General features: G+C 74.2%; 50 protein-coding genes and 1 pseudogene. 28 read left to right on the top strand and 23 right to left on the bottom strand.

Annotated features, from left to right (window positions below; translation table 11 throughout):
• Positions 1-365: 365 nt before the first annotated feature.
• Together ABD335_RS16805 and abc-f are read right to left on the bottom strand one after the other, a co-directional pair.
• A complete protein-coding gene (locus tag ABD335_RS16805) occupies positions 366-1,259 on the bottom strand; it encodes a Vgb family protein (RefSeq protein WP_344323666.1) in 894 nt (297 codons plus the stop codon).
• Positions 1,260-1,337: 78 nt separating this feature from the next.
• Entirely contained in the window at positions 1,338-2,960 is a 1,623-nt protein-coding gene (gene abc-f, locus ABD335_RS16800; RefSeq protein ID WP_344323664.1) for a ribosomal protection-like ABC-F family protein, read from the bottom strand.
• Positions 2,961-3,114: 154 nt separating this feature from the next.
• Here abc-f and ABD335_RS16795 point away from each other — a divergent pair, with 154 nt between their 5' ends.
• The 3 genes from ABD335_RS16795 (at position 3,115) to ABD335_RS16785 (ending at position 5,643) form a co-directional block, all read left to right on the top strand.
• Positions 3,115-3,765, top strand: a complete 651-nt coding sequence (locus tag ABD335_RS16795) for a TetR/AcrR family transcriptional regulator (protein ID WP_344323662.1) — start codon at positions 3,115-3,117, stop codon at positions 3,763-3,765.
• Positions 3,766-3,997: 232 nt separating this feature from the next.
• Positions 3,998-4,858: a hypothetical protein gene (locus tag ABD335_RS16790; RefSeq protein ID WP_344323659.1), complete on the top strand. Its 861-nt coding sequence runs from the start codon at positions 3,998-4,000 to the stop codon at positions 4,856-4,858.
• Between the two features lie 173 nt (positions 4,859-5,031).
• Positions 5,032-5,643, top strand: coding sequence for a YceI family protein (locus ABD335_RS16785; RefSeq protein WP_344323657.1), 612 nt, complete (start codon positions 5,032-5,034; stop codon positions 5,641-5,643).
• Between the two features lie 97 nt (positions 5,644-5,740).
• On the opposite strand, the gene ABD335_RS16780 is transcribed toward ABD335_RS16785, so the two are convergent.
• Positions 5,741-6,919 carry a DUF3103 family protein gene (locus ABD335_RS16780; protein ID WP_344323655.1) on the bottom strand — a complete coding sequence of 393 codons (1,179 nt, stop codon included), beginning with the start codon at positions 6,917-6,919 and terminating at the stop codon, positions 5,741-5,743.
• Positions 6,920-7,326: 407 nt separating this feature from the next.
• Between ABD335_RS16780 and ABD335_RS16775 the strand changes: the two genes are divergently transcribed.
• Positions 7,327-7,785 (top strand): MarR family winged helix-turn-helix transcriptional regulator, encoded by a 459-nt coding sequence (locus ABD335_RS16775; protein WP_344323726.1) that lies wholly within the window; start codon positions 7,327-7,329, stop codon positions 7,783-7,785.
• A 66-nt stretch (positions 7,786-7,851) separates the two neighbouring features.
• Here ABD335_RS16775 and ABD335_RS16770 read toward each other — a convergent pair whose 3' ends face one another.
• Positions 7,852-8,922, bottom strand: coding sequence for a glycoside hydrolase family 5 protein (locus ABD335_RS16770; RefSeq protein WP_344323653.1), 1,071 nt, complete (start codon positions 8,920-8,922; stop codon positions 7,852-7,854).
• Positions 8,923-9,147: 225 nt separating this feature from the next.
• On the opposite strand from ABD335_RS16770, the gene ABD335_RS16765 reads away from it, so the two are divergent.
• Together ABD335_RS16765 and ABD335_RS16760 are read left to right on the top strand one after the other, a co-directional pair.
• Entirely contained in the window at positions 9,148-9,594 is a 447-nt protein-coding gene (locus ABD335_RS16765; protein WP_344323651.1) for an ATP-binding protein, read from the top strand.
• Between the two features lie 277 nt (positions 9,595-9,871).
• Positions 9,872-10,948: an NAD(P)/FAD-dependent oxidoreductase gene (locus ABD335_RS16760; protein ID WP_344323650.1), complete on the top strand. Its 1,077-nt coding sequence runs from the start codon at positions 9,872-9,874 to the stop codon at positions 10,946-10,948.
• Between the two features lie 110 nt (positions 10,949-11,058).
• On the opposite strand, the gene ABD335_RS16755 is transcribed toward ABD335_RS16760, so the two are convergent.
• Positions 11,059-11,499, bottom strand: a complete 441-nt coding sequence (locus ABD335_RS16755) for a DNA-binding protein (protein WP_344323648.1) — start codon at positions 11,497-11,499, stop codon at positions 11,059-11,061.
• A 226-nt stretch (positions 11,500-11,725) separates the two neighbouring features.
• Here ABD335_RS16755 and ABD335_RS16750 point away from each other — a divergent pair, with 226 nt between their 5' ends.
• The 5 genes from ABD335_RS16750 to ptsP all read left to right on the top strand — a co-directional run bounded on the left by ABD335_RS16750 (position 11,726) and on the right by ptsP (position 17,682).
• Complete coding sequence (locus ABD335_RS16750) at positions 11,726-12,487, top strand: DeoR/GlpR family DNA-binding transcription regulator (protein ID WP_344323646.1); 762 nt, start codon at positions 11,726-11,728, stop codon at positions 12,485-12,487.
• A complete protein-coding gene (gene pfkB, locus ABD335_RS16745) occupies positions 12,484-13,431 on the top strand; it encodes a 1-phosphofructokinase (protein ID WP_344323644.1) in 948 nt (315 codons plus the stop codon). Before ABD335_RS16750 ends, pfkB begins: the two co-directional genes overlap by 4 nt.
• Positions 13,432-13,534: 103 nt before the next feature.
• A complete protein-coding gene (locus ABD335_RS16740) occupies positions 13,535-15,610 on the top strand; it encodes a PTS fructose transporter subunit IIABC (protein WP_344323641.1) in 2,076 nt (691 codons plus the stop codon).
• Between the two features lie 138 nt (positions 15,611-15,748).
• A complete protein-coding gene (locus ABD335_RS16735) occupies positions 15,749-16,027 on the top strand; it encodes an HPr family phosphocarrier protein (RefSeq protein ID WP_344323639.1) in 279 nt (92 codons plus the stop codon).
• Entirely contained in the window at positions 16,024-17,682 is a 1,659-nt protein-coding gene (gene ptsP, locus ABD335_RS16730; protein WP_344323637.1) for a phosphoenolpyruvate--protein phosphotransferase, read from the top strand. The genes ABD335_RS16735 and ptsP overlap by 4 nt, the downstream gene beginning before the upstream one ends.
• Positions 17,683-17,730: 48 nt before the next feature.
• On the opposite strand, the gene ABD335_RS16725 is transcribed toward ptsP, so the two are convergent.
• Positions 17,731-18,558 carry an SDR family NAD(P)-dependent oxidoreductase gene (locus ABD335_RS16725; protein WP_344323635.1) on the bottom strand — a complete coding sequence of 276 codons (828 nt, stop codon included), beginning with the start codon at positions 18,556-18,558 and terminating at the stop codon, positions 17,731-17,733.
• A 141-nt stretch (positions 18,559-18,699) separates the two neighbouring features.
• Between ABD335_RS16725 and ABD335_RS16720 the strand changes: the two genes are divergently transcribed.
• From ABD335_RS16720 to ABD335_RS16710, 3 genes are all read left to right on the top strand, one after another.
• Complete coding sequence (locus ABD335_RS16720) at positions 18,700-19,455, top strand: YoaK family protein (protein ID WP_344323633.1); 756 nt, start codon at positions 18,700-18,702, stop codon at positions 19,453-19,455.
• A gap of 153 nt (positions 19,456-19,608) precedes the next feature.
• Entirely contained in the window at positions 19,609-20,670 is a 1,062-nt protein-coding gene (locus ABD335_RS16715) for a rhamnogalacturonan acetylesterase (protein ID WP_344323630.1), read from the top strand.
• Positions 20,671-20,737: 67 nt separating this feature from the next.
• Positions 20,738-20,902: a hypothetical protein gene (locus tag ABD335_RS16710; protein ID WP_344323628.1), complete on the top strand. Its 165-nt coding sequence runs from the start codon at positions 20,738-20,740 to the stop codon at positions 20,900-20,902.
• A 60-nt stretch (positions 20,903-20,962) separates the two neighbouring features.
• Here ABD335_RS16710 and ABD335_RS16705 read toward each other — a convergent pair whose 3' ends face one another.
• Positions 20,963-21,292 (bottom strand): SCO4225 family membrane protein, encoded by a 330-nt coding sequence (locus ABD335_RS16705; protein ID WP_344323626.1) that lies wholly within the window; start codon positions 21,290-21,292, stop codon positions 20,963-20,965.
• 183 nt (positions 21,293-21,475) lie between these two features.
• Here ABD335_RS16705 and ABD335_RS16700 point away from each other — a divergent pair, with 183 nt between their 5' ends.
• The 4 genes from ABD335_RS16700 to ABD335_RS16685 all read left to right on the top strand — a co-directional run bounded on the left by ABD335_RS16700 (position 21,476) and on the right by ABD335_RS16685 (position 28,050).
• Positions 21,476-22,015 carry a response regulator gene (locus ABD335_RS16700; protein WP_344323624.1) on the top strand — a complete coding sequence of 180 codons (540 nt, stop codon included), beginning with the start codon at positions 21,476-21,478 and terminating at the stop codon, positions 22,013-22,015.
• 104 nt (positions 22,016-22,119) lie between these two features.
• Positions 22,120-23,142, top strand: a complete 1,023-nt coding sequence (locus tag ABD335_RS16695) for a hypothetical protein (protein WP_344323622.1) — start codon at positions 22,120-22,122, stop codon at positions 23,140-23,142.
• A 64-nt stretch (positions 23,143-23,206) separates the two neighbouring features.
• Entirely contained in the window at positions 23,207-25,060 is a 1,854-nt protein-coding gene (locus ABD335_RS16690) for an HSP90 family protein (protein ID WP_344323620.1), read from the top strand.
• Positions 25,060-28,050, top strand: a complete 2,991-nt coding sequence (locus ABD335_RS16685) for a hypothetical protein (RefSeq protein ID WP_344323617.1) — start codon at positions 25,060-25,062, stop codon at positions 28,048-28,050. Before ABD335_RS16690 ends, ABD335_RS16685 begins: the two co-directional genes overlap by 1 nt.
• A gap of 79 nt (positions 28,051-28,129) precedes the next feature.
• On the opposite strand, the gene ABD335_RS16680 is transcribed toward ABD335_RS16685, so the two are convergent.
• A complete protein-coding gene (locus tag ABD335_RS16680) occupies positions 28,130-28,978 on the bottom strand; it encodes a class I SAM-dependent methyltransferase (protein WP_344323615.1) in 849 nt (282 codons plus the stop codon).
• Between the two features lie 275 nt (positions 28,979-29,253).
• Here ABD335_RS16680 and ABD335_RS16675 point away from each other — a divergent pair, with 275 nt between their 5' ends.
• Both ABD335_RS16675 and ABD335_RS16670 read left to right on the top strand, forming a co-directional pair.
• The gene (locus ABD335_RS16675; RefSeq protein ID WP_344323613.1) at positions 29,254-29,706 is read left to right on the top strand and encodes a hypothetical protein; all 453 of its coding nucleotides are present in this window, start codon (positions 29,254-29,256) and stop codon (positions 29,704-29,706) included.
• Between the two features lie 194 nt (positions 29,707-29,900).
• The gene (locus tag ABD335_RS16670; protein ID WP_344323611.1) at positions 29,901-30,632 is read left to right on the top strand and encodes a peptidoglycan recognition protein family protein; all 732 of its coding nucleotides are present in this window, start codon (positions 29,901-29,903) and stop codon (positions 30,630-30,632) included.
• 70 nt (positions 30,633-30,702) lie between these two features.
• Here the strand turns inward: ABD335_RS16670 and ABD335_RS30820 are convergent.
• Together ABD335_RS30820 and ABD335_RS16665 are read right to left on the bottom strand one after the other, a co-directional pair.
• A pseudogene (locus ABD335_RS30820) lies at positions 30,703-30,936 on the bottom strand (aminotransferase class I/II-fold pyridoxal phosphate-dependent enzyme); the annotation flags it as partial.
• Positions 30,937-31,419: 483 nt separating this feature from the next.
• On the bottom strand, positions 31,420-32,304 hold the full coding sequence (locus ABD335_RS16665) for an NAD(P)-dependent oxidoreductase (RefSeq protein ID WP_344323724.1): 885 nt from the start codon (positions 32,302-32,304) through the stop codon (positions 31,420-31,422).
• Positions 32,305-32,519: 215 nt separating this feature from the next.
• Here ABD335_RS16665 and ABD335_RS16660 point away from each other — a divergent pair, with 215 nt between their 5' ends.
• Both ABD335_RS16660 and ABD335_RS16655 read left to right on the top strand, forming a co-directional pair.
• Complete coding sequence (locus ABD335_RS16660; protein WP_344323609.1) at positions 32,520-33,116, top strand: LmrA/YxaF family transcription factor; 597 nt, start codon at positions 32,520-32,522, stop codon at positions 33,114-33,116.
• Positions 33,117-33,166: 50 nt separating this feature from the next.
• Positions 33,167-33,796 (top strand): TIGR00725 family protein, encoded by a 630-nt coding sequence (locus ABD335_RS16655; RefSeq protein WP_344323607.1) that lies wholly within the window; start codon positions 33,167-33,169, stop codon positions 33,794-33,796.
• A gap of 229 nt (positions 33,797-34,025) precedes the next feature.
• On the opposite strand, the gene ABD335_RS16650 is transcribed toward ABD335_RS16655, so the two are convergent.
• The gene (locus ABD335_RS16650; protein ID WP_344323605.1) at positions 34,026-34,595 is read right to left on the bottom strand and encodes a hypothetical protein; all 570 of its coding nucleotides are present in this window, start codon (positions 34,593-34,595) and stop codon (positions 34,026-34,028) included.
• A gap of 138 nt (positions 34,596-34,733) precedes the next feature.
• On the opposite strand from ABD335_RS16650, the gene ABD335_RS16645 reads away from it, so the two are divergent.
• A complete protein-coding gene (locus tag ABD335_RS16645; RefSeq protein WP_344323603.1) occupies positions 34,734-35,231 on the top strand; it encodes a MarR family winged helix-turn-helix transcriptional regulator in 498 nt (165 codons plus the stop codon).
• A gap of 66 nt (positions 35,232-35,297) precedes the next feature.
• On the opposite strand, the gene ABD335_RS16640 is transcribed toward ABD335_RS16645, so the two are convergent.
• The 11 genes from ABD335_RS16640 to ABD335_RS16590 all read right to left on the bottom strand — a co-directional run bounded on the left by ABD335_RS16640 (position 35,298) and on the right by ABD335_RS16590 (position 49,401).
• Positions 35,298-35,636: a hypothetical protein gene (locus tag ABD335_RS16640; protein WP_344323601.1), complete on the bottom strand. Its 339-nt coding sequence runs from the start codon at positions 35,634-35,636 to the stop codon at positions 35,298-35,300.
• 27 nt (positions 35,637-35,663) lie between these two features.
• Entirely contained in the window at positions 35,664-37,391 is a 1,728-nt protein-coding gene (ctaD, locus tag ABD335_RS16635; RefSeq protein ID WP_344323599.1) for an aa3-type cytochrome oxidase subunit I, read from the bottom strand.
• A 230-nt stretch (positions 37,392-37,621) separates the two neighbouring features.
• Positions 37,622-38,233 (bottom strand): GNAT family N-acetyltransferase, encoded by a 612-nt coding sequence (locus ABD335_RS16630; RefSeq protein ID WP_344323597.1) that lies wholly within the window; start codon positions 38,231-38,233, stop codon positions 37,622-37,624.
• Positions 38,230-40,428, bottom strand: coding sequence for a penicillin acylase family protein (locus tag ABD335_RS16625; RefSeq protein WP_344323595.1), 2,199 nt, complete (start codon positions 40,426-40,428; stop codon positions 38,230-38,232). The genes ABD335_RS16630 and ABD335_RS16625 overlap by 4 nt, the downstream gene beginning before the upstream one ends.
• Before the next feature lie 5 nt (positions 40,429-40,433).
• The gene (locus ABD335_RS16620; RefSeq protein WP_344323593.1) at positions 40,434-42,002 is read right to left on the bottom strand and encodes an MFS transporter; all 1,569 of its coding nucleotides are present in this window, start codon (positions 42,000-42,002) and stop codon (positions 40,434-40,436) included.
• Positions 42,003-42,008: 6 nt separating this feature from the next.
• A complete protein-coding gene (locus ABD335_RS16615; protein WP_344323591.1) occupies positions 42,009-43,826 on the bottom strand; it encodes an IucA/IucC family protein in 1,818 nt (605 codons plus the stop codon).
• Positions 43,823-44,395 carry a GNAT family N-acetyltransferase gene (locus tag ABD335_RS16610; RefSeq protein WP_344323589.1) on the bottom strand — a complete coding sequence of 191 codons (573 nt, stop codon included), beginning with the start codon at positions 44,393-44,395 and terminating at the stop codon, positions 43,823-43,825. Before ABD335_RS16610 ends, ABD335_RS16615 begins: the two co-directional genes overlap by 4 nt.
• On the bottom strand, positions 44,392-45,705 hold the full coding sequence (locus tag ABD335_RS16605; protein WP_344323586.1) for a lysine N(6)-hydroxylase/L-ornithine N(5)-oxygenase family protein: 1,314 nt from the start codon (positions 45,703-45,705) through the stop codon (positions 44,392-44,394). The genes ABD335_RS16610 and ABD335_RS16605 overlap by 4 nt, the downstream gene beginning before the upstream one ends.
• Positions 45,706-45,727: 22 nt before the next feature.
• Positions 45,728-47,203, bottom strand: coding sequence for a pyridoxal phosphate-dependent decarboxylase family protein (locus tag ABD335_RS16600; protein WP_425583656.1), 1,476 nt, complete (start codon positions 47,201-47,203; stop codon positions 45,728-45,730).
• Between the two features lie 199 nt (positions 47,204-47,402).
• Complete coding sequence (locus tag ABD335_RS16595) at positions 47,403-48,296, bottom strand: siderophore-interacting protein (RefSeq protein WP_344323584.1); 894 nt, start codon at positions 48,294-48,296, stop codon at positions 47,403-47,405.
• A gap of 70 nt (positions 48,297-48,366) precedes the next feature.
• Positions 48,367-49,401, bottom strand: a complete 1,035-nt coding sequence (locus tag ABD335_RS16590; protein WP_344323583.1) for an ABC transporter substrate-binding protein — start codon at positions 49,399-49,401, stop codon at positions 48,367-48,369.
• Between the two features lie 142 nt (positions 49,402-49,543).
• Between ABD335_RS16590 and ABD335_RS16585 the strand changes: the two genes are divergently transcribed.
• The 3 genes from ABD335_RS16585 to ABD335_RS16575 are packed head-to-tail and all read left to right on the top strand — an operon-like array spanning position 49,544 to position 52,550.
• A complete protein-coding gene (locus tag ABD335_RS16585; RefSeq protein ID WP_344323719.1) occupies positions 49,544-50,608 on the top strand; it encodes a FecCD family ABC transporter permease in 1,065 nt (354 codons plus the stop codon).
• On the top strand, positions 50,605-51,633 hold the full coding sequence (locus tag ABD335_RS16580; protein ID WP_344323581.1) for a FecCD family ABC transporter permease: 1,029 nt from the start codon (positions 50,605-50,607) through the stop codon (positions 51,631-51,633). The genes ABD335_RS16585 and ABD335_RS16580 overlap by 4 nt, the downstream gene beginning before the upstream one ends.
• Before the next feature lie 56 nt (positions 51,634-51,689).
• Positions 51,690-52,550: an ABC transporter ATP-binding protein gene (locus ABD335_RS16575; protein WP_344323579.1), complete on the top strand. Its 861-nt coding sequence runs from the start codon at positions 51,690-51,692 to the stop codon at positions 52,548-52,550.
• An 85-nt stretch (positions 52,551-52,635) separates the two neighbouring features.
• On the opposite strand, the gene ABD335_RS16570 is transcribed toward ABD335_RS16575, so the two are convergent.
• Positions 52,636-53,535: a TIGR03619 family F420-dependent LLM class oxidoreductase gene (locus tag ABD335_RS16570; RefSeq protein ID WP_344323578.1), complete on the bottom strand. Its 900-nt coding sequence runs from the start codon at positions 53,533-53,535 to the stop codon at positions 52,636-52,638.
• A gap of 201 nt (positions 53,536-53,736) precedes the next feature.
• On the opposite strand from ABD335_RS16570, the gene ABD335_RS16565 reads away from it, so the two are divergent.
• Together ABD335_RS16565 and ABD335_RS16560 are read left to right on the top strand one after the other, a co-directional pair.
• Positions 53,737-55,071 carry a collagen-like domain-containing protein gene (locus ABD335_RS16565; RefSeq protein ID WP_344323576.1) on the top strand — a complete coding sequence of 445 codons (1,335 nt, stop codon included), beginning with the start codon at positions 53,737-53,739 and terminating at the stop codon, positions 55,069-55,071.
• Between the two features lie 52 nt (positions 55,072-55,123).
• A complete protein-coding gene (locus tag ABD335_RS16560; protein WP_344323573.1) occupies positions 55,124-56,326 on the top strand; it encodes a cysteine desulfurase-like protein in 1,203 nt (400 codons plus the stop codon).
• Positions 56,327-56,509 lie beyond the last annotated feature (183 nt).

The following is a 56,509-nucleotide window of genomic DNA, read 5'->3' as shown; positions in this document are numbered from 1 at the left end:
TGCGGTTGTCTGCCGCCAACCTATTCCCACAACTCCCCTGCGTCACAGGGCCTTTCGAGGACGAGAGACTCCCGGTGCGCCGGTGGCGAGCACGACGGCCCCGGTCTCGACGCGGGACTCGAAACGGCACCCGGCACGGAAGCGGCCCTGCGGACCGGTCGCCTCCCCGGCGTGGGCGACGGCCGCGTCGCCGGGGTCCACGACGCCCGCCCGAACGCCGGGAGTCGGGAGTCGGGAGTCGGGAGTCGGGAGCCGAGCGTACGGGCGGGCTCGGCGGCGGGGCGCACGCGTGCACGGTGGCGGGCACGCGCACGTCGTCCGTCACGGCCGGCGAACTCGAACGCGCGCCGGCCCGGACCGGACCGTCACGGCTCCAACCGGGCGAGCTCCCCGATCTCCAGCGCGACGTAGAGGGCGCCGTCGGGCCCGAAGGCCAGGCCGTGCGGCTCCGAGGAGGGGACCGGCAGGTCGTGCTCCTCGACACGGCCGTCGGGGCCGATGGACCCGACGCGGCCCGCGCCCCACTCGGTGAACCACAGGGTGCCGTCGGGTCCGGTGGTGATGGCGTGGGGCCGGCAGGCGCGGTCGGGGAGGGCGAACTCCGTCACCCGGCCGTCGACGGTGACGCGGCCGACCAGTCCGGCCCCGATCCCGACGAACCACAGCGCGCCGTCCGCGCCGCACGTGATGCCGACCGGCGCGGTGCCCTCGGTGGGAAGCGGGTGGAGCGCGATGTCCCCGTCGAGGGAGATCCGGCCGATCGCGTTCGCCTGGTTGAGGGTGAACCACAGCGCGCCGTCGGGACCGGCGGTGATGGCCGACGGGAAGGAGCCGGTGACGGGCAGCGGGAACTCCGTGACCCGCCCGTCGACGGTGACGCGGCCGATCCGGTCGGTGCGCGTCTGGGTGAACCACAGCGCGCCGTCGGACGCGCACGTGATGCCGAACGGGCCGCTCTCCGGGGTCGGGAGGGAGAACGCGGTCGTCCGCCCGTCGGGGGTGACGCGCCCGATCCGGTGGTCCTGGTACCGGGTGAACCACAGGGCACCGTCGGGGCCGGGCGTGATCACCGACGGTCCGCAGGTCGCGGAGTCCAGCCGGTGGACGTCGAGCCGGCCGTCGGGCGTCAGGCGGGCGATCCCTCCGGTGTGGACCAGCGTGCACCACAGCGCGCCGTCGGGACCGGCGGCGACGGCGTAGGGCCCCGAGGCGGGGTCGGGGACGGGTATGCGCTCGACGGAGACGGTACGGCGGGTCAACAGGGCTCCTTCGGGTGGGTGGACGTGGACGGGGAGGGCGGGGCGTGCCCGGTGCGGCGGGACGGCGGGGCCGGGCGGTCAGAGCGCGGCGGCGTGGACCGGGCGCAGCTCCAGCCGGCCGCCCCGCCACCGCCGGCGCAGCAGGCGGTCGTGGCTGACGACGACGAGCGCGCCCTCGTAACCGGCCAGGGCCGCCTCCAACTCCTCCGTCAGGGCGGGGGAGAGGTGGTTGGTCGGCTCGTCGAGGAGCAGGACGTCGACCGGTTCGTCGATCAGCCGCGCCAGGGCCAGGCGCTGCCGCTGCCCCGTGGACAGGCCCTCGACCGGTACGGAGAACCGGTCGGGCGCGAACAGCCCGAGGGAGAGCAGCCGCTCGGCGTGTTCGTCGGCCGTCCCCGTCCGGCCGCGGGCGAAGGCGTCCAGCACGGTCTCGCCCGGCCGGGCGGGGACGGGGTCCTGGGGGAGGTACCCGATCCGGCCGCGGCGGGTGACGCGTCCGCCGTCGGGCGGGAGTTCGCCGGCCAGGACGCGCAGCAGGGTGCTCTTGCCCGCCCCGTTCGGCCCGGTGACCAGCAGCCGCTCGCCCGCCGCGACGGCGAGGTCCGTGGGGCCGAGCCGGCCGGTGACGGTGACGCCCTCGGCATCGAGCACGGCACCCTCCGAACCCGCCGGGCGGTCGGTGCGCAGCACGGGGGAGAACCGCAGCGGTTCCGGGGGAGGCGGCACCGGCTCCGCCAGGAGACGGCGCAGGCGCTCCTCGGCGTTGCGCACCCGGGAGGCGAGGGACTGCTGCACGCGCCCGCCCGCCCGGTCGTAGGCCATCTTGTTGCCGTCCTTCATCGCCCGGCCGGGGGCGACCCGGCGGGCGGTGGTCGCGGCCGTCTCGCGGAGCCGGTCGACGTCGGCCCGCCACCGGGCGTGCGCCTGGGCCCAGCGCCGGCGGGCGGCGGCCTTCTCGGCGAGGTGGCCGGCGTAGCCGTTGCCGTACCGGACCACGGTGCGGCGGTCGGCGTCCACCTCCAGCAGGGAGGTCGCGACGCGGTCGAGGAAGATCCGGTCGTGGGAGACCGCCACGGTCGTGCCGTGCCGGGTGCGCAGGTGCTCCTCCAACCAGGTCAGGGCGTTGTCGTCGAGGTGGTTGGTCGGCTCGTCCAGCAGCAGCACCTCCGGTGAGGCGGCGAGGAGGGACGCCAGGCGCAGCCGGACCCGTTCGCCGCCGGAGAGGTCGCCCACCGCGCGGTCGCGGCGCAGCCGCCCCAGCCCGAGGCCGTGCAGGGCGCGCTCCACCCGGGCGTCGGCGTCGTAGCCGCCGCGGAGTTCGAAGACCGTCAGCAGCTCCCCGTACTCGGCCAGGTGCGACTCGTCGCCGTCGGCCATCGCGGCCTCCAGGCGGCGCATCCGGTCCTCGATCGCGCGCAGCTCGCGCAGGGCGTGGTCGACGGCCTCCCGGACGGTCAGGTGCGGTGGGAGGTCCCCGTCCTGGGCGAGGTGACCGACGCCGCCCGCGGCCTGGACGACGACCTCTCCGAGGTCGGGTTTCTCCCGGCCGGCCAGCAGGCGCAGCAGGGTGGTCTTGCCGGACCCGTTCTCGCCGACGATTCCGGTGCGCTCACCCGCGGCGAGCGAGCACGTCACCGAGTCCAGGACGGTGCGGTCGCCGTAGGTCTTGGTGACGGAGAGAGCGGTGATCTGCGTGGGCATACGGGACCTCCGAGGCGTTCGGGAACGGTGCGGCCGACCAGGACCGCGGGACGGGGAGAACGCCTCGGAAGAGCACGACCGACTCCTTAAAGCGACAACAGTTGTGTTATGATGCTGCCATGGTCCCGTTCCTCCGGGCAACCCGGTTTTCCGCATGACCTCCGTCACCTCCGTCATCTCCGTCGCCGGTCGGAACCCGGACGACGGCGACCGGCCGGTGCCCGCCCGCCGTCCGGGAGGCCGCAGCGCCCGCGTCCGCGCGCGGGTCCTCGACGCGGTCCGCGTCCAACTGGTGGAGCACGGCTACGACGAGCTGACCGTGGACGCCGTCGCCGCCCGCGCGGGCGTGCACCGCACCACGGTCTACCGGCGCTGGCGCGACGTCGGCGGCCTGCTCGCCGACGTCCTCGACACGGCGGGGGACGACGACTGGCGACCGGAGGACACCGGCGACCTGGAAGGGGACCTGGCGGCGCTGAACCGCGAGGTCCAGGAGGCCCTGACGGCCCGGCCGTCGGTCACCGCGGCCCTGATCGCCGCCTCGTTCCGCTCCGCCGAGGCCGCCGACGCCCTGCGGCGCTTCTGGGCGGACCGGTACACGCGCTGCGAGGTCGTCGTCGACCGCGCGGTCCGGCGGGGGGAGGTCCCGGAGGGCACCGACGCGCGCCGACTGCTGGTCGCCGCCACCGCGCCGCTCTACCACCATCTGGTGCTCCTGCGCATGCCGCCCGACCCGCGGCTGCCCGGCCACGCGGCCCGGTCCGCCGCCCTCGCCGCGTCCGCCGGCGCCTTCGCGGAGCCGTGAGGGCGGCGGCCGGCGATCGACGGCCGGGCCGTCCCCTCCCGCAGTAGCCTGGACCACGACCCCGACGTCGCCGGGGACCGGGACGGGAGACGAGCGCCCGCCGGCCCCGCGACCGAAGCCCTTGCAGTGCGGGGAGGGCCCATGACGCCACCGCGGTCAGGCACGGCGAACCGGCATCCGGGCGGCGCCCCGGGCCCCGACCGGGCCCGCGAGGCGCGCGAGCGAGGCTGACATGGGCGAGTGGTTCCGGCACACCATCGTGGACACCGGCCGGCTGCCCCTGTTCTGCTTCTTCACCGCCATGATCCTCGGCTTCGCGTTCATCCGGTTCTCGACCCGGATGATCAGGGCCGGGGTCGGCTGGTGGCCGGGGAACGTCACACCCGGCGGCATGCACATCCACCACGTGGTGTTCGGCGTGGTGATGATGCTGCTCGGCGGGGTCGTCGGCTTCGCCGTCCCGGACGACCTGCCCGGCTGGCGGGCCGCCGCGGCGGCACTGTTCGGCATCGGGTCGGCGCTGGTGTTGGACGAGTTCGCGCTGATCCTGCGGCTGCGCGACGTCTACTGGTCGGAAGAGGGGCGCCTGTCGGTCGAGGCGGTGTTCGTGGCGCTCGCGATGATCGGACTGCTGTTGATCGGGGAGCGTCCGGTCTTCGTGAGCGACTTCGTGGAGGCCGCGGGCGAAGGCGGCGCCGAGGAGTGGGCCCTCGGCTTCGGCCTGGCCGCGTTCAACGCCGGCCTGGCCGGGATCACCCTGTTCAAGGGGAAGTTCTGGACGGGCTTCTTCGGCCTGTTCTTCCCGATCCTCCTCCTGGTGAGCGCGGTGCGGCTGTCCCGGCCGAACGCCCCCTGGGCACGGTGGCGCTACCACCGGCCCGGCGTCCGGGCGAGCCGCAAGCTGGAGCGGGCGACCCGGCGCGAGCGGCGCGTCCGACAGCCGCTCGCGCGAGCGGCCGACCGGCTGTCGGACCTGGTCGCCGGCCGTCCCGATCCCGGCGACACGGGCCGGACCGAGGACGCCTCGCGCGGCGGCACGGCCTCCGACCGGTCGGCGGACGAGGCGCGGAAGACCGCCGACCGGTCCCCTTGAGACCGTCCCACCAGGGCGTTCGCCTCGCCGTGGGGGGTGCGTGTGCGAGGCCCCGGAAGAGCCGCACGCCGAGATGTTGAAATTTGAACAGAATGGGTCTACGGTTGAATTCGTTGAACATTCAACCGCCTCGGCGGAAGGCCGTGGCGCACGCCTCTTCACAGGAGATCGTCATGGGTCTGTTCGGCCGCAAGAACACCGCCACCGTCGCCCCGGCCGCCCCCGCGGCCGTCAATCCCGACCTGGCCGCCCTCACCGGCGACTACACCCTCGACCCCTCGCACACCACCCTCGGCTTCACCGCCCGCCACGCCATGGTCACCAACGTCAAGGGCGCCTTCCAGGAGTTCGAGGGCACCCTGCACCTCGACGGCTCCGACCCGTCGAGGTCCACCGCCTCGCTCGACATCAAGATGGCGAGCGTCGACACCGGCTCCGCCGACCGCGACGCCCACCTGAAGGGCCCGGACTTCTTCGACGTCGAGAACCACCCGGTGATGACGTTCCGCTCCACCGGGGCCGAGGCCCTGGGCGGCGACGACTACCGGATCACCGGCGACCTCACCATCCTGGGCACCACCCGGCCGATCACCATCGACCTGGAGTTCAACGGCGCCGCCAAGGACCCGTTCGGCAACGAGCGCGTCGGTTTCGAGGGCAAGGCGGAGCTGCTGCGCTCCGACTACGGCCTGACCTGGAACGCCGCGCTGGAGACCGGTGGGATGCTCGTCTCCGACAAGATCAAGCTCCACTTCGACCTCTCCGCGATCAGGAACGCCGCCTGAGCCGCCCGGCCGCGGCGAGCGGAGGGAACGGAGCGGACGGAGAGTGCCCGGGGGCGTACGGCAGTGGCCGTACGCCCCCGGTGTCGTGAGGGGCGGGCTAGAAGGCCGGCACCCAGTACGGTTCGAGCGTCATGGTGCCGTTGCCGCGCGCTCCGGCGACCTGCCCCGTGGTGCCCCGGGCGAGGGTGTACCAGGAGTCCACGTAGTCGGGGTCGTCGGTCCACCAGTCGTCGGGCACGGCGTCCAGGACGGCGTTGACCAGCGGAACGTAGGCGCCCAGGTCCGTGACGGCGAGCAGGGCGTCGGCGACGGCCTTGGCGAGCGACCGGTAATCGGTGCTGCCGTCCTCCTCCATCATCACGACGTCGGCGAGGTCGTACTTGTAGAACGACCAGTTCACCAGGGCCTGGTTGGGGTGGTACGTCCGCCCGTCCGTGTCGAGGTAGGGCATGTCGACGGGGTCGACGCGCACCGTGCCGTCCCGGCCGAAGCCGGTCACCAGCGAGTAGATCTCGGCGTCGCCCTTGGCCCAGGGCTCGTGGTCGTCGGAGAGCCGGATCGAGGTGATCCGGCTGGTCCAGAAGCCGTCGCCCGCGGCGCTCGCCGACGCCGCCGGCTCGACGGCCGACGACAGGCCGCGCCGGGCGAGTTCCTCGCGCAGGACGGACAGGCCCGCGGCGACGGCCCGGTCGGCGTCGACGTCGACCACGTAGACGGGGCGCTCGGGGACCCGCCGCGCGTCCAGCGCGTGGGGGCGGCCGGCGCTGTCGTAGGCGGTCACCGTCGCGGCGTCGTCGTCGCCTTCCGCGGCGGCCACCAGCGGCTCGGCCCCGGCCCGGAGGGCCTGGCGCATGGAGTCGTCGGCGAGGCGGAGCCGCAGCAGGGAACCGGTGTCCGGGGCGAGCCCCTTGGTCTTGGCGAGGGCCCGGTCGGCGCCGACGATCACCGGCGCCACCCGCTCCCCGGCCGTCGGGGCGGCCTTCCGCGCCAGGGCGGCGAGATCGACCTCGTCCGAGGCGAGGGCCGCGTCCCGCACCCGGGCGCGCCAGGCGGTTCCGGAGAGGGAGACGGCGAGCGAGCGCGCCGCGCCGTCCGCGATCGCGGCGACGTCGGTGGCGGCGTCGGTGGTGGCGTCGGCGGTGGTAGTGGTGACGGTGGTCTCCGGCGGAGCGGGGAGCCGGTCGGCGGACGCCGAGGCGGTCCCCTGGGCGACGACGAGACCGAGAGCGGAGAGGGCGGCGCACACGACTGCGGTTCCGTACCGGTGTCCGGTCACGCGGGCCTCCTGGAGGAGTGGGGTTGGAGGAGCGGGGGATGCGTGGTGCGGGATGCGGGAAGAGGTCCGCGACGGTTTCCCGCGCCGAGAATCTATGCGGGTAGAACCGTCGCGCCGCTCAGAATGACGTCGCCATGACAACAAGGCAAGGTGTGCGTTCGCGCCACGCGGCACGCCGTTCGGGAGCGCTCTCCCGTCGGGACGCGGGCCGGAATGCCGGAAACGGTGAGTTCCCGCGGGGTGTTCGCCCGGTTCGCCCCGTGTCTCTCCGGTGACCGGTTCGAAGCGCTCGACGGCCCGGGCGGAGGCGGGGAAGGCCGGCGGACATTGACGTCAAGTCCACTTGAGATTCTAGGTTCGCCGTGACGATTCGACACGTGATCGACATCCGAACGGAAGGATCGACGGTGGAGTACTCGCACGACGACGCGGAACTGGTCCGGCAGCCGATCGGCTACTGGAGCTGGGCCGCGCACAAAGCCGTCGTCACGTACATCCGCGCCGGACTGGCCGAGTACGGGATCAGCCAACCCCAGTGGTGGGTCCTGAGCCAACTCGCCGACGCGGGCGACGACGGCCGGACCCGCGAGCAGGTGTTCGCGGTGCTCCGCGGTTACCTGGACGTCGGGGGCGCCCTCGGCCCGGAGACGGACGCCCTGGTCGACCGGGGCCTGGTCGACACCGGCGACGACGGCCGCATGCGCCTGACCTCCGAGGGGCGGGCCGTCCACCGGACGTGCGCGCGGCGCCAGGCGGCCATGCGGGAGCGGATCCACGAGGGCGTCACGGACGAGGAGTACCTCGTCACCCTCAAGGTGCTCCAGCGGATGATCCACAACGTCGGCGGCCGGGCCTGGCACCACTGACGGTCCGTCGCGAACCGGCCGTTCCCGGCACGCCCGTGCCGGGAACGGCCCGTGGTGCGGGGACGGTCAGAAGTCGTCGGGCGTGCGGAGCCGGTCGCGGATCCACACCCCGGCCTCCTTGAGCACCGAGGTGCCCGTCCAGACGGAGTCCGCGGCGCAGGTGCCCTGCCGGAAGACGGCACCGGAGCGGTGGTCGTCGGAGAAGTTCCAGTTGACCCAGCCGATCTTCTTCCGGGCCATCAGGTCCAGGTACCGCTGCGCCATGGCGAAGTCGTTCGGGCCCTCGCCCGCGTAGTCCTGCGTGCCGAACTCCGTGACGAACACGGGGAGTCGGTCGGCCGCGCGGGAGAGCGTCTCCAGGTACGCGTCGCGGTGCGAGGCGGCGTAGAAGTGGAACGTGTACATGATGTTGGAGGCGCGCACGGGGTCGTTCACGACCTCCCGCTCGTCCGAGCCCTCGGAGACGCCGAACGAGGACCAGGCGCGGGTGCCGACCAGCACCACGCCGTCGGGGTCCTGGGCGCGGACGACCGGGACGATCCGCTCGGCGTAGTCCCTGATGCGGGACCAGCTCACGCCGTTGGGTTCGTTGGCGATCTCGTACAGGACGTTGGGCTTGTCCCCGTGGCGCCGCGCGATCTCGGTGAAGAAGGTCCTGGCGCGGTCGAGGTTGTGGTGCGGGTCGCCGGGGCTGAGCATGTGCCAGTCGACGATCACGTACAGGCCCCGGTCGGTGGCCTGCTCGACGATCCGGTGGACGAGGTCGGTGAACCTCCGGGGGTCCGTCTCGTAGCCGCCCTCCTGGACGTAGGTGGACACCCGCAGCACGTCCGCGCGCCAGTCGCCGGCGAGGGCGTCCAGGGAGCGGTCGGTGACGCAGTGGGCGTACCACTGGGTGCCGTGGGTGCTCATTCCGCGCAACTGGACGGCTCTGCCGTGGCTGTTGCACAGCTTGGTGCCGCAGACGGCGAGACGGCCGTTGAGGGCGACCGGCGAACCGGGCGGCGCGGCGGCCTCGCCGGCGTCGGGCCCGGGGGCGGCCGTGGCGGCGGGGGAGGGGCCGAGAAGAACGGTGGAGGCGAGTGCCGCCGTGACGGCGAGCAGGCGCTTGGCGCGTATGCGCAGAGAAGCGGGCATCTCTGACTGCTCCTTGGCCGAATGTGGGGGGAAAGGTTTCGGTCCTGCCCGAAGAAAAGCGTTAGGAACCTTTCCTGTCAATGGGATGGACCGAAACCCGCACTCGTCGGCGAACCGACGTGGCGCGCGGCGGTCGCATGACGGCGACGTGCGGGGGTAAACGGACGGGTGTCCGCGCGAAGTGGCGGAGAATGGCGGGCACGGGGGGCGGGAACCATGGACCGGATGACACTGGGTGACGCGCGCGACTCGGCATCGACGGGCCCGAGGCTGCGGGCCGGGGCGGCCTACGACGGCGAACCGGGGTCCATCGCGGACGCCCGGCAGTTCGTCACCGGCTTCCTGACCAGAGCGCGGGTCGTGCACGGGTTCCCCGTTCCGCGGCGGACGATCGACACGGCCCGCCTGGTCGTGAGCGAACTGGTGACCAACGCGTGCAAGTACGCTCCCGGCCCTTGTGTGCTGGACCTGGAGCTGGACGAGGGGGTCCTGGAGGTCACCGTGTGGGACGGCAACCCCAGGCTGCCGATCACCCGCGCCGCCGAGCCGGGCAGGGTCGGCCAGCACGGCCTGGAGATCGTCCTCGCGCTGTGCGAGGGCTTCGACGTCCGGCGCGACCCCGTCGGCAAGCGGATCAAGGTCCGGATCGCCCTGGGGTCCGAGACCGACTGACGCCGTCCGCGCGGGCGTCCGAGAACCTTCCGGGCCGTCGGCCCTGTCGCCCGGCGCAGGCGTCGTCCACCTGCCGCCCCTCCTCGACCCTCCTCGACCCGTCCTCGAGCCGCGCCGCGGGCCCGCCGACGAGCCGGCGGATCCGCGAGCAGCCGGTCCTCGATCGCCTCGATGACGCGGGCCCCGCGGTCGGCCGGGTCCGGGCGCCGGCCTCCCGGTTTTGCCGAACCGGCAAGAAACGTTGCCTCCTCGCGGGAGGCGGTCGGAGGGTGTCCGCATGACCGAGACGACGAAGAACCCCTCCGGTGTGGACGTGCTGGTCGTCGGCGGCGGAGTCGCCGGCCTGTCGGGGGCCCTGACATTGGTCCGCTCCCGGCGATCGGTGGTGGTCGTGGACTCCGGCGAGCCCCGCAACGCACCCGCCTCGGGGGTGCACGGCTTCCTGTCCCGTGACGGCGTCGCTCCGGGCGAGCTGCTGAGGGCGGGGCGGGAGGAGATCGCCGGGTACGGCGGCCGGGTCGTCGCGGACCGGGTCGTGGCGGTCCGCCGCGACGGCGAGCGGTTCGTCGTGGAGACGGCGGGCGGCGACCGCCACACCGCACGGCGGTTGCTGGTGACCACCGGGCTGGTCGACCGGCTTCCCGAGGTGGACGGAGTGCGCGAGCGGTGGGGCCGGGACGTGCTCCACTGCCCGTACTGCCACGGGTGGGAGGTGCGGAACGAGCCGATCGGGGTGCTGGCCACCGGCCCGGCGGCGGTCCACCAGGCGCTGCTGTTCCGCCAGTTGTCGGCCGAGGTGACCGTGTTCACGCACACCGCCGGCCCGCTGGGCGAGGAGGAGGCGGAGAGGCTGGCCGCTCGCGACATCCGCGTGGTGGACGGGGAGGTCGTCGCCGTGGAGGTCGAGGACGACCGCCTCGCCGGGGTGCGGTTGGCGTCCGGTCGGCGCGTTCCGCTGCGGGCCCTGGCGGTGGCGCCCCGGATGGAGGCCCGCGGCGGTGTGCTCGCGGAGCTCGGCCTGACGGCCGTGGAGCACCCGACGGGCACGGGGAGCCACGTCGAGGCGGACGCCGACGGGCGCACCGGCGTCCCCGGCGTGTGGGTCGCCGGCAACGTCACCGACCCCCTGGCCGGAGTTCCGGCCGCGGTCGCCGCGGGAACGCGGGCCGCGGCGGCGATCAACGCCGACCTCGTCGCCGCCGACACCGACGCCGCCGTGGCCCGCCGGAGGACGGGCCGGATCGCGGACGTCTTCACCCCGGCCGCGGAGGCCGCCACCTGCGAGCGGACCTCGGCGAAGCGCCGCCACGGTCTGGAGGGCCTGCCGGCTCACGGCCGTCCCGGACGGCGGTGACGCGCCGACCCCGGCGGAAGAAGAGCGGGGGAGAGGGCACGGCCGGTCCTCGGGTGACGGGGCGGACGGGCCACGGCGGGCCCGACCGTCGCCGAGGAGTCGGCCAGGGGCTACTCCGATTCGGCGACGATGCGCTCGTTCAACCGTTCGTAGCGCTGCCTGGCCGCCTGGGGGGTGCCGAGCCCGAGACCGAAGGCGATCTCCTGCCAGGTCATGCCGCGACCCCGCGCCATCCGCAGGAGCCCGGCCTCGATCTCGTCCATCTCGCCGCGGGCCCGGGGGACGAGGCTCAGGGCGGCGACGATGTCGGCCTCGTCCACCTCCGGCTCGCCGTCGTCGAGCCGTGCCGCCCCGCTGAGCAGGAACGACACGAGCCTGACGGCCTCGTAGGGCCCGATGGTCGAGGGGTGGACCTGCCGGCGGCGCTGTTCCTCGGTGGCCGCGTGCCGCTCGGCGATGCGGAACAGGGACGCGTACACGCGGTGCGCCCGCGCCCGGTCCGGGCGCGGAGGCGTGAAGGGATCGGGGGACTGCTCGGGAGTCGACGGCATGGCACAACGGTGCGTGACGCACGATCCGATGTCAACATTCCGTTGTAAACGAAATGTTGAAAGGTTCCGGCCGGCCGCTCGGAGGGGAGGCGGTCGAGCGGGGCGCCCGACCTGCTCCTGCCCGTTCCTGCCCGTTTTTCTGCCCGGATGTGTTTACTTCTCGGCAGTGTCTCCGTAACATGACGCCGGACCAACAAGATCGGGCACGGAACGGACTCAAAACCACATGTACGCTGCGGAGCGCCAGCAGGAGATCCTGCGTCTGGCCCGCGAGAGAGGGCGGGTCGACGTCCTGGCCCTGGCCGAGGAGTTCCAGGTCACCGCCGAGACCGTCCGGCGCGACCTGAAGGTCCTCGACCGGGCCGGGCTGGTCCGCCGCGTCCACGGTGGCGCCATCCCCGCCGGCCGGCTCGACTTCGAACCCGACCTCGTGGAGCGCGACGCCGTCGCCGCCGACGAGAAGAACCGCATCGCACGGGCCGCGCTGGCCGAACTCCCCGCCGACGGAAGCGTGATCCTCGACGCCGGCACGACCGTCGCCCGCCTGGCCGCCGAGTTCCCGATGGACTCGGGCCTCACGGTCGTCACCCACGCGCTGCCCGTCGCCGCCCGGCTCGCCGACCACCCCGGCATCGCCCTCCATCTGGTCGGCGGCCGGGTCCGGCACCGCACCCGGGCCGCCGTCGACGACTGGGCCCTGCGCGCCTACCGCGAGATCAACGCCGACGTGCTCTTCCTCGCCACCAACGGCTTCTCCCTCGACGGCGGCCTCACCACCCCCGACCTGGCCGAGGCCGCCGTCAAACGGGCGGCCGTCGCGGCGGCCCGCCGGGTCGTGCTCCTCGCCGACTCCGCCAAGTTCGGGCAGCGGCACTTCGCCCGCTTCGGCGACCTGTCCCGGGTCGACCTGCTCGTCACCGACACCGGGCTCGGCCCCGAGGAGGCCCGCGCCATCGAACGGCAGGGCACGGAGGTGGTGCGCGCGTGATCCTCACCGTCACACCGAACCCGAGCCTGGACCGCACCTACGAACTGCCCGCGCTGGACCGCGGCGCCGTGCTGCGGGCCGCCGCGGACCGGGTCGATCCCGGCGGCAAGGGCGTCAACGTCTCCCGCGCCGTCGCGGCGGCCGGCCGCCGGACGGTCGCCGTCGTCCCGCTCGGCGGCCCCGAGGGAGCGCTGCTCGCCCGGCTGCTGGCCGACCACGGCATCGAGGCGGCGGGCGTGCCCGTGGCCGGCTCGACCCGTGTCAACATCACCCTGGTCGAGCCCGACGGCACCCTCACCAAGGTCAACGCGGCCGGTCCCGAGCTCACCGGGGCCGAGGCCGAGGCGCTGCTGGAGACCGTGCGGTCGCGGTCGGCCGGCGCCGACTGGATCGCCTGCTGCGGCAGCCTCCCGCGCGGGCTGCGGCCCCGCTGGTACGCCGAGCTGGTCCGCCGCGCCCACCGGGCCGGCGCCCGAATCGCCCTGGACACCTCCGGGGCGGCCCTGACCGCGGCCCTGGGGGAGCGGCCGGACGTGGTGAAGCCGAACGCCGCGGAACTCGCCGAAGCCGTGGGGCGGCCCCTGGCCACGGTCGGCGACGCCGTCAAGGCGGCCGAGGAGCTGCGCGAGCGCGGCGCCCGGGCCGTCCTCGCCAGCCTCGGGGCCGACGGCCAGCTCCTGGTCGACGACACCGGAACCCACTTCGGCCGCGCGCCGGTCGCCGCGGTGCGCAGCAACGTCGGCGCGGGCGACGCCTCGCTGGCGGGCTTCCTGACCGCCGGCGGCGCGGGCCCCGCCGCGCTGGCGGCGGCCGTCGCCCACGGGGCCGCGGCCGTGCAGCTGCCCGGCAGCGTCATGCCGACACCGGCCGACCTGGACCCGGCGGCGGTCACCACCACCGCCGACGTCCCCCTGGACCGCGCCCTGACGGAGCCGGTGCCATGAGCCCCCGCCTCCGGCCGCTCCCGCCGGACCGGCGGGTCCCGTCGAGCCCCCACGTCCCCCATCCCTCCGCCCACCGGGCGGTCCGCGAGCAAGGAGCCGCGTGATGAGCGAGTTGATCACCGCGGAACTGGTCGACCTCGACCTGTCCGCCCGGACCAAGGAAGACGCCGTACGGTCGCTCGCCGAGCGGATGGTCGCCGCCGGCCGCGTCACCGACATCGAGGGCTTCCTCGCCGACGTGGCCGCCCGCGAGGCACAGATGCCGACCGGCCTGGAGGGCGGCATCGGCATCCCGCACTGCCGCAGCGAACACGTCACGGAGCCCACGCTGGCCTTCGGTCGCAGCGCCGAGGGCATCGACTTCGGGGCGCCGGACGGCCGCCCCGCCGACCTCGTCTTCCTGATCGCCGCGCCCGCCGGGGCGCACTCCGACCACCTGTCGATCCTGTCGGCCCTGGCCCGCCGGCTGATGGACGAGGGCTTCACCGCCGCGCTCCGGAACGCCGACGACGCGACGGCGACGGCGGCCCTGATACGCGGCGACGAACCGCCGTCCGCCGAGTCCGCCGAGTCCGCCGAGTCCGCCGGGGACGCCTCCGAGGCACCCGTCGGGACCGAGCGGCCCGAGGACGGGGCGGCCGATCCGGCGGCGGACGAGCCGGCGGTGGGCGACGCGCCCTTCCGGATCGTCGCCGTCACCTCCTGCCCCACCGGCATCGCCCACACCTACATGGCCGCCGAGGCCCTGGAGCGGGCCGGGCGGGAAGCCGGCGTCGAGGTGGTCGTCGAGACCCAGGGGTCCGCCGGGTTCACCCGGCTGGACCCGGCGGTGATCGCCGCCGCCGACGGCGTGATCCTCGCGCACGACGTGGAGGTGCGGGAGCGGGCCCGGTTCGCGGGCAAGCCCACCGTCGACGTCGGGGTGAAGGCCGCCGTCAACCGGCCCGCCGAACTGATCGAGCGGGTGCGCGCCAAGGCCGCCCGCGGGGAGACCACGGCCGTCGCCGGCCCGGACGGAACCGACGCCGACGCCCGCGCCGACGCCCGCACCGACACCGCCTCCGGCGAGGGCTTCGGATCGCGGCTGCGTCGCCACCTGATGAGCGGCGTGAGCTACATGGTGCCGTTCGTCGCCGCCGGCGGTCTGCTGATCGCCCTGTCCTTCGCGCTGGGCGGCTACGAGATCGCGAACGCGAAGTCCGTGGCCGAGCACTTCGTGTGGACCGAGACCGAGAGCTGGGCCGCCCTGCTCAACCAGATCGGCGGCGCCGCCTTCGGCTTCCTCGTGCCCGTCCTGGCCGGGTACATCGCCTACGGCATGGCCGACCGTCCCGGCCTCGTCCCCGGCTTCGTCGGCGGCGCCATCGCCGTCACCATCGAGGCCGGCTTCCTCGGCGGCCTCGTCGCCGGCCTCATCGCGGGCGGGGTGGTCACGGCGATCCAGCGGGTGAGGATCCCCGCGACGCTGCGCGGCATCATGCCCGTCCTGGTGATCCCGCTCCTGGGCTCGGCGGCCGTCGGCTTCCTGATGTTCGTGGTGGTCGGCGAGCCGATCGCCGCCCTCCAGAGGGCGCTCACCGACTGGCTGAGCGGCCTGTCCGGCTCCAACGCCGTCGTCCTGGGCGCCGTGCTCGGCCTGATGATGTGCTTCGACCTGGGCGGCCCGCTCAACAAGGTGGCGTACGCCTTCGCCGTCGGCGGCCTCACCGCGCCCAACGACGGCAGCCTCAAGGTGATGGCCGCGGTGATGGCCGCCGGCATGGTGCCCCCGCTGGCGATGGCGCTGGCCACGACGGTGCGCGGCAGGCTGTTCACCAAGACCGAGCGGGAGAACGGCAAGGCGGCCTGGGTGCTGGGCGCCTCGTTCATCACCGAGGGCGCGATCCCGTTCGCCGCGGCCGACCCGCTGCGGGTCATCCCGTCCGCGATGGCGGGCGGCGCGGTCACCGGGGCCCTGTCGATGGCCTTCGGCGCCACGCTCCGCGCCCCGCACGGCGGCGTCTTCGTGGTGCCGCTGATCGGCGGACCGCTGCTCTACCTGGTGGCGATCGCCGCCGGCACGGTCGTCACCGCCACCCTGGTCGTCCTCCTCAAGGGCAGCCGCCGGCAGGCCCCCGCGGGGCAGGCCGCGCCCGCCGAGGCCGAGTCCGCCGACCCCAGGACGCCGGTGGCGGCCTGAGCCGAACACCGTCGTCCCGTCGGCCCCGCCGACCCCCGAGCCACGTCCCCGTCGACACCGGCCGGACGCGCGGACGCCCACCGCCGTGCCCCGAACGTCCGGCCGCCTTCCCCACCACCCCAACGGAGTGTGATCCCCATGCCCCAGCGCACCGTCGTCATAGGCTCCCGCAGCGGACTGCACGCCCGCCCGGCCTCGCTGTTCGTGCAGGCCGCCGCCCGTCAGCCCGTCAAGGTGACCATCGCCCGCGACGGCCGGGCCCCCGTCGACGCCCGGAGCCTGCTCTCCGTGCTCGCCCTGGGCGCCGAGCACGGCGACTCCGTGGTGCTGGCCGCCGAGGGCGACGGCGCCGAGGCCGCGATCGAGGAACTGGCCGGCGTCCTCGCGAGCGACCTGGACGCCGAGGAGCCGCGGTGACGGCCGTGCTGACCGGCATCGGGATCGGCGGCGGCAGCGCCGCCGGACCCGTCGCCCGCATGGCACCACCGCCCGCCCTCCCCGCGCCGCGCGCGATCGCCCCGGACCAGGCGCCCGCCGAGGCGGCAGCGGCCCGCCGCGCCCTGCGGGAGACCGCCGACGACCTGCGGCGACGCGCCGAGGCCGCCGACGGGGCCGCGCGCGACGTGCTCTCCGCGCAGGCGCTGATGGCGGAGGACCCCGCCCTGGGCGACCGGGTCGAGGCGCTGGTGCTGGAGGGCACCGACGGGGCCCACGCGCTCGCCGCCGCCTTCGGGGAGTTCCGCGCCGCGCTCGAAGCGGCGGGCGGCTACTTCGCCGAACGGGTCGCCGACCTGGACGACCTGCGGGACCGCTGCACGGCGCGGCTGCTGGGCCTGCCCATGCCCGGGCTGCCCGACCCCGGACACCCCTACGTCCTGGTCGCCGACGACCTCGCGCCCGCCGACACCGCCCTCCTCGACCCGGAGCGGGTGCTGGCCCTGGTCACCGAGCGCGGCGGCCCCACCAGCCACACCGCCATCCTCGCCAGGACCCTGGGGCTGCCCGCCGTGGTCGGCTGCGACCGCGCCGCCGGCCTGGCCGACGGGCGGCGGGTGCTCGTCGACGGCTCCGCCGGCACCGTCGAGGCCGACCCGAGCCCCGAGGCCGTCGCCGAGGCGGCCCGTCGGGAGGAGCGGCGGCGCGAGCGGGCCGCGCGGGCGCACGGGCCCGGCCGCACGGCCGACGGGCACCCGGTGAAGCTGCTGGTCAACCTCGGGGCGCTGGGCGAGCTGCCGGCCGCGGCGACGACCGACAGCGAGGGCGTGGGCCTGTTCCGCACCGAGTTCCTCTTCCTCGACCGCGCCGAGGCACCCACCGAGGAGGAGCAGACCGCCGCCTACCGGGAGGTCTTCACGGCCTTCGCCGGACGCCGCGTCGTCGTGCGGACCCTGGACGCCGGGGCCGACAAACCGCTGCCGTTCGCGACCGCCGCCGACGAGCAGAACCCGGCCCTGGGCGTCCGCGGACTGCGCACCGCCGCACGGGACCCGCACCTGCTGGAGACCCAGTTGGCCGCCATTGCCGGGGCCGCCGAGGGCAGCGGGGCCGAGGTGTGGGTGATGGCGCCCATGGTGTCGGTGCCGCGCGAGGCGGCGGAGTTCGCCGAGCGGGTCCGCGCCCACGGCCTGCCGGTCGCCGGCTCCATGGTGGAGGTGCCCGCGGCGGCGCTGCGCGCCGGGGCGCTGGCGGACGTGTGCGACTTCCTCAGCGTCGGCACCAACGACCTCGCCCAGTACACCTTCGCCGCCGACCGGACCCTCGGCAGCCTGGCCGACCTGCTGGACCCCTGGCAGCCGGCCCTGCTGGAGCTGGTGCGCGCGGCGGCGCGGGAGGGCGGACGGCGCGGCCGTCCGGTGGGGGTCTGCGGGGAGGCCGCGGCCGACCCCGCGCTGGCCCTGGTCCTGACCGGCCTCGGCGTGACGAGCCTGTCGACCGCTCCCGGCCGCCTGGCCGACGTCCGTGCCGCCCTGGCCGCCCACACCCGTCGGGACTGCCGCCGCCTGGCGGACCTGGCGCTCGCCGCCCCCGACGCGGCGGCGGCCCGCGACGCGGTGCGGCGGGCACTGGGGTGACGGCGCGGCGGCGGGCCGCTCGCGGACCGGGGACCGCCCGGCCGGTGCTCAGGACTCCTCGTCCCGGCCCCGGTCGGCGGAGCCCGGCTCGGCCATCCTCCGGTGGCCGGCGGCCTTGAGGCGGTCGGGGAGCACGGCGTTGGCCAGCCCCTGGGCCCGCGACTTCACCGAGCCCGCCACCTTCTTCTCCTCGCCCTTCATCAGGGCCTCGAAGCCCTGCCGGGCGACCAGCGCCGGGTCGTCCGTGGCCTGCTCGGCCAGCTTGGTGTCCTCCAGGTCGCCCCGGCGGAAGAAGTCGGTGTCGGTCGGTCCGGGCATCAGCGAGGTGACGGTCACCCCGGTGTCCCTCAGCTCGTCCCTCAGCGCCTCGGCGAAGGACTGCAGGAAGGACTTCGAGGCGTTGTACACCGCCTGGTAGGGGCCGGGCATGGTGGACGCGATGGACGAGGTGATCAGCAGCCGGCCCTCGTCGCGGGCGGCCATCTCCCTCAGCAGCCGTTTGGCCAGGTGGACGGTGGAGGTGACGTTGAGGGCGATGAGGTCGAGTTCGTCGGCGAGGTCGGTGTCGACGAACGCGCCGCCCCGGCCGATGCCGGCGTTGAGGGCCGCGGCGTCGACCGGCCGCCCCGTCGTGGTGACGGCCGCCCACAGCCGTTCGACCTCGTCGTGACGGCGCAGGTCGGCACGGACGGGCAGCACCTCGGTCCCGGCGGCGCGCAGCCGCTCGGCGGCGTCCTCCAGCCGGTCGTCCTCGGCGTTGACCAGCAGGTCGAAGCCGTGCTCGGCGAACTGCCGGGCCAGTTCCAGACCGATGCCGCTGGACGCCCCGGTGACCAGGGCCAGCGGCCGGGCGTCGGTGGTGGGATGTTCGCTCATGCCGCCCGGGTACCCCGCACCGGGCCCGTCACCTCGCGAAGGAGCCACGTGGGGCCCGCGACGGGGTCCTTTCGGCGGAGACCGGACCGCGGGCGCGCACGCCGGCCACGCGGATGGCGGGGGAGGAGACAGGCTGACCGCATGTCCGAAAGATCCGACTCCGCCGCTCCGTCGGGCCCGCGCGAGGTCCGGGAGGTCGCGGCCATGACGGCGCTCACCGTGGTGGCGGGCGCGGTCGACGCGATCGGCTTCCTCACCATGGGCCAGGTCTTCACCGCCCTGGCCACCGGCAATCTGGTGTTCCTCTCCTTCGCCCTGGTCGGGGAGGGGCGGGTCCCCGTCGTCCGTCCCGCCGTCGCCCTGATCGGGTTCGTGCTGGGCGCCGCCGCCGCGTCCCTGCCGGCGGCCCGGCTCGTCGCCCGGGGACGCCGCTGGTTCCCCGCCGCGCTCGCCGCCGAGGCCGCCCTGCTCGCCACGGCCGGCGTGGTGGCCCTGGTGCGGCACGGCACCGGCTCGCTCGCGCACGACTCGGACCTGCCGGCCGTCTCCATCGTGGGGTTCGCCATGGGCATGCGCGCGACCTCCACGATGCGCGCGGCCGTCCCGGGGATGCCGACGCTGCTCATCCAGTCCTCGCTGGTGCGACTGGTCGACGACCTCGTCGCCGGGGCGCGCGTCACCTCCGAGGCGCGCTCCGCCCGGCGGCGGTTGGACCGCGTCCGGCTCGCCGCGACGGTCGGCGGGATGTTCACCGGCGGGGTCCTGGGCACGCTCATGGTGCCGTGGGGCACCGGACGCGCCCTGCTCGCCGTCGCCGCGGCGGTCCTGCTCCTCGCGGCGCTGCACGCCCTCCTGTCCCGCTACCGCCCGCCGGTGTCCCCCGGCGCCGCGGGGTAGCGCCCTCTCGGCCGGACCGTGCGCCTCCGATCTCCTTCGGCACCGTTCCCTGCGCCCGCGTCCGACTTCTCGGCGCACCTCTCTAGAAAGCGTTTACCGTCTGTGGTTGGGTTCCCCTCGGTCGTCCACGTCCCCCGACAGGAAGGGTCCTCCATGAGACGCGCCGGTACCGCACTGCCGGCCGCCATCGCCTCGCTCGCCGCTCTCTCCGCCACCCCCGCCCGGGCCGACGCGGACCCCGCACCGGCCGCGAGCACCGGCCGGGGAGCGCAAGCGTGTTCCGGAGAACGTCCGGTGGTCTGCCGCTTCGACGTCGCCCCCGGCACCTACGACGTCACCGTGGTGCTGGGCGGTGGGACCGCGGGCAGCACGGAGATCACCGCCGAGACCCGCAGGACCGTCCTGGCCGAGACCGCCACGGCCCCCGGGGAGCCGGTCCGCCGGAGCTTCACCGTCGACGTGCGCGAACCCGAGGGCGAACCGACCGGCCCCGACGGAAACCCCGGCCTCGACCTGTACTTCGGCGGGTCGGCGCCCCTGCTCCACGGCGTCAAGGTCACCCCGGCCCACCACAGGCCCAAGATCCTCCTCGCCGGCGACTCCACCGTCTGCGACCAGCCCGGCGAGCCCTACGCCGGCTGGGGACAGCAGCTCCCGCGGTTCCTCGAGCGCGGCATCTCGGTCGCCAACCACGCCGACTCCGGAGAGGGGTCGGCCTCCTTCCTGGCCGACCCCGCCCTGTTCCCGGCCCTGTACGAGCGCGTCCGGCGCGGTGACCTCGTGCTCGTCCAGTTCGGTCACAACGACAAGCAGACGACCGCCGAGGACCACCGCGCCAACCTCACACGGCTCGTCCAGCGGGTGCGCGCCAAGGGCGCCCGGCCCGTCCTGGTGACCCCCGTCGTCCGCCGCTGGTTCAACCCCGACGGAACCCTGGACAACGGCACCGCCCTCCACGTCAACGGCCTCGGCGTGGACCTCCCCGCCGAGCAGCGCGCCCTCGCCGCCGAACTCGGCGTCCCCCTGATCGACCTCACCGCCCTCACCCGGCGACTCGTCGAACGGTACGGCCCGGAGGCGTCCAAGGCGCTCTACCTCTACGACGAGAAGCGCGACAACACCCACACCTCCGTCACCGGCGCGACCGAGTTCGCCCGCCTCGTCGCGGACGAACTGCGCGCCCGGGAACTGGTGCCGGGCCGCCTGCTGCGCTGACCCGGCCGTCCGGGACCGGGAACGCGCCGGTGCCCGGGCGGGCCGCGCTGCTGTCGTCCCCCGCGTCATGGACTCCCGATGGAACCGGCTGCTTCCGGTGGCCCTCGCCGCCGCACAGGTGGCGTGGTGGCCGTTCGGCGCGTTACGGCCCGGCACGGGCCCGGTCGGACCGGTGGAGATGGGAACGGGGCTGCCGGCCGGAGCCGCGCCGGAGGAGGCGGCGAACCGGTGAGCGGGCGGAAGGGAGCGGGAGAGGGGACAGGAGGCAACAGGAGGCGGACGCGGACGGGCGTCACCGAGGGTCGCCGGTGCTCCCCTCGCGCCGTCCCGCCGCCCGCACCGCCCAGTTGAGCAGGGCGGCGTTCACCAGGGCGGAGACGGTGACGATCAGCACGTAGCCGAACAGGCCGCCGTCTCCGGGGAGGAAGAGGAAGACCAGGCTCAGGGGCGCGGTGGCGAGCAGGGGGAAGACCGCCGCCATGGAGGCGTCCGGATGGTCGACGAGGACGGTGTCCGCCACCACCCACACCAACAGGGCGCAGCACAGCGCGAGGTAGACGCGCGCCGTCCACGTCCCCGCCACCGCCGTCAGGACGCGCCCGCCGCGCCGTGTGCCGCCCATCCGCCCCTCCGCTCCGCGACCGGTCCCGCCGCCGTGCGCGGCGGCCCGGCACCGTGCCGGACAGGCTACCGCGCACCGGCCCGGCGGAGACCGCGAACGCCGGACCCGCGCGCGGAACAAGGGCGCGGTGCCGGTTCGACCGTTCACCGGCCCGGTTCAGGGGGTGGAGCGACGGCCGTTCGTGTGCCGGTCGTCGACGACCAGGCCGTGGTCCGCGCGGGCTTCGCCGCGATCATCGACGCCGAACCGGACCTGTCGGTGGCCGACGAGGCCGGTGCCGGCGCCTCGGCCGTGGCGCCGGTGGCGGAACTCCGGCCGGACGTGGTGCTGATGGACATCGGCATGCCCGGCATGGACGGGCTGACGGCCACGCGGTCGATCACCGGGGGAGAGGACGGCCCCCGCGTCCCGGTGCTCACCACCTTCGACCGGGACGTCCACGTCTTCGAGGCCCTGCGCGCCGGAGCGTCCGGCTTCCTGCTCAAGGACGCCCGGGCGCCGGCGGTGACCCGCCGTCTCATCGCCGCCTTCGCGCACGGTGCGCCCGGTCGCCCCGAGACCGACGGAGCGCTGGAACGGCTCACCCCGCGCGAACGGGAGGTGTTGTTCCCCATCGCCTGGGGGCGGACCAACGCCGAGATCGGCGAGCGGCTCGGGGTGTCCGTGGGGACGGTCGAGACGCATGTGAACGCGCTGCTCCGCAAGCTGGACCACGGTCGGTGACTCTTCGAAAACCCCTGGCCGAAGCGTTGTCGGCACCGCATGATATTCGTTCTCCGGGGGCGGTGATCAGCGGCCCTGTCGGGGTTTTCACGAGGGGGACGTTCATGGCATTCGCCGACCACCGCTCCACGGTGCGGGAGCAGCCGAACAGCGGCCCGCGCCGGTCGCTGTTCTCGTTCGGGGCGTGGGGACGCAAGTCGCCGGCGCGCCTCGTCACGGACTTCGGGGACCCGGAGCTGGCCCGGCTCCAGGCAGCCGCCCACGCGGGCGACTGGCCCGCGATGCGGGAGCAGTTGGAGGCCGTGACCGACGGGGAGGAACTGGGCCGGCTGGTGTGGCACGTCTCCGAGACCCCGGGCATGGCCGACTGGATGGGCGGCGTGCTGGAGCGGGAGCCGGACGGCACCCTGGCCCTGCTGACGGCCGGCGCGCAGCACATCCACTGGGGGTGGGAGGCCCGCACCGCCGCCCGGGCCTCCCAGGTCTCCCGCGAGCAGTTCCGGATCTTCCACGAGCGGCTGAGGGTGGCCGAGGACCTGCTGTACCGGGTGGCCGAACGCGAACCGGACTGGGTGGCCCCCTGGTTCCTGCTCCAGGTCTCCGGACGCGGCCTCCAGGTCGGACAGGAGATCGCCCGGCGCCGCTTCGAGGCGACCGTGCGGCGCGCCCCCTGGCACCTGGGCGCCCACCGGCAGCAGTTGCAGCAGGTGTGCGCCAAGTGGGGCGGCTCGCACGAGGCGATGCACGGCTTCGCCCGCGAGGCGATGCTGGCGGCCCCCGAGGGCACCGCGCTGGGCGAACTGGTGGCCCTCGCCCACCTGGAGCACTGGCTGGACCTGGAGGCGGGCGAGGACGAGACGTACATCCGCCGCCCCGACGTGCGGGCCGAACTGCACGAGGCCGCCGACCGTTCCATCCGCCACCCCGACTTCGACCCCGGGCGCCGGCACGAATGGATCTCCGTGCACAACACCTTCGCGATGGCCTTCTCGCTGGCCGGCGAACGCAAGGCGGCGGCGGCCTCGTTCGCGGCGGTCGACGGACAGGTCACCGAGTTCCCCTGGTGCTACCTCGGCGCGGACCCGGTCGCCGCGTTCCGCAAGCGGCGCTCGGCCGCCGGCCGTTGATCCCGCCGACCCCCCAGCCGTTCACGGAAACCCTCCACGCGTCCACGGAAGAAAGCCCGACCCGGTGTCCCAGTCCCACACAGCCCACACCTTCCAGGTCGACCTGCGCGGCCTGGTCGACCTGCTCTCCCACCACCTCTACTCCAGCCCGCGGGTCTACCTGCGCGAACTGCTCCAGAACGCGGTGGACGCCATCACCGCGCGGCAGGCGCTGGACCCGAGCGCCCCGGCCCGCATCACCGTGGAGGCCGGCGGCGACACGCTCGCCGTGACCGACACCGGCGTCGGACTCACCGAGAAGGACGTCCACTCCTTCCTGGCGACGATCGGCCGCAGCTCCAAGCGCTCCGCCGACGGCGGCCTCGACGGCATCGCCATCGCCTCCGCGCGCTCCGAGTTCATCGGCCAGTTCGGCATCGGACTGCTCGCCTGCTTCGTGGTGGCCGACGAGATCACCGTCGTCAGCCGCTCGGCCGCCACCCCCGACGCGCCGGTCGTCGAGTGGTGCGGACGGGCCGACGGCAGCTACACCATCCGCACCCTGCCCCCGCGGGCCAAGCCCGAGCCGGGGACGACCGTGCGGCTCACCCCGCGGGCGGACGGCACCGAGTGGACGAGCCACGACCGGGTCGTCGAACTGGCCCGCCACTACGGCAGCCTGCTGCGGCACGAGGTCACCGTGGTCGACGCGCGCGGCACGGCCACCCGCGTCGACCGGACCCCGCCGTGGGAACAGCGGTACGCCTCGCCGCTCGCCCGCCGCGAGGCGCTGGTCGAACACTGCCGGTCCACCTTCGGCTTCACCCCGCTGGACACCATCGACCTGGACCTGCCGGTCGTCGGCCTGCGCGGCGTCGCGTACGTGCTGCCGACCGCGGTCAGCCCCTCGCAGCGCGCCGGCCACCGCGTGCACCTCAAGGGCATGCTGGTCTCCGACCAGGCCACCGAACTCCTGCCGGACTGGGCGTTCTTCGTCCGCTGCGTGGTCGACACCACCGGCCTGCGGCCGACCGCCTCCCGGGAGGCGCTGTACGAGGACGAGACGCTCGACGCCGTCCGCGACGCCCTCGGCGCCCGGCTGCGCGACTGGCTCACCGGCCTGGCCGCCGGCGACCCGACCCTCCTGCACCGCTTCGTCGACGTTCACCACCTGGCCGTCAAGGCGCTGGCCCGCTACGACGACGCCCTGCTGCGGATGCTGCTGCCGTGGCTGCCGTTCGAGACGACCGACGGCAACGTCACGCTGGAGGAGTTCGCCCGCAGCCACCCCACGATCCTGGTCACCCGCAGCGTGGAGGAGTTCCGGCAGGTCGCGTCGATCGCCGCGGCGGCCGGGCTCGGGGTCGTCAACGGCGGCTACACCTACGACCGGGACCTGGTGCACCGGCTGCCGGAGATACGGCCCGGCATCTCGGTCGACGACCTGGACCCGGCCGCCGTCACCGCCCACCTGGACGCGGTGGACCCCACCGCCGAACTGGCCGCCGCGGCCTTCCTGACCGTCGCCCGCGAGGTGATCGGCGCCCAGGACTGCGACGTGGTGCTGCGCAGCTTCCAGCCGGTGACCGCCCCCGCCCTCCTCCTGGACAACCGGGAGGCCCGCCACGAGCGCACCCGGTCTGAACTGGCCGGTGCCGCCGACGGGTTGTGGGCCGACATCCTCGGCTCGCTGCGGACCGAGGCCCCCCGCGCCCAACTGGTGCTCAACCACCTCAACCCGCTGGTCCGCCGCGCGGTGACGATCACCGAACGCGGACTGGCCGGCGTCACCGCCGAGGCGCTGTACGGGCAGGCGCTGCTGCTCAGCCGCCGCCCGCTGCGCGCCGCCGAGAGCGCCCTCCTCAACCGCGCCTTCCTCGGCCTGCTCGACCACGCCATGCACGAACACGACGACCCGGCCACCCGGAAGGAGCCGTGATGCTGGACACCCCGGAGGCCGTGCTCGACGCACTGCGGGAGAACCACGAACGCCCCTACGGACTGCCCAGGACCGTGACCGCCGAGGAACTGGTGGCCGCGGCCGAGCAGTTCGAGGAACCCGACATGCTCGTCACCGCCCTGCTGGAGCTGCTGGAGGCGTACGAGTACACCGGCGAGCACCGCAAGTCGCCGGTGGTCTTCGCCCGGCTGCTCCAGCTGTACGACAGCCGGCCGAAGGCGTTCAACGACTGGGAGGTCCACCGGCTCCACTGGTGCTTCAAGTGGGTGACGACCTCGCTGATCGAGGTGCCGGACGTGCCGCTGGCCACCATCGGGCAGTGGATCGACCGGATGCGCGAACGCTACCGGGAGGCCGGCCACGGCATGCAGCCGGTGGCGGCGATGGCCCACCGCCTCGCGATGCACACCGGCGACGGCCTGGCGGCGGCCTACGACCTGTGGGTGACCCGCCCCCGGGACGAACTCAGCGACTGCGAGGCGTGCGAGATACGGCACCGGGCGCTGCACCACGTCGTCCTGGGCGACGACGAGGAGGCCCTGAAGACCTGGGCGCCGCTCTTCGCCGGCATGGTGAGCTGCCAGGAGGAGCCGTACGTCAGCCACGCCTTCGCGCTGCTGCCGCTGCTGCGCACCGGCCGCCTCGACGAGGCCCGCTCGCACCACCTGGCCGGATACCGCTACGCGCGCGGCAAGACCGGGATGGCCGAGGAGGTCGGCCTGCACCTGGAGTTCTGCGCGCTGACCCGCAACGAGGGCCGCGGGCTGGAGATCCTCGCCGAGAACCGGGAGCTGTTCGGCGTCACCGGTGCCCCCAAGGCACGGCTGGCCTTCCTCACCGGCGTCCAGGTGCTGCTCGACCGCCTCGTCGAGGAGGGGTACGCCGAGACTCCCGTCGCCGGGCCGTCCGGGCGGCAGTGGACGGCACGGACGCTGCTCGCCCACGTCGACGGCGAGGCGGAGGAGTTGGCCGCCGCCTTCGACCGGCGCAACGGCACCCCGACGGTCGGCGACCGCCGCCGCGCGCGTCTGGCACAGCGCCCGCTGACGGACGAACCCCTCCCGCTGGGCCTGCGCGTCACACCGCTGACCGGCCCGAGGGCCGAGCGGGCCACGCCGGCCGTCCCCGCCGCCGAGCACCGGGTGACCGTTCCGGAGGACTTCGCGGAACTGGTCGCCGAGGCTCGGCGGATGGCGGCCGACGGCCACCCCGGCGACGCACCGCTGTGGGAGCGGATCGCCGAGCGCGTCGCCGCCGAGGGGTACGTCCACGACCCGGCGCTCGGCGATCCGGACCATCTCCTGGCGGAACTGGCCGAACAGCGTGCCTTCGCCGCCTACGAGGCCGACCGGCCCGCCGACGGCCGGGCGGGGATGGCCGAGGCGGCCGAGCTGTACGACCGGGCCGGCCTGCCCTGGCACGCCCTTGCGGCTCGGGCCCGCGCGGCGTGCCGAGCCGTGGAGAGGGGCATGGGGAAGACCGCGGGGGAAGCCGCGGAGAAGGGGAACGCGGAGCCGGAGGGCACCCCGGACGGGACGTCCGAAATGTGGCGGGAACTCGACTCCCTGCTGGAGCGGGCCGAGTCGATGCTCCCCGACGGCGAGCGGGAGCCGGACGCGGAGTTCCGGCCCGACAGGTACCTCGTCGTGGTCCACTGCCGGGCCTTCGCCGCGCACGCCGAACTGGTGGAGACGCTGCCGGACGCCGCCCCGGAGGTCGTGGAGCGCTTCGAGCGGGCGGTGGCGGCCCTCCACGCGGCGGCCGAGCGGTGGAAGGTCCCCCACCAGACCGCCGCCGCCCACCTGTACACCGCCGACGTCGCCGCCCGCACCGGGCGGCTGGAGGAGGCCGTCGAACGGCAGCGTCGCTCCCGGGAGATCCTGGAGGAGATCGGCACCCCGTGGCGGGCCACCCGCGGCATGCTGCTGCTCGGTCAGATCCTGATGCGGACCGGGCGGGCCGAAGAGGCCGTGGAGGTCTTCCGACAGGCCATGGCGCAGGCCGCGCGGTACGGCGACCGGGCGTTCCCGGTCACCTCCGTCCACGCGATGCTCGGCCACGCCTGCAAGCACGCCGGCGAACTCTCCGGCGCCGTCCGCCACCTGTCCGAGGCCGCCGCCCGGCTCGACCGGGAGGGCGACCACGACGGCGCCGCCGAGTGCCGACTGGAACTCGCCGAGGCCCTGACCCTGTCCGGACAGGCGCAGGACGCCGTCGCCGTGCTGGAGTCCGTGGTCCGCGAGGGCGCGGGGGACGCCGGAGGCCCGCTGGACGAGCGGCTGTCGGCCCAGGTCCGGCTCACCCTCGCCCGCGGCCTGATGGACCTGGAGGAGTACCGCGCGGCGGCGGAGGAGTTCCTGCGCCTGGCCGACACGGTGGCCGGCTGGGAGGAGCAGGTCACCCACACCATGGTGGCCGCCCAGGCCGCGGTGGCGCTGGCCCACGCCGACCGTCCGGAGGCCGCCGGGACCGCCCGGGAACGCGCCCTGGCCTCGCACGCGAAGGCACCGAACCCGGCCCCGGTCGTGGACATGCTGCGGGACTTCGCCGACCTCGCCACACGCGGGGAGGACGGCGGGATCGACGAGGCCCTCGACCACCTGGCCACCGCCGACCGGCTGCTGGCCGAGATCGCCGCGGACGCGGAGTGGGAGGGCTTCCCCCACTGGTACCACGCCGGGCAGAACCACCGCTGCCGCGCCCGCTGCCTGGCCCGCGCCGAGCGCTTCGAGGAGGCGCTGGCCGAGGCGGAACGAGCGGACGCGCGCTTCGTCGAGGGCGGTCCGGACGGGGAGGTGGAGCGGGCGGAGACGGCACGGCTCGCCGCGCTGATCGAGGGCAACGGACTGAACCGGCCGCGGGCCGCCGTGTCCCGGCTGGACGCGGCGATCCACCGCTGCGGGGAGTCCGGTCTCGACGAGGCCGTCAGGATCCTGAACGCCCTGCGCGAGGATCTGGCCTCCCGCTGAGCCCGCCTTCCGGCGTCGACCGGGTCGGGGCGCACGGTGTGCCGTGCGCCCCGACCCGGCGCTCGGGCCCGCGCCGGGCTCAGCGCTCGGGTCGGCGGCCGAAGTGGACGGTCCTCGCGGCCAGCAGGAAGAGGTCCGGGCGCCGGTCGACTCCCGCCGGGTCGTCCGGGTCGAGCAGCCGGTCCAGCGTCGCCTTGTCCTCGGCGTCCAGGAAGTCGGCGAGGACTTCGCGGTACCGCTCCAGCATCTGCCGCACGGACCGTCGCGGCCCCTCGGCCAGGGGCGCGGGACGGTCCACCAGGAAGGTCCTGCTGTACACGTCGGTGAGCCCCGCGGCCTCCAGCATGCCGGGCCAGTGTTCGACCACCGCCACCGATCCGGGCAGTTCGGCCCGCATCCGGGCGAACGACTCCTCCAGCGCCACGTCCAGCCGGGCCTGCAACCCGGGACGGCCGAAGCCCAGGTCGCGCGGCAGCCGGCGGGCGGGCAGACCGCCCTCCACGACGGCCAGCACGCCGCCGGGTTCGAGCAGCCCGGCCAGCCGGTCCAGTGCCGCCTGCTGGTCGCCGACGTGGTGCACGACCTGCCCCGCCCACACCAGGTCCGCGGGCTCCAGGTCGGCGAGCCCCTCCGGGAGGTCGACCACCCGGGTCTCCAGCCGGACGCCGAGCCGCGCGGCCCGCTCCCGGGCGCGGGCCAGCAGTTCCGGCGTTCCGTCCACGGCGGTGACCTCGGCCCGCGGGAAGGCGGCCGCCAGCCGGCAGGCCGTGACGCCCGGTCCGCTGCCGACGTCCAGGATCCGCCGCGGGGTCGGGTGCGCCAGTTCCTCGATGGCCTGCCGTACGCAGGGTTCGTGCGTCTCGCCGTCGAGTTCCAGCATGTCGGCCATCGCGGCCCAGTCGAAGTGGTGCATCGCGTTCCGTCCCATCGTCGTCCCCTCGTCGTCCCGTGTGCCGTTCCGTGCGCGGTCCACGGGCCGGCCGCGGTCGGGCACCTCGTGACGCCGACCATGCGCCCGGACGGAGCGATCCGGCAAACATTGTTGCCACCTTCGCAACAAGGGGCGCCCGCCGTCTCCCGCCCGCGTCCGGCTGTGCGGCGCCCCGGGCGGACGATCACCTCGGTCCCCGGCGGAACGAGGTGTTCCCCCGCCGGGCGCGGACCAGGATCCCCACCGTGGACGGAATCGGAGGTACGGCGCTCATGACCTTGGCCGGAGTCCTGCTGGGCACGGCGGGCACGCTCACGGGCCAGTACATGACCACCCGGGTGGAACTGCGGCGGGACCGGCGGCAGCGGGAGGAGGCCGAGCACGCGGAACGCAAGGAGGCCGTCATGGGCTTCCTGGCCGCCGCACAGCGGGTCGAACTCGCCCTGGACCGCCGGGACCTCGGCTTCCCCGACGGCGACGACGGCGGGGCCGCGGCGGGCGACGAGAGGCTCCACGACCTGTGGTTGGCCAAGAAGACGGTGGAACTGGTCTGCTCGCACGAGACGGCCCAGGCGGCCCACGACTACACCCTCGCCCTGCACCGGCTCGTACGGGACGAATCCGCGGACGCGGGCACGCTCGGCAAGCGCGAACGACGCCACGCCTTCATGGAAGCGGCCCGGCGCGAACTCGGAGCGGACCGGCCGGCCCTCCGGCGGCGGTGACGGAAGGCGCCCGCCGACCGGCGCGCGTCCGGACCGGAGCGACGGACCGGACGGCGCCTGGGCCGGCAAGCGGCGCCGAACCGTCCGGTAACCCCGAGTGACCTGCGCAAACAGCCCGGCGAACGGCGCCAGGGCATCACCCGATCGGACCTGTCGGCCGCGAGATCGGCGGCCGGTGCGCGCAGGGTGGAGGCATGTGGTCCCCACGCATGGCACTGGGCGCCGCCCTCCTGCCTCTCACCCTGCTGGTGATACGGGACGTTCCCGCCTCGCCGCCGGGGCCGCCGGAGTCGGAGGCGACCGACTCCGCGCCCCCGCCGAGCGCGCCGCGGCCCGCGATCGTCAGCCGGGCGGACTGGCACGCGGACGAGAGCATGGTCCGGGAACGCGCCAGGTACACGGGCCCGGCGAGCGCCGTCTTCGTCCACCACACCGGCCACCCCAACGGCTACGACTGCGACGACGTCCCGGCGATGCTGCGGGCGTTGGAGGTGGAGCACGTCAAGGGCGAGGGGTGGGACGACATCGGCTACAACTTCGTCGTGGACCGCTGCGGCACCATCTACGAGGGCCGGGCGGGCGGCATCGAGCGCCCCGTGTACGGGGCGCACACCAAGGGGTTCAACCGCAACAGCGTCGGTGTGGCCGCGCTGGGCACCTACGGCGAGGGACAGGAGGTGCCGCGAGCCGTCGTCGACGCGATAGCCAGGGTCGCGGCGTGGAAACTCCGCCCCGGGGTCGACCCGCGCGGCACGGTGCGCCTGGTCTCGACGAACGACGAGAGCCGTTACGACGAGGGCGAGGCGGCGACGTTCCGCGTGATCTCCGGCCACCGCGACAGCCACCAGACCGACTGTCCCGGACAGGCGCTGTACGACCTCCTGCCCGCGATCCGTGAGGAGACGGCCCGCCTGCGCCGGCCCTGACGGTCCGCGCCCGGCGGACGTCAGGCGCCGGGCGCGGCACCCGGGAGCCGGTCGCGGTCGACTCCCGGCGCAGGCGCGCGGCGTTCTCCGCCACGGCGGCGCACCGCCAGGGCTCCTCCGCGACGATCCGCAGGGATTCCAGCGCGGCCGCGGTGTCGGCGGGCCCGGCGCTCGCGGAGAACACCAGGCCACGGGCGTTGTGCCGCAGGAACTCGACGACCTCCGCGTCCCCCAGGACGGCGCCGCCGGTCGAGCCGAGGGCCTGGGAGAAGGTGAGCGTGACCAGCGGTACGTCGTCGGTCAGGCCGAAGTGGGAGCAGATGCCGCGGCCTTCGTCTGAGGAGCCGGGAGCCGGTGCACCCGGCTCCGTAGCGGCGCGCGGCCCGTGCCGCCGCGGCGGTCACCCGGGGGTCGGTGCTCAGCCCCAGGTAGTCGTTGGAGCCGAACACGACCACCTCACGGCCGTCGACGGTCGCGGTGCCGGCACCGCGACCGTCGAAGCGGAGGAAGTACGGGTAGGGGAGACCGGCGTCCCTGGCCTCCCGCACCCGTGTGTACCCGGCGCATTTCTCCCACAGGAGGGTCATCCGCCCACCCTTCTCGCGGCCGTGACGCCGCGTGACCACGCACGGTGATACAGCCGTACGGACACACCCGACGCCGGAATCGCCGTTCCGGTTCGCGGAGGGTCGTGCGCGGCGTACCGGGCGGGGACGGACCGTCACCGTGCCCGGGGCGCGGGGGAGGGCATCGAGGGCGGTCTCCCCGGGGGACGGCCCGGAGGGGGTCAGCGGTGCCCGTCGCGCTCGGTCCGCGCCTCGATCGCGTGGAGGACGGCCACCATGTCGGACCCACCGTGCCCCAGCGCCACCGTCTCGCCGAAGAGGGCGTGGCAGACGTCCAGCAGGGGCGAGGCCAGACCGGCCTCCCGGGCCGCTTCGGCGATCAGCCGGTTGTTCTTCAGGACGTCCGAGGCGGCGGCCTGGACGGCGAAGTCGCGGGCGAGCAGCTTGGGGGCCTTCGCGCGGGAGACGTCGCTGGCCATCGGACCGGCGCCGAGCACGTCCAGGAACAGGCCCCTGTCCAGTCCGTGCCGGTCGGCGAAGTGGAACGCCTCGGTGAGGCCGGTGACCATGGTGATCAGGAAGAGGTTCACCGAGAGCTTCGTCAGCAGCGCGTTCGGGACCGGCCCGCAGAGGAAGGTCTCGTGGCACAGGGGCGCGAGCAGCGGACGGACCTCCTCCACCGCCGCGCGCTCCCCGGCCAGCATCGCCACGAGCCGCCCGGCCTCCGCGGGGCCGCGCGAGCCGGAGACGGGAGCCTCGACGTAACGGCCGCCGGCCGCGCGGACATCGGCCTCCAGACCGCGCGAGTGGTCGGGCGACACCGTCCCCATGTGGACGATCGTGCGGCCCGCGACGCGGTCGGCGAAGTCCGGCGTGCCGCGGGCCAGGATGGAGTCGACCGCGGCCTCGTCGGCCGGCATCAGGAACACGGTACGGGCCCGGGCGAAGACCTCCGCGGGGCCGTCCGCCACCTCCGCGCCGGCGGCGCGCAGCGGCTCGCTCTTGGCCGCGGTGCGGTTCCAGACGACGAGCGGCGTCCCCGCCCGCACCAGGTTGAGCGCCATGGGCCCGCCCATGACGCCGAGACCGATGAAGCCGACATCCATCACGCGCCGCCGTCTCCGGCCGGTGCGCTCGTGGAAGCCACCGACCTCGCCGATTATGACAGCCGTCATAGTAGGGCCTCCGTGACGGTCGGCACAGCGGGCGTGCGCCTCGGCGGCCGGAACCGCCCCGACCGGCGGCTATAGGCTGGCCGGACCGGGAGCGGGAACCGTTCCGCACGGTTCGTCCCGGTCCGTCGATCGGTGGGAGGTCGGTGATGGCGGTGTCCGAGCGGGGCCCGCGCGAGCGGATGGTCTTCAGCGCGGCCCAGCTCATCCGGCGCAACGGGGTCGCGGCGACGGGCCTGCGCGACGTCGCCGCGCACGCGAGCGCGCCGCGCGGATCGCTCCGGCACTACTTCCCGGGCGGCAAGGAACAGCTCGTCAACGAGGCCGTGGAGTGGGCCGGACGCTACGCGGCCGGGCGCGTCGACCGGTTCCTCGCCGAGCTGCCCGAGCCGTCGCCGAGCCGGCTGTTCGCCGCGATGGTCCGTCAGTGGACCGACGAGTACCGGACGGCCGGGTTCGCGGCGGGCTGCCCCGTCGCCGCGGCGACGGTGGACTGGGCGGACTCCACCGAGTCCACCAGGGCCGCCGTCGCGGAGGCGTTCGCCGGCTGGACCCGCCCGGTGGCCCGGGCGCTGACCGGAATGGGCGTACCGGCCGAGCGCGCCGAGCCGCTCGCCACGCTCATGATCAGCGCGCTGGAGGGGGCGATCCTGATCGCCCGGGCCGAGCGGGACGTCCGCGCCCTCGAGACCGTGGCGCGAGAACTCGCCCCGCTCCTGGACGGCGCCGTCACCCGACGGACCTGACGCCCCCTCGCGCCGGGCGAGAGCGGACACACGGCGAGGAAGGAGCCCCCATGCCGTCGACGGACCCCCGAGCCGGGCGGGCACGCCCGTACGTGGGCGTGGTGGGCCCCGGCGACGCCGACGAGGAGGAGCGCGCGCACGCCAGGGCGGTCGGCGCCCTGCTGGCCCGACGCGGCGCGGTCGTGGTCTGCGGCGGCCTGGGCGGTGTGATGGAGGCGTGCGCGGAGGGCGCGGCGGGCGAGGGCGGCACCGTCGTGGGCCTGTTGCCCGGCGACGACCGCGGCGCCGGCAACGAACACCTCACCGTCGCCCTGGCCACGGGCCTGGGGCAGATGCGCAACGGGGTGCTGGTCCGGTCGTGCGACGGGCTGGTCGCCGTGGGCGGCAGTTGGGGGACGATGAGCGAGATCGCCCTCGCCCTGCGCACCGGCCGGCCCGTGGCCGTCCTGCGCGGCTGGCGCGTCACGGGCCCGGACGGGGCCCTCGCGGACGCCGGCGGCCTGCTCGCCCACGTGGCCTCCGAGGCGGCGGCGGTCGCGCACGTGCTCGGCGGCGCCGCACCCCCGGAGGACGCGGCGGAAGGCCCGCCCGGCCGAACTCCCCGGCTCCCGCACGTCCGCCCGGGAACGCCTCCGGAACCACCACGGTCTCCGCACCCTGCCCGGCGGCCCGACGGATGAACTCCCGTGCCCGGGAGGGGCGGAAGGGGTGCCGAGGGGGCGGGCACCCGCCTGGACGACGGCTGCGGTCACTCGGTTCGCACGGCTCCCCGGGGGAGGACGCCGGACCGCCCGCCGCGTGGGAAGCGGTCCGGACGCACCGGAACGCGCGAGGGCGCACGACCGCCCCGGACGGGCTGCCCGGGGGGCGCCGTCCGGGGCGGTCGTGCGCGGCCGTCTCCGGACGCGGCTACCGCGTGGTGTCCTCGGCGGTGGTGTCCTCAGGGGTGGTGTCCTTCGAAGGCGCGTTCCCGGGGGAGGCGTCCTCGAAGTAGGCGTCCAGGACCGCGTCCAACTCCTCCGACCACTGCGTGAGGAGCTTCCTGGTCGGCGCCTGGACGTCGGCGTCGTACCAGCGGCGGGCGGTGGTGTGGACGGTGACGGAGAACCGGCGCCCGAAGCGGGGAAGGTCGATCTGGACCGCGCCGATCTCCTTCCAGGAGAACGAGGCCTCCTCGCCGTCCAGGCGGAACGTGACGCCGGTGCGGTCGGCGGCGATCGAGCCGCGGTGGTCGGAGACCTCGAAGGCGGGCCCGCCGGCGCCGTCCTCCTCCGACTCCTCCGGCTCCTCCGTCTCCCGGAGCTCCTCGTCGGCGTCGGCCGCCTCGTCGAGGAGGACGTCCTCGGCCGGATGTTCCGTCACCTCCTCCGAGGCCGTCTCCTCCGCTCCGGCCGGGGCCGGGGGAGTGAGGCCGGGTACGTAGGCCGGGTCGGTGCCGGCGTGCAGGGGCTGGGTGATCGAACCTATGCGCTGCTCCACGGCGGGCAGTATGGCCGATGAGCCCGCGCCGGTGACAGGCGGTCCGCCCGTTCCGGCCGGCCGACGGCCGCGTCGGCCGGGGCGCGGGCGGCTTATTCTGTTGCCGCAGGGATTCGAGTGCGCGAGAAACGAGTTCAGGTGGGCGACGCTGTCGACGCGGCGAAGCAGGAGTGGGCCGCTGCGTGGCCGGACCTGGACACCAGCCCGGGGGACGTACTGGCCAGGGTCCTGCGGCTCGGCCAGATCGTGGAGGAGGCGTTGAACCGCCGACTGCGGCGGCGCCCGGGGATGGAGGTGTCGAACCTGGGCGACTTCGACGTGTTGAGGGCCCTGCGCCGCTCGGGACCGCCCTACGCCCTGACGCCCGGTCGGCTCCGCCAGGCGATGCTGGTCTCCTCGGCGGGGCTGAGCGGACGGCTCAAGCGCCTGGAGGCGCAGGGGTGGATCACCCGCAGCTCCTCCCTCGACGACCGGCGCTCCACCGTGGTGCGGCTGACCCCCGAGGGGGTCGAGGACCTCGACCGCGACCTGCCGGACCACTACGCCTTCGAAGCCGACCTGCTCCAGGCGCTCGCCCACGGGCAGCGTGACGAGCTGGCCGGCCTGCTGCGCGAACTCCTCCTCCGTCTGGAGTGAGCGTGGGGCTCCGTGCCCCGGTCCGGGCACGGAGCCCCACGCTCACTCACCTTCGCCGGCCGCCGGTCACCACGGGGCGAGCACCGCCCCCAGCGCGCCGACGACCGTCGAAACCGTCGCGGCGATGCCCCAGCTGATCAGGCACAGGCGGCGGTAGCGGGAGGCGTACTCGGCGCGCAACTCGACCGCCCGGTCGGCGATCCGGCGCAGCGACTGCTCGGTGAGGCGGAGCCGGTCCTCGCTGTACAGGCGGACGAACTCGTCGTGTTGGGCCGCGGTCAGCCAGGGCATGCGCCGGGCGAGGGCCTCGGCGTCCCTGTGGGCGCTGCTCCGCTCGGCCTGCACGAGCAGGTACCCCTCGATGCGGTTGATGCCGTCGTCGATCTCCTGCCAGGTGGGAGGCATGTCGGTCGGTCCTTTCCGAGGGAGGTGTCAGCGGGCTCCGGTGCCGCCGGCAGGAGCGATCTTCTTCCGGGCGGACTCGTTCCGAGCCGCCTCCAGCGCCGCGACGTCGGGGTGGTGCAGGTCGAAGGCGGGGGATTCGGACCGGATCCGCGGCAGGGAGACGAAGTTGTGCCGCGGCGGCGGGCAGGAGGTCGCCCACTCCAGCGAGCGGCCGTAGCCCCACGGGTCGTCCACCTCGATCTTCGGCGCGTACTTGGCCGTCTTCCAGACGTTGTAGAAGAACGGCAGGAGCGACGCGCCGAGCAGGAACGAACCGATGGTGGAGACGGTGTTGAGTGCGGTGAAGCCGTCGGCGGCCAGGTAGTCGGAGTACCGGCGCGGCATGCCCTCGGCGCCCAGCCAGTGCTGGACGAGGAAGGTGCCGTGGAAGCCGATGAACAGCGTCCAGAAGGTGATCTTCCCGAGCCGCTCGTCGAGCATCTTGCCGGTGAACTTCGGCCACCAGAAGTGGAAGCCGGCGAACATCGCGAACACCACGGTGCCGAACACCACGTAGTGGAAGTGGGCGACGACGAAGTAGCTGTCGTGCACGTGGAAGTCCAGCGGCGGGGAGGCCAGGATGACGCCGGTCAGACCGCCGAAGAGGAAGGAGACCATGAAACCGATGGACCACAGCATCGGGGTCTCGAAGCTCAGCGAGCCCTGCCACATGGTGCCGATCCAGTTGAAGAACTTCACGCCGGTGGGGACCGCGATCAGGAACGACATGAAGGCGAAGAAGGGCAGCAGCACGCCACCGGTGGCGTACATGTGGTGCGCCCAGACCGTCACCGACAGGCCCGCGATCGCGATGGTGGCGGCGATCAGGCCGATGTAGCCGAAGATCGGCTTGCGGGAGAAGACGGGGACGACCTCGCTGACGATGCCGAAGAACGGCAGCGCCAGGATGTACACCTCGGGGTGGCCGAAGAACCAGAACAGGTGCTGCCACAGCAGCGCGCCGCCGTTGGAGGCGTCGAAGACGTGGCCGCCGAACTTGCGGTCGAACTCCAGGGCGAGCAGGGCGGCGGCCAGCACCGGGAAGGCCAGCAGGATCAGCACACCGGTCAGCAGGACGTTCCAGGTGAAGATCGGCATCCGGAACATCGTCATGCCCGGCGCGCGCATGCAGATGATCGTGGTGATGAAGTTGACCGCGCCCATGATCGTGCCGAAGCCGGAGAGCCCCAACCCCATGATCCACAGGTCCGCTCCCGCGCCCGGCGTGTGGACGGTGCTGGACAGAGGAGCGTAGGCGGTCCAGCCGAAGTCGGGGGCGCCCTGCGGGGTGAGCAGGCTGCCGACGGTGATCAGCGAGCCGAAGAGGTACAGCCAGTACGCGAGCATGTTCAGCCGCGGGAACGCCAGGTCCGGCGCGCCGATCTGCAGCGGCATGATCCAGTTCGCGAACCCGAAGAACAGCGGGGTGGCGAAGATCAGCAGCATGATCGTGCCGTGCATGGTGAACGCCTGGTTGAACTGGCCGTTCGACATCACCTGCAGACCCGGCCGGGCCAACTCGGCGCGCATGACGAGCGCCAGGAGGCCGCCGAAGCAGAAGAAGACGAACGAGGTGACCAGATAGAGCGTGCCGATCGTCTTGTGGTCGGTGGTGGTCAGCCACTTCACCACCGTCCTCCCCCTGCGTCGCTTCCGCGCGCTCGGGGGAGCGGTTCCGGATGGGACCGCCCGCGCCGTCGATTCGCCTACGGACATCTTCCGCCTCCTCACGGGGTCCGGGCCGTCGCACGTTCGTGTCACGGTGGACGGCCCTCCTCACTTTAGCTCTCTCGCGAGCGAGATAAATTGAGGGGGTGCGGACCTCCGGACGAGGGCCGGCGAAGGCGGCCCGAGACGGCTGCGGAGAGCGGAGGGAAAAGCGGAGGGAAGAAGAGCGGAAGGAAAGGGGAGGAGGGGGCGGGGGGCGTGCCGGCCCCGCCCCGGGCTCAGCCCGCGGCGCGCGCGAGGAAGGCGTCCCGGTCCAGGAAGACCATCCGGGCCCGCTTCTGCGGCAGTTCGACCTCGGGGCCGAGGACGAAGCCGGTCCGCAGCAGACGGGCGATGGCCTTCTCGTTGCGGGCGTCGGGTTCGGCGACGATCCGCTTGCGGGCGGGGTCCTCGGCCAGCACGTGGGCGAGGAAGGTCCTCACCAGGGTGTCGGTGAAGCCCGGCTCGGGGGCGCCGGCCACGGGGCCGACCATCAGGTGGAAGCCGAAGTCCCCCGGCCGCACGTCGTAGCACTCGCCGATCGGGTCGGCGTCCGGCTCGTACGTCTGGAAGAGCGCGACCGGCCGGTCGTCGCGGTGGATCAGGTACGCGTGGTGCGTGGTCAGGGAGTCCAGGTACTCGTAGATCTCCAGGACCTGTTCGCGGGTGTGGTCGCGCATCCCCCAGAAGCGGGCCCTCTCCTGCGTCACCCAGCCGTACAGCAGGTCGATGTCGCGGGCGGGGTCCACGGGGACGACGCGGATCGTGCCGAAGCCGTCGACGCGCGTCTCGTGCACGGCCCCGCGGCGCCGGGACGCGGACGCGCCGGTGGATGCGGTGTCGGGGGTCACTTCTCTCCTCGGTCGGATCGGTCGAAGCGGGCGGAAGGGGTGGAGGGGGCGGATCGGGCGGAGGGATCACCGGTTTCCCGGACGAGGCGTGCCCGGTCGGTGACGACCGGGACGAGCTCGCAGCGCGTCCACAGCGGAAGCTGGTCGCGGTGGTGCGGGTCCCCGGGGACGCCCGACGCGCCGAGCGGCACCACCCAGGCGCTGTCCTCGCGGCGGGCGAGGTCCCAGACGTAGCGGGCGGCGGAGGCACGGGCGCCGAGGTCGGTGACGCCGGGCACGCTGGAGGTCGCCAGCACGCAGTCGTGGTCGCCGGAGAGGGCGGGCCAGGGCTCGGGGGGCTCGGCGGGGAGCGCCTGCCAGGGCGCGAGCCGGTGCGTGTCGCCCCACCGCGCCGGCGGGCCGTCCGCGGCGGCCCGACGCGCCGCCACCTCCTCGACGGCCGCCCGCACGGCCCCGGCCCGGTCGGCGAGCGGCAGCCGCTCCGTGGTCAACAGGTGCTCCAGGGCGTAACCGACGCGGGGCACGAGCGCGAGCCAGGGCCGGAACACCTCCGGAACGGGGGGCGGGTCCGCCAGCGGGCGGAACAGCGGATGGTCCGCCAACCGTCGCACGGTCTCGTGGCGGACGGCGGCGAACGACGCGGCGTCGACGCTGTCCGCGTCCATCCGGCGGTCCCACCGCAGCAGCCGCTCCCGCAGCCGGCGGGCGTCGGGGCCCAGTTCCGCGGGGTCGATCCGGTCCAGCAGGTCCAGCAGGGGAGCGGCCGAGGCCAGGTGGGTGTCCCGGTGGACGGCGGCCATGTCCCGCGCCGACCACCGGTCCGCCCCCTCCAGCAGCTCCCGGATGCGCGCGGCCCGGTGCGGCGGGGCGAACTCGACGCCGAGGGGCTCGGCGAGCCCCCGCTCGTTGGCCATGACGGCGACGCCCTCGACGCGTTCGCGCGGCATCGGCCCGTACCAGCCCCGCCAGGCGTACCGAGGGTCCCAGGCGGGCACGACGCGCCGCCGGTTGTCCGGGTGGCGTACGGGGACGGCGCCCGCCACCCGGTGCAGCGTCCCGCCCGCGGTGTCGGCGGCCAGGACGACGTTGACGGGCTCCACCCAGCCGTCCAGGGCCCGGTCGACGTCGGCGACGCTCCGGGCCCGCAGCAGGGGGAGCAGCGTGCCGAAGCCGAGGTCCTCGCGGACGCGCGGGGGGTGGCGGAGGCCGATCGCGTGGCGGACGCCCGGTTCCGTGCCGCCGGGGTCCCCGATGCCCCACGCCTCGGCGTCGGGGCCGTCGACGACGACGGGGCCGCGCTCGGTCTCGACCACCTCGACCGTCACGGGGTCGGCGCCGGCCACCTCGACGGTCTCGACGCGGCGCGCGGCGGGCCGCCAGCCGTCCGGGCCGAGGGCCTCCACCGCCGTGCCGTCCGGTCCGGCGGGCCGGAGCCGTTCGAGGTAGAGGTCCTGGTAGTCGGCCATGGCGTTGGTGATGGCCCAGGCCACGTGGCCGGTGTGGCCGAAGTGGGCGATGCCGGGGACGCCGGGGACCGCGAGGCCGACCACGTCGAACTCCGGGCAGACCAGCCGGATCTGCTGGTACACCCCCGGAGCCTCGATGAACCGGTGGGGGTCCCCGGCGATGATCGCGGCACCGCCGGCGGTGCGGTCCCCGGTGACGAGCCAGCCGTTGCTGCCGGAGGTTCCGGGGCCGTCGCCGGCGAACACCCCGACCCACGCGGGTCCGAGCCGGCGGGTCACGGTGTCGCGCCAGAACTTGGCGGGGAAGCCCGCGAACAGCACGTGCGTGGAGAGCCAGACGCCCAGCGGCGTCCACGGCCGCCACGTACCCGGGGCGAGCCCGGTCGCGGCGAACTCGGGTGCCCGGCGGGCCCCCTCGGCGAGGCCGTCGTTGACCCCGTCGACGTAGGCGCGCACCCAGGAGGCGGTCTCGGGGTCCTTCCGCTCCAGGGCGATCAGGCACCGCCGGGCGGTGTCCTCCAGGCGGGCCTGCCGCGCGAACCGGTCCCAGGGGACGGCCTCGGCGCCGAGGAACGCCGCCGTGGTGCCCTGGACGCGGTGCCGTTCGACCTCGATCTGCCAGGCGCGGTCCACGGCCGCGTTGCGTCCCTGGGCGAAGGCCAGCTCGTTCGCGCCGTCCGCGCGCAGGTGCGGGACGCCCCAGGCGTCCCGGAGGATCTCCGTGTCCACCGTCGTCACTCTTCTCTCGGAGGGGGAGTCGGCCCGGTGGCCGCGTCCCGTGCGGGCCGCACGGCGCGGCCGAGGAGCACCCCGGCCACGCAGCCGCCCAGGAGGACCGCCGCCGCCCCGGCCAGTTGGCCCGCCTGGAGACCGGCGGCGAACGCCTCGGTGACCGAGGCGCGCTCCGCTGCCCCGGAGACCTGCGCCAGGGCGGCGGGCAGCGACTCGGCGGTGTCCACGGAGTCCGGCAGCAGGGCGCCGAACCGGGAGACGAAGACGGCGCCGAGCACGGCGACGCCCAGCCCGGTGCCCATCTCCGACAGAGTGCCGTTGACCCCGGCGCCCGCGCCGGCCCGCTCCTTCGGGATCGCGCCCATGATGGCCTCGGCGATGGCCGGGTTGGCGAAGCCGCAGCCCGCCCCCATCAGCACCAGCCCGCACAGCATTCCGCCGTAGCCCCCGCCGCCGACGAGGGCGACGACGGCGAAACCGGCCGCCATCAGGGCCATTCCGGAGGCGATCGCGGCCGGCAGGCCGAGGCGCGCGATGAGCCGGGCGGAGAGGCCGGTGAAGTTCACCAGCACCACGGTCAGGGCGAAGGGCGCGATGTTGACGCCCGCCTGGAGCGCGGAGTCGCCGCGGACGAACTGGAGCTGCTGGGTGAGCAGGTAGAGGGCGCCGCCGCTGCCGAAGGTGATCAGGACGACGCCCGTCACGGCCCCGGTGAAGCGGCGTTCGCGGAACAGGCCCATGTCGAGCATCGGGTGTTCCGCCCGGCGCTCCCAGCCGACGAAGGCGGCCAGGACGGCGGTGCCGAACAGGGCCGGGACGAGGACACCGGCGGAGGTCCAGCCGTGTTCCGGACCGGTGATGACGGCGTAGACGACCGAGGTCATGCCGACGACGGAGAGCGCCACGCCCGGCAGGTCCGGACGCCCGCCGCGCGGGTCCCGGGTCTCGGGGACCAGGGCCGCGACGGCCACGAGACCCACGAGCACCACCGGGATGTTGATCAGGAAGACCGCGCCCCACCAGTAGTGGTCCAGCACCAGCCCGCCGACGACCGGCCCGGCCGCGAACCCCAGGGCGTTGACGGCCCCCCAGATGCCGATGGCCTTGGGCCGCTCGTCGGCCTCGAAGACCTGCATGACGACGGCGAGGGTGGTGGTCAGCAGCAGCGCCGCGCCCACGCCCATGCCCGCGCGGGCCGCGATGAGCCCGGCGGAGGAGCCGGCGAGGCCGGCCGCGAGCGAACCGGCCCCGAAGAGGGCCAGACCGGCCAGCAGCATCCTCTTGCGCCCGTAGCGGTCGGCGGCGCTGCCCGCGCTGAGCAGCAGGCCCGCCTGCACCAGCGCGTAGGCGTTGATCATCCACTGGACGTCGGCGGTGGACGCGCCCAGCTCGGAGGTGAGGGACGGGATCGCCACGTTGAGCACGGTGTTGTCGAGCACCACGACGAGCTCGGCGAGGCAGACCACGGCGAGGATGGCCCAGCGGGCCGGGTGCCCGCCGGCCGGCCCGGCCTCCGCGCGCGCGTCGGAGACCGGGCCGGCGGCCCCGGTGGTCGGGTCGGTCGTCGCCATGGCCGGTCAGGACCTCGCGGGGGCGAAGGGGGCGATGGGGTTCTTCAGGGTGCCGACGAGCTGGAGCGCGCCGGAGGGGTCCGCCAGGTCCACCATCTGCCGGTTGTCGCGCAGTTGGAGCCGGTTGAGGCAGGACAGCGCGAACTCCTCCGCGAAGATGTCGTACCGCTCGAACCGCTCGGCCAGCTCCGGCACGGACTCCTGGTAGCGCGTCACCGCCTCGGCGACCGTCCGCCAGAAGGCGTCCTCCGTCAGCACGCCCTGGTCGGCGAGGATCGCGCCGAGGTGGCGCAGGAAGCAGTCGAAGACGTCGGTGAGGATCGACAGCAGCTTCATGTCCTCGGGGACCTCGGCGCGGATGCGCTCCACCCGCGGGGGCAGCTCCACGTCGGGGCTCATGACGACGATCTCCTCGGCGATGTCCTTGAACACCGCCCGGGCCACGGCGTCGTCCTCGAGGACCAGGATGACGTTCTCGCCGTGCGGCATGTACACCAGGTCGTAGGCGTAGAAGCTGTGCAGCAGCGGGGCGAGGTAGGCGTCGAGGTAGCGGCCCAGCCACTCCTCGGGGGAGAGGCCGGAGCGCGCCATGAGCGCGGCGGCCAGCGAGCGCCCGTCGCGGTCGGTGTGAAGCAGGGACGCCATGGTGGCGAGCCGCTGCCCCTCCTCCAGCCGCGGTACGGGGCTCTCCCGCCACAGGGCCGCGAGCATCTTGCGGTACGGCGAGTAGCGGTCGGTGGCGGCCTCGTAGCCGGGGTGGCGGTAGCCGACGGCGGCGCGTTCGCGGATGACGCCCAGCCCGGTGGCGCGCAGCACGGGGTCCTTCTCGATCAGGTCGGCCAGCCAGTCGTTGATGGCCGGGGTGGCCTCCATGTAGGCGGCGGACAGGCCCCGCATGAAGCCCATGTTCAGCACGGACAGGGCCGTCTTCACGTAGTGCTTGGCCGGGTCGCTGGTGTTGAAGAAGGTCCGGATGGACTGCTGGGCCAGGTACTCGTCCTCGCCCTCGCCGAGGAGGACGATCCGGCGCTCGGCGACCTCCGAGGAGAACGTCACGGCGATCTTGTTCCACCACTGCCAGGGGTGGACCGGGATCAGCAGGTAGTCCGCGAGGTCCAGGCCGAGGCCGCTCATCACGGAGGCGAAGCGGTCGAGGGTGTCCGGGCCGAGTTCGGCGCGGAGCAGGCTCTCGTAGTCGGTGTCGGCCGAGCAGGTGAAGGTGGCGTGGTCGCGGTGGGCGGCCACCCACAGCAGCCGCACGGGCGTGGCCGCCTCGGGGGCGTAGGCCAGGTACTCGTGGACGCCGAAGCCCAGCCGGCCGTTGTTGGCCACGAAGCAGGGGTGGCCCTCGGTCATGCCGGTCTCGATCGCCTGGAAGTCGGCGGCGGCCAGCTCGTCGGCGGTGACGGGCTTCTTGGCGAGTTTGTACGCGGTGCTCGCGAGGGTGGAGCCGATCTCCTCCAGGTAGACGGGGAGGATCTCGTCGCTCAGGCCGAGGGCGCCGCGGAACTCGGTGAAGAACGCGAGGGCGTCCAGCGGCAGTTCGGCGCCGTCGCGCCGACGGGTGATGCTGTCGGCGTCGACGTGCCAGTGGTCGAGCGCCATCAGCCGGGCCGTGAAGCGGTACTCGACGTCGCCGTCGTCGCTGGTGACGGCGTACCGGCCGGCGCCCAGCGCGGTGGGGGTGAGCAGGCGTTCGTGGGAGAACTCCGACAGGGCCTTGCGCAGCAGCAGGCGGACGGCGGTGTCCCAGTTCTCGGGGGTCAGGTGGGCCACGGCCTCGTGCGGGGCGGGCAGGGGGGCGGGGCGGGGGGAGGGGGTCACAGGGCGGCTCCTCGTACGGCTTCCTCGAACCGCTCGCGGGTGCAGACGCTGAGCAGGGCTTCCTTCTCCGGTTTGGCGATCCGCCCGACGACCTCGAAGCCGACGGCGGCGTTGAGGGCGTGCACGGCGGTGTTGCGGACGTCGGGCTCCACGACCACGCGCCGGGTCGCCGGGTCGTCGAAGAGCATCGCCATCACCGTGGTGATGACGGCCCGGGTGAAGCCGTGGACGGGCGTGTCGGACGGAGCGGTGAGGAAGTGCATGCCGACGTCGCCCGCCTCGTGGTCGTACAGCCCGGCGAGTTCCACGTGCGCGGGGTCGTACCGCTCGACGAGGAACGCGGGACGGCCCCGGTGGAGGCCGAGGAAGGCGTCGTGGTGCGGATGCTCGGCGATCATCCGGTACTCGTGGGCGACCTCGGCCTCGTCGGCTTCCTGCATCATCCAGTACACGGCCTTGGGGTGGGTCACCCAGCGGTGCAGCAGGGGCGCGTCGGCCTTGGGGTCCAGGGTGGCCACGGAGAACTCGCCCAGTCGGGGGTCCTCGCGGCGGAAGACGGTGTCCCTCACGCGATGTCCCCCTCGGGAGCGCCGAAGTCCTGGAAGGCGATGGTCTTCTCGACCGCGTAGACCTCGCGGCCGAGGATGTCGCGGATGATGCAGGAGTTGCGGTACGGGCCCATGCCCAGGTCCGGCGAGGTGACGCTGTGGGCGTGGACGGCGCCGTTCTGCAGGAAGACGCCGCGGCCGGTGACGTCGATGCTGTAGTTGCGGGCGACGTCGAAGCGGCCCGAACCGTCGAAGCGGAGCCGGTCGCGGATGCCGTCGAGGAAGGCGGGGACGCGGTAGCGGTAGCCGGTGGCCAGGATCAGCCCCTCGGTGGTGAGCGTGAACTCCTTGTCCTGCTCGTGCTGGTGGAGGCCGAGGGTGTAGGTGCCGCTCGCCTCGTCGTAGGAGGCGGTGGTGAGCGCGGTGTTGGTCAGCAGCCGGGTGGGGACGGGGCCGGAGACGCTCTTGGCGTACAGCAGGTCGAAGATCTCGTTGACGAGATCCGTGTTGATGCCCTTGAAGAGGCCCTTCTGCTCGCCCTCCAGCCGGTACCGGGTGGCCTCGGGCAGGGCGTGGAAGTAGTCGATGTAGTCCGGGGAGGTCATCTCCAGGGTCAGCTTGGTGTACTCCAGCGGGAAGAACCGCGGGGAGCGGGTGACCCAGGTGAGGCTGTAGCCGTGGGTGTCGATCTCGGAGAGCAGGTCGTGGTAGATCTCGGCGGCGCTCTGGCCGCTGCCGACGACGGTGATGCTCCGCTTGGCCTGGAGGGACTCCTTGTGCTCCAGGTAGCGGGAGTTGTGGATCGCGTCGCCGCCCAGCCCCTCGCAGGCCGGGGGGACGTACGGCGGGGTGCCGGTGCCCAGGACGAGGTGACGGGCCCGGTGCTCGGTGTGCTCGCCGGTGGCGGTGTCGCGGGCGGTGACGGTGTAGAGGTCGTCGGTCTCGTCGTGGGAGACGGCCACCACCTCGCGGCCGAAGCGAACAGAGGAGAGCCGGTCCGCGGCCCAGCGGCAGTAGGCGTTGTACTCGGCGCGCAGCGGATAGAAGCTCTCGCGGATGTAGAACGGGTACAGCCGCCCGGACTGCTTGAGGTAGTTGAGGAAGGAGTACGGGGAGGTGGGGTCGGCCAGGGTCACCAGGTCGGCCATGAAGGGCGTCTGCAGCGTGACGCCGTCCAGCAGCATGCCGGGGTGCCAGTCGAACCGGGGGCGGCTCTCCAGGAAGAGGCCGTCGAGGTCGTCGATCGGCTCCGTGAGACAGGCCAGGCCCAGGTTGAACGGGCCGAGTCCGATGGCTATGAAGTCGTGCGGGGTGTCGTGAGCGGTGGACACGTCGTCTCCGGTTGAGAGTGGGTCAGGCGGCCGGCGAGCCGGTGAGGCGGGCGGAGGCCAGGTGGTCCTCCGCGTGCGCGGCGATCAGGTCGAGGACGGCGCGGATGTCGTCCGGCGTGGTCTCCGGGTTGAGCAGGGTGAACTTCAGGTGGTGGCGTCCGTCGACCACCGTTCCGGCGACCACGGCCTCGCCGGAGGCGGCCAGGGCCTCGCGGGCGTGCAGGTTGGCCAGGTCCACGGCCGTCTCCCCGACGGGCTCCTCGGGCACGTAGCGGAAGACCAGGGTGGAGAGGGTGGGCTTGGTGACGACCGTGAAGCGGGGGTCGTCCTCCAGCAGCCGCCAGGCGTCGGCGGCCAGGTCCACGACCCGGTCGAAGAGCGCGCCCACGGCGTCGGCGCCCATGATGCGCAGGGTCAGCCACAGCTTGAGCGCGTCGAAGCGGCGGGTGGTCTGGAGCGACTTGTCGACCTGGTTGGGGATGCGCCGCTCGACGCTGCGGGCCGGGTTGAGGTAGTCGGCGTGGTACGTCGCGTGCCGCAGGGTGGCGCCGTCGCGGACGATGACGGCGCTGGAACTGACCGGCTGGAAGAAGGACTTGTGGTAGTCCACGGTGACCGAGTCGGCCCGTTCGATGCCGTCGAGGAGTCCGCGGCGGGTGGTCGAGGCCAGCAGTCCGCAGCCGTAGGCGGCGTCGACGTGGAACCACGTCCCGGCCTCCTCGCACAGCTCGGCGATCTCCGGGAGGGGGTCGATGGAGCCGAAGTCGGTGGTGCCGGCGGTGGCGGAGACGGCCATCACCGTCAGCCCCTCCTCCCGGCAGCGGCGCAGCTCGCGGGCGAGGGCGTCGGTGCGCATCCGGCGGTCGCCGTCGCAGGGGACGGAGACGACGGCGTCCGGCTCCAGGCCGAGGAGTTTGGCGCCCTTCAGGACGGAGAAGTGGGCGGCCTCGGAGGTCAGGACGCGCAGTTTCGGCAGCATCTCGGAGACCGACGGCAGGGTGGGGGAGTTCTTCCGCAGCACCCGGAAGGACTCCTCCCGGGCCAGCAGCAGCGCCTGGAGGTTGGACTGGGTCCCGCCGCTGGTGAAGATGCCGTCCGCGGCCCGGCCCAGGCCGATGCGCGCGGCGGTCCAGTCGATGAGCCGGCGTTCCATCAGGGTGCCGCCGGCGCTCTGGTCCCAGGTGTCCAGGGAGGAGTTGACGGCGGAGAGCACCGCCTCGCCGAGGAGGGCGGGAAGCACCACCGGGCAGTTGAGGTGGGCGAGGTAGCGGGGGTGGTGGAAGTAGACCGCGTCGCGGAGGTAGACCCGCTCCAACTCGTCGAGGGCGGCGGCCGGGTCGCCCAGGGGACGGTCGAGGTCGATGGCGTCTATCCCGGGGGCCAGTTCATCCGGGGTGACGCCGGTGAACGGGCGGGTGGTCCCGGCGACCGTCCGGGCGACCCGCGCCACACCTTCGGCGACCAGACGCCGGTAGTCCTCGGCGGTGGCGTTGTTCAACAGGTGGGAGCGGGGGTCGCCGGCGGTTCCGACGGTCGCGTCGGCGAGGGGGGCAGGGGATCCCTGGAGACTCACGCTCGGGTCCTCCGAGTTGGGGGCATGTGGACTTAGGTAAGGCTATCCTAACTTACTTTTGATCATGCGAGAGCCCCGCGTACCGCAGGAAGTACCGGGGCTCCGTGGGGGGATCGACCCGCCGTCAGGCGGCGCCGGAGAGCGCCTCGGCGCGCAGATCCTCCTCGGAGGCGCCCAGGCGCCAGTAGCCGGAGAAGGCCACCCGCTCCCGTCCCAGGCCCCGTTCGGTCACCAGATGGCGGCGCAGTGCGCGCACCGCGCCGGACTCGCCCGCCACCCACGCGTACGGGCTGCCCTCGGGCAGCGCGGCGGCGCGCACGGCGTCGACCACCGCGCCGTGCCGGCGCAGTCCGTCCCGCACCAGCCAGGCGATCTCGACGTCGGCCGCGGTGGGCAGCGGACGCACGTCCTCCGCCCGGGGCACCTCGATCCACGCCCGCGCGCGGACTCCGGCGGGCAGCCAGGCCAGGATGCCGGCGACGGCCGGCAGCGCCGTCTCGTCGGCGGCCAGCAGCACCCAGTCCGTGTCCAGGGGAGGACGGAAGCAGACGCTCTTGTTCTCCGGCGTCCGCGGGCCGAGGAGGCGGACCCGCGCCCCCGGCCGGGCGTCGCGCGCCCAGCGGGTGGCGGGCCCGGTGTCGCCGTGCAGGACGAAGTCGACGTCCACCTCGCCCGCCTCCGGGCGCTGTTCGGACACCGTGTAGGACCGCATGACCGCGCGCACCGCCGGGTCCATCGCCCGCCAGGCGGCGAACCAGGCGTCGCCCAGCTCCACCGGGACGACGGGCTCGGCCTGACCGGGATGCGGCAGGAAGAGCGAGAAGCTCTGGTCCCGGCCGCCGCCCGCGAACTCCCCGAGCTGCTCCCCGCCGAAGGTGATCCGGACGATGGAGGGCCCGAGCCGCCGGCGGCGCACGACCGCGGCGTCGAAGAAGCGGAACGGCGACGCCGGCCGGGCGGCGGCGTGGTGCGCCGCCTTCCGGGGCGCGGCGAGCGGGACGGCGGTGCGCGGAGTCATCTGCGGATCTCCTTCTCGGAGTTGGCTGTCCTGCGCGGTCTGGTGGGGCCCTGCCGTGCCCCGCCCGGCCTCAGCCGAGCTTCTTGGCCTTGGTGATGGCGTCGGCCAGGTTCTCCAGCAGCGGAGCGGCGCCCTGGTAGGAGAAGCGCGGCACCGGGTCCCACTCGGCGACCTGGCCGGCCTTGACCGCCGGGAGCGCCTTCCAGGTGGGCTTGGACTCCAGGTCCTTGGGCTGCAGGGCGGTGCTGCGGTTGTCGAGGATGATGAGGTCGGCCTCGTACTCGCCGGCGTTCTCCCAGCTCAGGCTCTGGAAGTAGCCGCCGCTCTCCTTGGTGTCCTTCGGGATGACGAAGTTCACGCCGAGCTCGGCGAAGTAGTTCAGGTCGGCCGCGGGCTCGGGCGTGGAGACGTAGAAGTAGTCCGCGCTGCCGGAGGCGGCCATCACCCGCAGCCCGCCGCTGGCCTTGGCGGCCCTGCGGAGCTTCTCGGCGGCCGCCTCGAAGCGGGCCTTGCCGTCGGTGACCTGCTTGGACTTCAGGTCGGCGCCGAGGGACTCGGCCAGCTCGGCGTAGCGCTGGATCGGCTTGAGCAGGGAGACGTTGGCCACCTGGACGGCCACGCTGGGGGCGAGCTTGAGGATCTTGTCCTTGCTCTCGTCCGGCACGTACCACAGCGATCCCGCGTCGTACTGGTGCGTGACCAGCAGCTCGGGATTGAGCGCCGCGTACTTCTCGATGTCGAACTCGCCCCAGGCGTTGCCGATGATCTCGACCTTCTTCACGTCCAGGTCGCCGGCCTGGGGGTGGGCCGAGCCGTCCTCCAGGGTCGTCTCGCCGAAGACGCCGACGATCCGGTCCTTCAGCCCGAAGTCGGCGAGGGCGGCGGCGGTCCCGGTGAACGCCACGATGCGCCGGGGCGTCGTGTCGGCGGTGACCTTCTCCTTGCGGTCGTCGGTGAACGACCAGGGGCCGTCCTCGCCCGACGCCTTGCCCGATGTCCCCGAACCACCGTCCCCGCAGGCCGCGAGCAGGGCGCCCAGGCCGAGAGCGCCACCCGCCGCGAGGATTCCCCGGCGGGAGAGGTTGACGGTTCTTTCACGGGACATGGTCGTGCCTCTCTAGCAAACGCACATGGATACGACAGGGGGTCAGACGACCGGTCGCGGCTGTTAGGTTAACCTAACCAAAGTCCGAGCCCAAGGGGGGAGGGTCGCCGACCCCCGGCACTCCCGGAGTCCGCACGTGTCAGTGATCAAGTCATCCCCTCCCGAGGGGAGGACGGCGCCGCCGCCGTCTCCTCCCGCCGAGGACCGCGCGTCCGGAGCGCGCACCGCCCTGCGCTCCGCCGGGCTGCTGGGCGCCCTGGCGCTCCTGCTCGTCCTGCTGGTGCTGAGCCTCGGCTTCGGCGCCCGGCCGCTCTCGGTGGGCGAGGTGTGGGGCGGACTCTTCGACAGCGGCTCCGCCACCTGGGCCGTGGTGCACGAGATGCGTCTGCCGCGCACCCTGCTCGGACTGCTCATCGGCGCCGCCCTCGGCATGGCCGGCGCGGTGATGCAGGCCCTCACCCGCAACCCGCTCGCGGACCCCGGACTCCTGGGCATCAACGCCGGGGCGTCGGCGGCCGTGGTCACCGCCATCACCTTCCTCGGCGTGACCGGCTTCACCGGATACGTGTGGTTCGCCCTGGTCGGGGCCGCCGCCGTCTCCGCCCTCGTCTACGCGATCGGCGGCGGACGCGGAGCCACCCCGGCGCGGCTGGCCCTGGCCGGCGCCGCGCTCAACGCCGCCCTGTACTCCTACGTCAACGCCGCGATGATCATGGAGAGCGCCTCGCTGGAGCGGATGCGCTTCTGGACCGTCGGCTCGCTGGCCACGGCCCGGATGGACACCGTCGTCCAGGTGCTGCCGTTCGTGGCCGGCGGCCTCCTGGTCGCCTTCGCCCTCGCCCGGCCGCTCAACGCCCTCGCGCTCGGCGACGACCAGGCCCGCGCGCTGGGCGCCCGGCCGGAGAGGGTCCGGACGGCCTGCATCGTCGCCATCACCCTGCTGTGCGGCGCGGCCACCGCCGCGGCCGGCCCCATCGTCTTCGTCGGCCTGATGGTGCCGCACCTCGTCCGCGCGCTCACCGGCCCCGACCTGCGCTGGACGCTGCCCTACTGCGCGGTGCTCGCTCCCGTGCTGCTGCTCGGCTCCGACGTGCTCGGCCGGCTCCTCGGCCGCCCCGGCGAACTCCAGGTCGGCGTCGTCACCGCCGTCCTCGGCGGCCCCCTCTTCCTCTACGTCCTGCGGAGCCGGAAGGTGGCGGCGGCATGAGAACCCTCCGCGTCGGACCGACGCTCAGCCTCCGCTACCGCCCCCGGGCCCTGGCCGCCGCCGTCGGCTGCCTGCTCGTGGCCCTGGCCGCCGGCGTCGTCACCATCGGCGGCGGCGACTACCCCATGAGCCCCGCCGAGGTGCTGACCACCCTCACCGGCGGCGGCACCCCCTCCCAGGACTTCATCGTCAACGAACTGCGCCTGCCCCGGGTGCTCGCCGCCCTCCTCGTGGGAGCCTCCCTCGGCCTGGCCGGCGCGGTCTTCCAGTCCGTGGTGCGCAACCCGCTCGGCAGCCCGGACATGCTCGGCCTCACCCAGGGCGCGTCCACGGGAGCGCTGATCGTCATCGTCACCGGCGGCAGCAGCGCGGCCCTGGCCGGCGGAGCCGTCGTCGGAGGCATCGTCACCGGCCTGCTGATCCACGCCCTCGCCTGGCGTCGGGGCCTCCACGGCTTCCGGCTGGTCCTCGTCGGCATCGGCGTCATGGCGATGCTCACCGGGGTCAACAACTACCTGCTCACCCGCGGCAAGCTGATGGAGGCGTCCCGCGCGATCCTGTGGCTCACCGGCAGCCTCGACGGCCGCGGCTGGCCCGAACTCACCCCCCTGCTGATCGCGTTGGCCGTGCTGGGCCCGGTCATCGTCCTCGGGTGCGGACGGGCCCTGCGGATGACGGAGATGGGCGACGACGCGGCGCACTCCCTCGGCGTGCGGGTCGAACGGTCCCGCACCGTGGCGCTGGGCTCCGCCGTCGTCCTGGTCTCCTTCTCCGCCGCCTGCGCCGGACCGGTCTCCTTCGTGGCGCTCACCGCGCCCCAGCTCGCCAAGCGGCTCACCCACGCGCCCGGCCCCAATCTGGTGCCCGCCGCCTGCATGGGCGCGACCCTGCTGGTGCTCGCCGACTGGGCCGCCCAGAACCTCTTCGCCGGGCGGCAGCTCGCGGTGGGCGTCGTCACCGGCCTCCTCGGCGGCGGCTATCTGGTGTGGCTGCTGGCGACCCAGCGGAAGGCGGGCCGCATATGACGGCGCGAACGGCGGCGGGAAACGAAGGCGGACACCTCCAGGACGGAGCACGACGGATGACGCACGGCAAGCAGGAGACCTCCGCGGCGGCGGCCGGGGAGGCGCGGCTGAGGGGCGAGGGCCTCACCCTCGCCTACGAGCGGCGGACGATCGCCGAGGACCTCACGGTGGCGATACCGGACCGGTCGTTCACCGTCATCATCGGCCCCAACGCCTGCGGCAAGTCCACCCTGCTGCGCGCCCTGTCGCGGATGCTCAAGCCGGCCGCCGGCTCGGTGCTCCTCGACGGCAAGGACATCACCTCGATGAACGCCAAGCAGGTCGCCCGGACCCTCGGCCTGCTGCCGCAGTCCTCCATCGCGCCCGAGGGCATCTCCGTCTCGGAACTGGTCTCCCGGGGCCGCTACCCGCACCAGGGACTGCTGCGCCAGTGGTCGCGGGAGGACGAGCGCGTCGTGGCGGAGTCGATGGCCTCCACCGGGGTCGCCGAACTCGCCGACCGCTCCGTGGACGAACTCTCGGGCGGACAGCGGCAGCGGGTGTGGATCGCCATGGCGCTGGCCCAGCAGACGCCCCTGCTGCTGCTCGACGAGCCGACCACGTACCTGGACCTCGCCCACCAGATCGACATCCTGGACCTGTGCGCCCGCCTCCACGAGGAGGAGGGCCGCACCCTGGTCGCCGTGCTCCACGACCTCAACCACGCCGCCCGCTACGCCACCCATCTGATCGCCATGCGCGACGGGCGGGTCGTGGCCTCCGGCCCGCCGGCCGAGATCGTGACCGCGGAGCTGGTGGAGGAGGTCTTCGGCCTGCCCTGCCGGGTCATCGACGACCCGGAGACCGGGACCCCGCTGGTGGTGCCCGCCGCGCGCCACCGCGCACGGGAGCCGCTGGCGGTGCGGAGCGCCTCCTGACCGTCGCCGCGCGCCCGGACGGAGCCGCCCGCCGGGCGGCGCCGCGGGCGACACGGCGACGGAGGGGGACGGGACGGGACGGCGGTCAGCCCCGGCCGGCGGCGTCCAGGATCCGCCCGCACAGTTCCAGGGCGTGGTCGACGTCGCGCGACAGGTACATCAGCTCGACGAAGGCGTGCTCGACGCCGGCCTCGCCGCGGGCCCGCTTCAGGGTGTCGGCGATGTCGTCGACCGTGGCCTCGGAGGAGGGATTGACGCGCAGGATCACGTCCAGTTCCCCGGGGTCCCGTCCCGCGCGCCCGGCCTCCTCCCGGAGCCGCGCCATCGGCTCGGTGATCGCGGCGGGGTCGAAGCCGCCGGGGAGGGTGACGACCGGCAGCCAGCCGTCGGCGCGCAGGGCGATGCGCCGCATCGCCCGTGGGGCGAAGGCCCCCAGGTAGATCGGGGGGCGGGGCTCTCGGGCGGGCTTGAGCCGGACGTGACCGGCGGGGATCGTCCACCGCGGGCCGTCGTGCTCCACCGGGTCGGTGGTCCACCACGTCTCGAGGACGTCGAGGCACTCGTCCAGCCGGGCGCCGCGCTCCTCCATCGGCACCCCCACGGCCCGGTACTCCTCGGGGGACCAGCCGGTGCCGAAACCGGCCAGGAGCCGCCCGCCGCTGAGCCGGTCGATGCCGGCCAGTTGCCGGGCGAGCAGGGCCGGCGGGTACCAGGGGGCGTTGATGACGTTGCTGCCGAGCAGCACCCGTTCGGTGGCCACGGCCGCCGCGGTGAGGACGGTGAAGGGGTCCGCGGCGACGTGGAACTCCTCCGGGACGCCGTCCGTGCCCGGGTAGCAGACGCTGGGGGACACCGCCGTGAGCAGACGGTCGCCGGCCCACAGGCCGGCCGCCCCGAGCGCCTCGGCCTCCCGGGCGAACCGGGGGACCTCGGAGATCCGCTCACCCAGGGGGCCGTACTGGGGCAGAGTGAAGCCGATACGCATCGTGTGTCCTCAACTCCTCTGTTTCGAAAGGCGGTTGACGGTCGGTCGGAACCCGGTAAACGTGTATTGTGCAACTTGTCGCGGGCCGGTTTGAGCGGAACCGCGAAATCCTGCCCGCGGCCGTCGGCGGAACGTGTGCCGGCATCGGCCGTGTCCCGAACGCCCGGCGGCACAGGACGAGTTGACACACGGGGGTAAACGATGCCTGCCAGGCGTCATCGGCTGGTTCTCGCCGTGCTCGGCAGCCTCGGCATGGTGCTCGCGTCGACCGGGCCGGCGTCCGCGGGAGTGCCGGACGAGCGGCCGTGCACCACCGTGGCCTCGTCCACCATGCCCGACTGGACCTGGACCAGTGCCACCACGGTGGAGCGGCAGCTCACCATGGCGGGCGGGGACGCACACGACCGCGCCGACCCGCTGATGGGGTCGATCCGGCCGCGGATCGACCCCGCCGCGTACGCGGACGGGGAGACGGGCGAGAGACTGCTGCGCCCCATCGGACCGCTGGGCCACCTGGGGCCCCTCGGCCCCTGGGGTCCGCTGGGCCGCTACGGGCCGGTGGGGGAGGCCGGCGAGCACTGGGAGGCGCAGCTCGACCACATGCGGCAGCACCCCTTCCTGGCCTCGCTGCTCGACACCTGGGGCGTCCTCGCCGAACCCGTCCTGGGGGAGGACGGCCCGCTCGGCCCGGCCGGGCCGGTCGACCGGCAGGCCTACTGCGAGGACCTGGCCGCGATCAACGAGGTCTCCGGACAACTACAGGCCGGCGGTGTGTACGGTCCGCTCGGGCCCGTCGGCCCCCTGGGCGTCTACGGTCCCCTCGGTCCGCTCGGCCCTCGCGGCCCGCTGGGAGCCCTCCTCGACCCGGACGACGGCCGGTACTTCGACAACGGCGAACTCCTCACCGAGGTCGAGGGCGCGGCCCCCTGGGGCGGCGGCGAGAAGCGCACCTACGAGCTGGTGGAGATGTACCCCGCCGGGCGGGCCCGCGCCGCCGGCGTCGACCTCGACACGTCGTTCACGGCCGCCGACGTCATGGCGCCCGGCCGGTCGCTCGACTACCCGATGACCTCCTCCCAGGAGCAGTTCGTCACCGTCACGGTGGTGCCCGACGGCGGATTCGCCGACCTGACCTGCATGGTGAACGCCTACGGTGTCAACCCGTGCGCCGTCTACCCGGCCCTGTCCGTGTATCCGAACGGGGCGGCGGTCGACACCGAGGACGTCCTGATCCGCGACGTCTTCGGATTCCCGGCCCCGTGGAAGACCCCGCGGGAGATCACCGACCTCTACACGCTGGAACTGCTCGACGGCTCGGGCGACGTCGTGGCGCGGTCCCGGTCGACCCGGTACGTCGACTGGATCCAGATCAAGGTGCCCGCCGGCGCGGAGCTGACCGCGCGGGTCACGATGGAGTCGGCCTGGGACGACGGCGCGATCGGCTCCCGGTACCGGCTCGTCGTCACCGGCTCCACGGACTGGATCGCCTCGGCCGGCTCCTCGGGTGCGCACCAGGTGGGTCCGGGGGGCCTGTGACTCCGGGCTCCGGAGATCTTGACGCGGTGCCGGGTCCGTGAAGGATGAACCCATGCGCCTCGACATCGACCGGATCCGCAGTTGCTTCCCCGCCCTGGACGAGGGGGTGGCCCACTTCGACGGACCCGGCGGGTCGCAGGTGCCCCGGCAGGTGGCCCGCGCCGTCGCCGACACCCTGTGCGGCGGCATCGCCAACCGCGGCACCGTCACCGTCGCCGAGCGGCGGGCCGAGACCGTGGTGCGGGAGGCCCGGGCGGCCATGGCCGACCTGCTGGGCTGCCGCCCCGAGGGGGTGGTCTTCGCGCGGTCGATGACGCAGGCGACGGTCGACATGGCGCGGGCCCTGGCCAAGGAGTGGGGCGAGGGCGACGAGGTCGTGGTGACGCGACTGGACCACGACGCGAACATCAGGCCCTGGATCATCGCCGCCGAGGCGGCCGGCGCGACCGTGCGGTGGGCCGACTTCGACCCGGCGACCGGCGAGCTCACGGTCGACGACGTGGCCGCCGTGCTGACGCCGCGCACGCGGCTGGTGGCGGTGACGGCCGCGTCCAACCTGCTCGGCACCCGGCCCGACGTCCCCGCGATCGCCGAGGCGGCCCACGCGGTGGGCGCACTGGTGTACGTGGACGGGGTGCACCTCACCCCGCACGCCGCCGTCTCGGCGACGGACTGGGGCGCGGACTTCTACGCCTGTTCGCCGTACAAGTTCTTCGGGCCGCACCACGGTGTGGTCGCCGCCGCCCCCGAACTGCTGGAGACGATCCACCCCGACAAGCTGCTGCCGTCCACCGACGCCGTCCCCGAGCGTTTCGAACTCGGCACGCTGCCCTACGAGACGCTGGCCGGGACGGTGGCCGCCGTCGACTTCATCGCCGACCTCGGCGACCCGCCGGCCGGTGCGCGACGCACCCGGCTGCTGGAGTCGATGCGGCGGGTGGAGGCCCACGAGGAGGAACTCTTCGGCCGACTGCTGGACGGACTGGCGGCACTCGACGGCGTCACCCTGCACGGCTCGCCGCAGCGGCGCACCCCCACCGTCCTGTTCTCCGTGGCGGGCCACGCGCCCCGCCAGGTGTACGAGCACCTGGCCCGGTCGGGGGTGAACGCGCCCGCGGGCAGCTTCTACGCGATCGAGGCGGCTCGCCACATCGGCCTGGGGGAACCGGGCGCCGTACGGGCCGGCCTCGCCCCCTACACCAACGCCGAGGACGTCGACCGGCTGCTCGCCGGTGTCGCCGAACTGGCCTCGTAGCGCGCCTCGTCCGGAGCCGGCCGCGGCGGTGGGTTTCCCCGACGACGGTTTCGTTTCCGCCGGCCGAGGGAAGCCGGACGAGAGGATGGTTTAAGGTTCAACATACCTCTCGTCCGGCGGTCGTGGGCCGCCGTGACGCCCCTTCGGCACGGGCCCGCCGGCCCGGCCGCGGACACCACCCCG

Source organism: Streptomyces macrosporus, assembly GCF_039533145.1.
Classification (GTDB): domain Bacteria; phylum Actinomycetota; class Actinomycetes; order Streptomycetales; family Streptomycetaceae; genus Streptomyces; species Streptomyces macrosporus.
The sequence above is the reverse complement of the archived record's forward strand: the minus strand, read 5'-3'. Positions and strand labels throughout refer to the sequence as shown.

Bases quoted from the DNA above. Each gene is read 5' to 3' on its own strand.
- abc-f (WP_344323664.1), bottom strand. From the start codon at position 2,960: ATGCCCACGCAGATCACCGCTCTCTCCGTCACCAAGACCTACGGCGAC.
- ABD335_RS16795 (WP_344323662.1), top strand. From the start codon at position 3,115: ATGACCTCCGTCACCTCCGTCATCTCCGTCGCCGGTCGGAACCCGGAC.
- ABD335_RS16790 (WP_344323659.1), top strand. From the start codon at position 3,998: ATGGGCGAGTGGTTCCGGCACACCATCGTGGACACCGGCCGGCTGCCC.
- ABD335_RS16785 (WP_344323657.1), top strand. From the start codon at position 5,032: ATGGGTCTGTTCGGCCGCAAGAACACCGCCACCGTCGCCCCGGCCGCC.
- ABD335_RS16770 (WP_344323653.1), bottom strand. From the start codon at position 8,922: ATGCCCGCTTCTCTGCGCATACGCGCCAAGCGCCTGCTCGCCGTCACG.
- ABD335_RS16765 (WP_344323651.1), top strand. From the start codon at position 9,148: ATGACACTGGGTGACGCGCGCGACTCGGCATCGACGGGCCCGAGGCTG.
- ABD335_RS16760 (WP_344323650.1), top strand. From the start codon at position 9,872: ATGACCGAGACGACGAAGAACCCCTCCGGTGTGGACGTGCTGGTCGTC.
- ABD335_RS16755 (WP_344323648.1), bottom strand. From the start codon at position 11,499: ATGCCGTCGACTCCCGAGCAGTCCCCCGATCCCTTCACGCCTCCGCGC.
- ABD335_RS16750 (WP_344323646.1), top strand. From the start codon at position 11,726: ATGTACGCTGCGGAGCGCCAGCAGGAGATCCTGCGTCTGGCCCGCGAG.
- ABD335_RS16740 (WP_344323641.1), top strand. From the start codon at position 13,535: ATGAGCGAGTTGATCACCGCGGAACTGGTCGACCTCGACCTGTCCGCC.
- ABD335_RS16735 (WP_344323639.1), top strand. From the start codon at position 15,749: ATGCCCCAGCGCACCGTCGTCATAGGCTCCCGCAGCGGACTGCACGCC.
- ABD335_RS16725 (WP_344323635.1), bottom strand. From the start codon at position 18,558: ATGAGCGAACATCCCACCACCGACGCCCGGCCGCTGGCCCTGGTCACC.
- ABD335_RS16720 (WP_344323633.1), top strand. From the start codon at position 18,700: ATGTCCGAAAGATCCGACTCCGCCGCTCCGTCGGGCCCGCGCGAGGTC.
- ABD335_RS16715 (WP_344323630.1), top strand. From the start codon at position 19,609: ATGAGACGCGCCGGTACCGCACTGCCGGCCGCCATCGCCTCGCTCGCC.
- ABD335_RS16710 (WP_344323628.1), top strand. From the start codon at position 20,738: ATGGACTCCCGATGGAACCGGCTGCTTCCGGTGGCCCTCGCCGCCGCA.
- ABD335_RS16705 (WP_344323626.1), bottom strand. From the start codon at position 21,292: ATGGGCGGCACACGGCGCGGCGGGCGCGTCCTGACGGCGGTGGCGGGG.
- ABD335_RS16695 (WP_344323622.1), top strand. From the start codon at position 22,120: ATGGCATTCGCCGACCACCGCTCCACGGTGCGGGAGCAGCCGAACAGC.
- ABD335_RS16685 (WP_344323617.1), top strand. From the start codon at position 25,060: ATGCTGGACACCCCGGAGGCCGTGCTCGACGCACTGCGGGAGAACCAC.
- ABD335_RS16680 (WP_344323615.1), bottom strand. From the start codon at position 28,978: ATGGGACGGAACGCGATGCACCACTTCGACTGGGCCGCGATGGCCGAC.
- ABD335_RS16675 (WP_344323613.1), top strand. From the start codon at position 29,254: ATGACCTTGGCCGGAGTCCTGCTGGGCACGGCGGGCACGCTCACGGGC.
- ABD335_RS16670 (WP_344323611.1), top strand. From the start codon at position 29,901: ATGTGGTCCCCACGCATGGCACTGGGCGCCGCCCTCCTGCCTCTCACC.
- ABD335_RS16665 (WP_344323724.1), bottom strand. From the start codon at position 32,304: ATGGATGTCGGCTTCATCGGTCTCGGCGTCATGGGCGGGCCCATGGCG.
- ABD335_RS16660 (WP_344323609.1), top strand. From the start codon at position 32,520: ATGGCGGTGTCCGAGCGGGGCCCGCGCGAGCGGATGGTCTTCAGCGCG.
- ABD335_RS16655 (WP_344323607.1), top strand. From the start codon at position 33,167: ATGCCGTCGACGGACCCCCGAGCCGGGCGGGCACGCCCGTACGTGGGC.
- ABD335_RS16640 (WP_344323601.1), bottom strand. From the start codon at position 35,636: ATGCCTCCCACCTGGCAGGAGATCGACGACGGCATCAACCGCATCGAG.
- ctaD (WP_344323599.1), bottom strand. From the start codon at position 37,391: ATGTCCGTAGGCGAATCGACGGCGCGGGCGGTCCCATCCGGAACCGCT.
- ABD335_RS16620 (WP_344323593.1), bottom strand. From the start codon at position 42,002: ATGGCGACGACCGACCCGACCACCGGGGCCGCCGGCCCGGTCTCCGAC.
- ABD335_RS16595 (WP_344323584.1), bottom strand. From the start codon at position 48,296: ATGACTCCGCGCACCGCCGTCCCGCTCGCCGCGCCCCGGAAGGCGGCG.
- ABD335_RS16590 (WP_344323583.1), bottom strand. From the start codon at position 49,401: ATGTCCCGTGAAAGAACCGTCAACCTCTCCCGCCGGGGAATCCTCGCG.
- ABD335_RS16580 (WP_344323581.1), top strand. From the start codon at position 50,605: ATGAGAACCCTCCGCGTCGGACCGACGCTCAGCCTCCGCTACCGCCCC.
- ABD335_RS16575 (WP_344323579.1), top strand. From the start codon at position 51,690: ATGACGCACGGCAAGCAGGAGACCTCCGCGGCGGCGGCCGGGGAGGCG.
- ABD335_RS16570 (WP_344323578.1), bottom strand. From the start codon at position 53,535: ATGCGTATCGGCTTCACTCTGCCCCAGTACGGCCCCCTGGGTGAGCGG.
- ABD335_RS16565 (WP_344323576.1), top strand. From the start codon at position 53,737: ATGCCTGCCAGGCGTCATCGGCTGGTTCTCGCCGTGCTCGGCAGCCTC.
- ABD335_RS16560 (WP_344323573.1), top strand. From the start codon at position 55,124: ATGCGCCTCGACATCGACCGGATCCGCAGTTGCTTCCCCGCCCTGGAC.